The sequence below is a fragment of the Gilliamella sp. Choc5-1 genome (assembly GCF_001690595.1).
Lineage (GTDB): Bacteria > Pseudomonadota > Gammaproteobacteria > Enterobacterales > Orbaceae > Gilliamella > Gilliamella apicola_M.
In genome coordinates, this window is sequence record NZ_LZHH01000118.1 from 57,672 (window position 1) to 109,522 (window position 51,851).

Below are 51,851 nucleotides of genomic sequence, written 5' to 3' on the forward strand. Positions count from 1 at the left end.
TTTTTAGATACAGCAGCAAGTATAGCGCCAAATATTAAACCTAATAAAATCTGTAATACCAACCCAACTTTAAAATAAAAACGGACCAGAGGATGAGATGAGTGTGCCATTCTACTTTCCTATTTACTAAAGACAATTCTAGAACCTTAACATATTTGAATAATAAATTTATATAAAAAATCATGATAATAATCTTTTTTTATATATTACTTCAAGTAATTACTAAGTTTTATTATTCACTAAAAACTGTCTTGACTTAAGCATCATTGAGTCATTTATTATCAAAAAATGGCTAAACATAAACAAAAAACTAGTATTATTATTTTAATATAATACTAGTTAATAAAGCTTAACCATTAGGCTGTAGAAGTGCCCAAATTGGGATTAATTGATGCTAATCAGGTGCTAGTTAATTTCAGCAACGGCATCACCTGCATTAACATAATCGCCTTCTTGGACTGTTTTGGTTACTGTGCCACTTCGGTGTGCAATAATTTTTACTTCCATTTTCATGGCTTCCATAATACCAATGGCATCACCTTCGTTTACATTTTGCTTATCATCAATTAACCATTTAAAAAGGTTACCAGATACAGGCGATGGTACTATCGAATCGGATAGTACGTCATTAGCAGCAGTTGATGAGGTAGCATTTGCTTCGGTTTGCATAGCAAATCCAGCAAATAGGTTTGCCGGTAAGCCCAGTTTACAGCGTTTACCGTCAATTTCGATAACGGTTTTTATTAAGGCTTCTTCTTTGGCAGGAATTTGCCTTTTTGCTGGTGTGATTGTGGCATTTAATTCGGTTTCGATCCAACGAGTATGTACATTAAAATCATCACAAAAGTCAGGATGTTCAATCACTGCACGATCAAATGGTAAAACAGTTGCAACCCCTTCAATTGTAAATTCTGCTAACGCTCGGCGAGCTCTAGCAATGGCTTGTTGTCGATTACGACCAACCACAATCAATTTTGCCATCAGTGAATCAAATGTGGCAGGAATTGTTGACCCCACCGTTACGCCACTGTCCACACGAACACCTGCCCCTAATGGCACATCAAAGCGTGTAATGGTGCCTGCTGCAGGTAAAAAACCATTAGCGGCGTCTTCGGCATTGATACGAAATTCAATAGCGTGGGCTTTAGGTTTTGGCGTTTTATCAATGCTTAATGGCAAACCTTGAGCGATACGTAGTTGTTCAACAACAAGATCAATGCCTGTTGTTTCTTCCGTTACGGGATGTTCTACTTGTAATCGTGTGTTGACTTCTAAAAACGATAATTTGCCATCTTGGCTGAGTAAAAATTCAACCGTCCCTACACCAACATAATTTGCTTTAGCACAAATGTCTATTGATGCTTGGGTTATTTGTTCGGTTAATTGTTCGCTAATAAAAGGAGCGGGCGATTCTTCAATTAATTTTTGATTACGACGTTGTAATGAACAATCACGCGTACCTACCACAACAATATGACCTAATTTGTCGGCAATAACTTGTGCTTCGACATGTCTAGGATTATGTAAAAACTGTTCTAAAAAGCACTCTCCACGCCCAAAAGCGGCAGTTGCTTCACGCACGGCTGAATGGTAAAGCTCTTCTACTTCATCTATTTGCCAAGCTACTTTTAAGCCTCGACCACCGCCACCAAATGCGGCTTTTATAGCAATAGGTAAACCATGGGCATGGGCAAATTCGATCGCTTCTTTAGCGTTTTTAGCTGGTTCTTTTGTTCCCACAACCAATGGCGCACCCACTTGCAATGCAAGTTGCCTTGCTTTGACTTTGTCACCTAATATTTCAATCGTTTCGGGATTGGGTCCAACCCAAATTAACCCTGCATCTTGTACCGCTTTTGCAAATTCAACACGTTCAGATAAAAAACCATAACCAGGGTGCACCATCGTTGCTCCTGATTTTTTAGCTATAGCAATAATTTTATCAATATCTAAATACGTTTCGCTTGGCATATTGCCTGCTAGCCCATAAGCTTCGTCGGCCATTTGTACATGAAGTGCGTTAATATCGGCATCAGCATAAATCGCAACAGATAAAAATCCCATATCACGACAAGCACGCACAATGCGTACGGCAATTTCGCCACGGTTAGCAATTAATACTTTATGCGTTATTGTTTGATTATTTTCAGACATGATCAACATCACTCCCTTCAAATTCTTTAAATATCCCTATCGGATTAAATTTTATTTTGGCATTGACTGGTATTTGACCTGCCAAATCTAAATGATAATTACATACTGCACCAATAACAGGATAACCACCCGTTAAAGGGTGATCATTCAAAAATAGTACTGGTTGCCCATTAGCAGGAATTTGGATTGCGCCGATGCAAGTTCCTTCACTCGGTAATTCTTGGTGTTTTTCACGACTTAGTGGTTGTTCACCAGATAAGCGTAATCCAATACGGTTAGAAGCTGGCGTTACTTGCCATAGCTGTGAAGTAAGAAGCGCTATTGCTTGCTGAGTAAACCAATCAGTACGTGGCCCAAGCACAATATCTAAAACAACCACATCCTCACTGGTTGGGTAATCGATAGCAGAGGTTTCGGTTAATGAAATGGATCTTAACGCATTTGTTTGCTTTATTGCCAATGTTTGCCCTGCTTTTAGCGGCAATGGTCCTACTTGTGCAAGCGTATCATAAGCACAACTAGTTAAAATTGGCGATACTTGAAAACCACCACGCACCGCTAAATAACTACGAACGCCACACTTTACATTACCTAAACGGATAATATCACCTACTTCTAATTGAATTGGCCGATACATGGGCGAAGTATATGTTTCGCCTTGGGCGGTGGTAATGGTGATATCACATACCGCCCCTGTTACCGCAACTAACATGGAGCGGTTTATTTGTGCACTAAAACCGCCTTGAGTAATTTCTAACGCTGGTTCATTAATTGAATTACCTAACACTCGGTTAGCACTGTGTAATGCGCTTTTATCCATCGCTCCCGATTCAGAAATACCTAACGCCGCCTGCCCAATTCGACCATTGTCTTGAAACAATGTTTGCAGGCCTGTCGTTAATACGGTTATATCTTGTTGCTGCTCAACAGTATCATCTTGTTTTTTAGAAGCAAGTAAATGAGCAGGTAAATGATAAGTTGTTTTCGATTGGCTTACATCAATAAAATGAACCCGAGTGCCCGGTTTGAACAGCGCTGGCTCATCACGATAGATATCCCAAACTGCGGTATCGGTAATACCAATTAGTTGCCAACCACCAGGGCTTGCCTGTGGGTAAACACTACTAAACTCACCTGCTAAAGCAACCGATCCTGCCGGAATGCGAACTCGTGGCGAGTTGCGACGTGGCACATTAAGCTGAGCCGTTTTAGATACCATATAAGCAAACCCCGGAGCAAAGCCACAAAAAGCCACTTGATACTCGTTATTGGTGTGCCTTGCAATCACTTCGGCAACCGTTATGCCAAGGTAGTCTGCCACTTGGGGTAAATCTTCGCCATTATAGCGAACCGGTATTGTTACCAATTCGCCAGATTGCATAATACTTGCCGAAATATCTAATTGAGCAATCTGCTTTGCAAGTATATTAGCATTCGTCACAATGGGGTTATAACGGATTAATAGGGTTCGTGCCGCTGGGATTATTTCTTTGATATGCCAATCAGCAATAACACCTTGAAGCATATCAGTAAGTGCCATGGTTTGCTCAAGGCTGTTTAATTCTACGATAAACGCATCGATATTAACGGGTAAAAATCGCATTAAATACCTCGAAATATGATCAATATCCAATCACTAACAACACATATTTTATATTGTTTTGTTATATTAAAGGCCAAGTTTATAGCCCACTTAGTAAAGTGTTGTCTAATCATATTTTTATTTTTTTTATTAATTTAATTAACTTTTTCAAAAAATTAACTAATTTAGTTATTATTACTTTTAGTAAACGAGGCAATATTAATGCCATTTTGTTGTAGTTTTTGTCGCACTTTTTGTGCCATCGCTAAAGCGTCAGCACTATCGCCATGGACACAAATTGATCCTGCCTCAATACGCACAAACTGCCCTTCGATAGACATCACACCACCATCATTAACCAATTGTAACATACGGTCGGCAACTAGATCAGGATCATGCAATACCGCTCCAACCTCTTTACGCGAAACTAAAGTACCATCAGCATGATAAGCTCTATCGGCAAACGCTTCAGCAACGACGCTTAAGCCACTTTCTTTAGCCCAGTCAATTAATTTTGAGCCTGCAAGAGCAACCAAAGTCAATGTCGAATCAACCGCACAAAGCGCATCAATCACCGCCATTGCCTGACGCTTATCATGCGCAATGGTGTTATATAATGCGCCATGTGGTTTAACGTAACTCACTTTGGTACCGATTGATGTGGCTAATCCTTTAAGTGCGCCAATTTGATAAATCACATCAGCGGTTAACTCATCAGTTGCTATATCCATATTACGACGACCAAATCCCACTAAATCAGGATAACCGACATGAGCACCCACTTCGACATTATTGGCTTTGGCCGCTTTCAATGTTTTTAAAATACCTGTTGGCGAACCAGCATGAAATCCACAAGCGACATTGGCACTGCTAACAACTTTTAGCATTGCCTCGTCATTACCCATTTGCCATTGACCAAAACTCTCGCCAAGGTCACTATTTAAATCAATACATTTAGTGATTGTCATATTGTCCTCTATTTTAAATAGTTAAAAATAGTCGCAATCGACATTATGCCCATATACCAAGTAATTGCGCACACAACTAAACCTGACAACAATAACCATCTTGGATAATGATATCCAGACATAAGATCAGCTCGTCGCCAACCAATATACACAAAAATGGTCAAACCAAGCGGTAACACTAAGCCATTAAAACCACCGGCAAAAACAAGTAATGACACAGGTGCGGTGCCCATGGCTAAATAGATCGCAAGCGAAACAGCAATAAAGATAATGGTGGCAAATTGGCGTTGTCTATCTGTAATTGTTCGTTTAAAAGGTGTAATAAATGTCATTGAAGTATAAGCGGCTCCAATAACACTAGTTATGGCTGCCGCCCATAAAATTAAACCAAAAAGGCGTAATCCAAGCTCACCCAAGGCAGCCTGAAAGGCTTGCGATGCGGGATTGGCTGCATAACTTGAAATATCAATTGTCACACCGCTTGCCACGACACCTAAAATGGCTAAAAATAAGATATAACGCATCAAGCCAACAACCATAATTCCTTTAGTTGCAGCACCAGACACATAATCAATATGCTCAGCACCAACCATACCCTTATCAAGTAAACGGTGAGCGCCTGCGTAAGAAATATAACCGCCAACTGTTCCACCAACTATGGTCGTAATTGAAGCAAAATCAATATGGTTTGGAAGCACTGTTTCTTTTAAAGCTTGACCAATCGGTGGATGCGATGCGAACACCACAAACAGTGTCAAAAAAATCATCAACAAGCCAAAACCAATCATTAAACGATCAATAAAATTACTGGCTTTACGCGACGAAAAGATATAAACCGCTAAAAGTGCACTAATTGCTCCGCCCCATTTAGGATCAAGCCCAACAAGCGCATTTAAACCTAATCCTGCGCCGGCAATATTACCAATATTAAACACTAATCCACCAAATATAATTAGTACCGCTAGCAAATAACCACTAAATGGAATGGTTGCATTAGCTATATCTGAAGAGTTCATTTTGGTTAATGCCACAATTCGCCAAATATTTTGCTGAACAACAAAATCGATAATAATAGAAGCCAAAATACCAAATCCAAAAGCAGTACCAAGCGTAACGGTGAAGGTAGCGGTTTGAGTAATGAAGCCCGGGCCAATTGCTGATGTTGCCATTAAAAAAATAGCACTGATTAATGAAGCACGCCGATTTTTAACAAAAGCAACGGTACTACTGCTATGATTTTCCATATGCATGTCTCCTCTTAATTTATTTCTATAATGACCGTAGTAAATATAATTATACCCAATGTTATCTATAAGAAATAACCATGTTATAACTTTAACAAAGTTTGATAAATGCAAGTTAATATCATTACTACTTTTTACGCCAAAAACTAATAAAAATAATTATAATGATTCATCATCCTGTAGTAATAAATTTATAATGATCTAAAAACTTGGTATACACAAAATTGTATAGAAAAATATCTTTATATAATGTGTACATCTTTAATTCATATGACTAAAGATAATAATTTTTGTAAAAAAGTTTCAGAAAATACTAGGTTTCAGTATAAAACAAAAACATCCATCTTATACATAATTATAATTTAATGTAATAATTTTTAACAAATTTTTATTATATCTTTGCGTAAAACAAGAATAATTATCTTTTAAAACAAAAAGTGGTATTAGTGTATAAGATTTGCGTATAACCAAGCAATCACTTATTTTTTTATACAGTCAGTTGGGTTTACATATGCTGTAATTATCGTTCAGGTATAACGTATTGTTAGTTAATGTCATTTAAGAAAGGAATGTTTCTCAATCATTTGCTTTAGAATGAGAAACACTAATACTGATTATCAAAATACACATATCATTAAGGCGAATATTGAGTTTACTATTACAATATAACCTTAAATAGTGTAATTGATGTTAAAAAATAGCTTGCGCTTATTGCAATTCCATAGGGTAATGTAATACCGCCTTCAGATTTCTTTAAACGTTTATATATAATTACAAAGATTGCTAGCGGCAAACCAAAAAATGTAATCACCACCAAAAAAAACAGAACGCTGCTTACAGGAATTGTTATTAAAAGTGCCGTAATTAATTTAATATCCCCCGCACCGGCTAATCGGCAGTAAAACATAAGTAAACCACAGATTAAAAATATCGCTGATGCGCCATAATTTAGCTCTCCTTGACCAAACAAAAAGTTTAAAATAGCCAAAATGAATATTATTATGACGATTTTATTTGAGATTGTTCGGTACTTCCAATCCGTATAGCAAGAAACTAACAAACACAGCCAAATCGCCAGAATAATGATATCATTAATTAATTCTTGACTAACCATTAGAAACCTTGCCCTGGAATATAATCTTCACCATAAACTTTTTTCATTTCATCTGTAACAAATTTTAATTCTACTCCTAGCCAATCAACAGCCCCTGTTCCTGAGCGAAATTTATTTGTGCCAGGAAAGCCAACGCCAAAAACTTTACCTTCATCATTCCAATATAACAAGCTTTCTTTACCTCCATCAACTTTCAACTTTTGTTAAATTGCCAATATGGCTTTTAATTGTTGGGGTTGCTTCATATATGATATGGTTAAAAGAACCGGCAGTTACACCCCATACTGATATTTTATTGCTTTTTGTGGTAGCAATACACCCTGCATAGCGACAATATAGCATATTAACATTCCCCGTAATTAATTGAGGATCTTTTATGCCTCTTTCACACCTATAATTGCTATTAGAATCACAACCAATTCCTATGTGATTTGCAGCCCTCATAGAGTAAACGTCAGCAGATGATGTCACAAAAGTCGTGAATCGATTTCCGCCTGTTGTCTGTGCTATATTTTTTCCATCAACGGGTAAATTTGTGATTTGCTTCGGTTGAAAATCATAAACGTGAGCAGAGATACTTTCAAAACCAAATGCATTTGATTCTTCATCCCCCCACGCAAAAACTTCGCCATTATCATTAATAGCATAACCACTTTCATAAACAGCCCCTATTAATACTACAGGTCTATTATTAAAATAGTTCTGTGGAATACGACCAACTCCAACAATTGCACTTCTCGTTCCTTACCCTGAATTAATCATGATAACATCTTTATTCTCTAACACTAAAACGGGCGAAGTTGGATAACCTCTATATTTTCCCCCTAGCAGCTTCCTGATAGCCATTTTGCCCCCATCCCCAAACATTACCTTGATCATCTAATGCAATTATATGAGCAATTTCAGTTGCAACTTATGTAATACTAAGTCCTTTTTCAACAAAACTTTTCACTCTGGCAGGAAGCGTACTAGATGAAACAGTATAAACACCATTACCTTGTAGGCCTAAATCTCTATATCCCCAAATCCAAAGATCACCATTTTCAATGGTTATACCAGTATAAGCTGAGTTAGATGCGATAGGGATCTGTAATCCTGACTTTATTGAAAACACTACAGCATCACTTCGATCATTGGCAAATAACGAAAAAGATAAACAAGATAAAAACAACACAACTAATTTAATCAGTTTCATTTAGAATTGCTCCTATCATATTGTTGATTAATTAGACTCACTTTTGTTAATAAAATTTCCAGTTTCTGTTTGAATAATTTTTTCCACTGTATCGAACAATGTCTTATAATCATTAGCCTCGTGCACATATTTTTTATTACCATTCATACACTTGGTAAACCATTTTCCGTATGCATCTGTCGAATTACCTGCTTGTGGATCTAGTTTTATATAATGGATCATCGCTGTTTTAGCTGCTTTATTAATATAACCATTTTTTTGATTATCTAATGAGGTCAACCCGCTAGTTATTGCCTGACAAACACCTGCATCCAAGAAGTTATCTCTAAGAATATCCGCTCCTGCATCATCTTTGCCATCTGTAATAATAATGATCATTTTATTATTACTCTCACCTTTTGCCATTACAGGAACAGCTCTTAATAAAGCAGTTATGGTATCTGTCCCACCACCTGGTTGCCAGTTTCCATTTTTAATATAATTTAGTAGATCTAGATTGTGATTTTTATCTGCACTAAAAGGCACTAAATGAGGGGATGATTTAAATGTTCCAATATATTTTGCGGTTTCTTTAAACCTTTGGAAGTTAGAGTTCATATTAATCACATCTTTACTCATAATATTATTATTGTATAAAGGTGATTGGCACATTCCCAAAAACGGTGAAAAATCAGCGACAGTTGGTGAAATAGGTCGATTAAATGTTATTGTATTACTATTGATACCACTAAATAAGGTATCAATTGTACCTTGTACATCGACTGTTTTAGTGTTGGCAAATGAATAATGCACATCAGGATAATCCCCTGAAAACATATAATCATACAGTTGAACTATATTGCCATATTGTGTTTTAATGATATTTGCATTTCTAGCATGTAATGGGTAATTAGGATCATCTTCACCACAAGCATATTTTGCCGATCCCATATTAAGCTGATCAACATGATTTCGATTGCGACATAATCCGCTATTGACTAAATCTTGATCATTATTAAGACCTTTTGCCGGCCCAATAATTTGCGAATAATAACGATAATTAAAATAATCTAAATAATAATTAACAGTATTCTCAAATTTAGTAAAGTAGTTATAGGATGAAAAGTCATTAATCTCTCCACTTGCTTTTAAATTACTCCATTTTGAATATGCAATATTTTTATTGGCCCAAAAATTATAATCAATTTTGTCATAAGGCGATTTCATTTTATACATAACCGAGCAAGCGTAGCTTTCTCCGCCTGCTGGGTTTTTAGTATCTTGCTGAACCGGTACGCCAATGTCATAAGGAACTAATGCAAATTTAGAATCCCCTTTAAATTTATCAATAATATCAACGATTGCCGCTTTCATGTATTGAAGGCGTTGCTGTGGGCTATTTGTTCCTAAGTAATCGTTACAAGTTGAGTCATTATATTGGCACGTTGCCGAGCCTGAAAAATCGGCAATAAAAGCGATATCAAATGAATCAAAACGTTCAAATTTTTTTGTATTCCCGTAACTGTCGGATTTATTAGTAACAAACATAGATTTTGACTCACCGGTTTGTTCATCAGTAATTTGGGAATTCAATTTTTGTTTATATTTAATACTATATACTTTTTCTTTTTTGTTATATTCAACATCAATACTATCGCCATCGCCCAACGTGTCAGTAATTTTTTGAGAAGAAAAATAATTGATATAATTCATTGCCATTGAACGATTATTTTTAATGGCTGTTTCATCAATATTTTTATTGTTTAAAGCGATAATCGCTAACGAGGCTTCGTTAGTTGCTTCAGAAAGCCTAGCACGATTGCGCATTGTTTGGGTATGTTCTATCGAAACTACCATAAAAGCAAGCATAGCAGGAACCATAATCGCAAAGCTTATAGCCACACTACCTAAATTACACTTAAAAAAAGATTTATTATGATTTTTGTGTTCAGATTTGTTATTACTCATATAGACCTCTAATATGCGTGTGGTTAGCGATGATAAATTGGGCAAGCTGTGTCTGTAGGATTTAAAATATCATTACAGCGAGACAACACAACAAAATTACTACATAAATTTGGTAAAAAACCAGAGGCAGTTCTGTTTGAGTTAACCAATTTTAAATAAAGACTTTCCTCGTTGACAATACACATACTGACGCGATACAGAGGAATCCAACGCCCTTCTAATTTATTTGCCAAATCACCAATTCTTGGAACATATGGAACGAGTTTTGAATAGTTAGTAAGTGAACCATCTAAACGATTGTCCATATTAGGTAATGCAGAAAAATAGTTGCTAATGCCATCATTGCAGGCCCCAGAAGGACAAGATTCAGCACTTAACGTAACAAATTCAGCATCTTTTAAACTTGCAGGGTTATTAACATCTTGAAAAATAAATAAACCATCTACTTTTACAGCCACATTGCGTCCACCTAATAATGAACTTGCTAATTGGCTAAGTTCTTTTACTTGAGTTTCATTAAACAGTTCATGAGATTGAAAGCAAGAATTAGAATTACTGCATAATGAAGATGTATTCTGAACACTTGAGCTATCTATAATTGGATACAAAGATGACCTTTCGCGAAAAATCGAAGCTACCGCATAATTTGCACGCTCTAATCTGCTTTGTAACATAATGCTACTATATACATCATAAATAATAAATACCAAAGCTGAAAAGCACAAAAAGCATGCTGCAAATTCTATTGACATTATACCATCTTTATTACGAAAAAAATTGCCCGAAGATTTCATTGTTATTTTGTTCCTTAAATTATCAACTATTTTTATTAAACTCTCGGTAGGCGATAGTTTTTTTTGTCAAAGAGGTATCAAGAATACGACTAAACAATTTGGAAAATATGGCTGAATATTTATACTGCAATTCAAATAACAGTATCTGAGTATTATCAGCAAGCGCAGCTTGGCAACCACCATCAGTTACCTGCTTGACTGTTTCACAATATTTTACTGTTACTGTAAACTTTTGTGGATCAGCAATATAGGGAAATAAAAGTGATTCTGATGCGATCAATTGTTGCATTTGTTGTTGATAACTCGACTGTTGCGAAATTGCTGTTTTTCTGGTTATTTCTGTAGTCACTAAATCCAAAGCTGAACCAATAAACATAATTCGGCTAAATTCAAGAACGAACAAAAATAGAACAACTAACGAAGGAAAAACAATTGCAAATTCTAGCGAGACACTTGCTTTTTTTTGGCGAAAAAATAATTTCCAATATTTCAACATAATTTTGCTCTATTTTATTATATTAAGGATTAATCTTTCTTTTTCTTTAATATTGAAAAAAGTGATTTTTGTTTGTTTGTTTCGATTTTTTTATTACCTATAATAGTTGAAGCTATTTCTTTTATTTCACTACTGCTATGTGCTTTTTTAAATTTATCCAAACTTGGGATAAATTTGCGTGTAAAATCAATATTCCGGCCTAAAAATTCTTCTATATCGCTATCTTGCAAAGCATTTTTTTTATCATAAGGAACATCTTCATTTAAACAAACCAAAAAACGTTTATTTTGGAAATCTGTATTTTGTGTGGTAAGGCGAGATATTTCGTCTAACATTTTTTTAGCAGTTTTGATCGAAAAGGGATCGCGATTTATTACAATAAAAACAATATTAGACAAGGTAATAATCTCTTCAAAGTGCTTAAATGAAGAGGCTAATCCCATATTTTGATCAATAACTGTAATATTAAATTGCCCTGAGTTTAAATTGTCGTATTTCCAAGCGGTATCACTTGGCTCGACTTTTACTTGCAGCGAGAGTTCAACATCAACTAATGAACCATCTTGAGGGATTGGCATTTCAAATAAAAAATCAGCATTAGGACTTGCTGTTGCACCTTGAATATAAAGAAGAGGATAATTTGTTAGTGAACTAATATTTTTTAGCGTATGGACCACTAACGATGAGGTACCAATTCCGCCTTTACACCCTAAAAACGCAATAACGCTACCTACTCTTTGGCTTGAACCTGGTGGAGTGATACTCCTTGAATGTAAGATATCTGGAATCTTTTCTAATTGACTATTCTCTAATAAAAAATGAATTCCTTTTTTTAACAAAAATTCAGAAAACTTAATCGAATCATGACTACCAATGAGTATTGTTGATGCTTGAATTGGAAAAAAACGGTTAATATTTTCTGATAAAATTTCTGCATTATCTTGATCTTTGATATCTAAAATAATAGCATCATATTTGTTCCAGTGTGGAGCTTCCTTTAAATCAGATAACTCTAACGGAAAGATCTCCATCCCTAATACATTGTAAAGAAAAAGCACAGAACGAATATTTTCAATCAACTCACTTCTTTTACTTAAAATAGCCACTTGAAAACCGGATATACGCCCAACCACAAATTCTTGTGATGAGCCTTTTGATGTATCATTATCTTTTTTACTACCAAATAATTGCATAATAATCTCACTAGCCTTTTATTCAATAAAACCCATGTCGTTAATAAATTTTTCACTTTCATTAGATACAGGCACTGTTTTGCGTCGTTGCTTATCCATATTATTTTTAATATTAAAAAAGCTATTAATTACATCGGTACGTTCTAAAATTGGTAGCTCTACACCATTAAAACTATTATTTGGTGTAACCAAATTAACTGTTGCAAATACCACCATTTCAGTCTTTTCACGACCTGTTGTTGTACTGCGTGACAACGCCCCCAAGATTGGTATATCGCTAACAAAAGGAATGCGTGATAATGTTTCTGAGTCTTGTTCATTGATTAATCCCGCAATAACAAAGCTATCACCGTCAGATAAGTCAATAGTTGAACTGGTTTTTCGTGTTTGTAAAGTTGGAATATTATAGTTATTAAACGCATACGAACCTGCTACCGAACTTACTTCGTTATTAATAAATAATCTAATACGTTTATCATTATTTACTTTGGTGCTGATATTTAACTTAATACCATACTCTTTATAAGTAACATTAGAATCACCTTCTTTATTAGTTGTCACAATCGGAATTTCACCACCAACTAAAAATGAGGCGCTTTCGCCTGATAATACAGATAAATTAGGCTGTGCTAAAATTTTAGCTAACCGATCATTTTTTATTGCACGAATCATTGTGGTAATATTATGGATATCAAATCCTTTTTTTAGACCCAATAATGTAAATTCGCCAATATTGTTTGCCTTAACACCTTGATTATTGATACTATCCAAAGTTAAACTTTGCCACTCAATACCCAACGAATCAGTAAATGTTTTGCTTACCTCAACAAAGGTCAACTTTACATTAACTTGATACTCTTCAATGACTCTAATATTATCAATAATATTGTTATAAACCGTGTAATTCTGAAATGTAAGATCAGGGCTACCTAATTCTTCTGATGACGTCGAGCTTTTTGTTTGCTCGGCACTTTGCCCAACTAATGCCCCCACAAGTGCTAAAATTTTACCTTTTGTTGTTGTATCTGGCGTGGTGCCATTTAATACATAAACAAATTTACCATTTGCACCGCCGTTATCATAACGATCTATTGTTACGCTGCTATTTGGAAAATTTTGCGCTATTCTATGTGTGATTTGCGATAAAAGCGGATCAACATTAATAGTATCATTAATGATAATATTATTTGCATCATCATAAACGAGTAAACTAGTTCTACCATTTGATCTACCATATATAATTAATGATTTACCATCAACAACTTCGTAATTAGCTACGCTGTCTTGACTAATAAAAACAGTACCTACATTTTCAGGTAAAACAATTGTTTTGCTTTGCCCAATTTGTAAGTTATGAATATTAGCAAAAACCAACGAGGAAAAGCTAATAGATAATAAGCAAACTAGCTGTTTAATTGTGTTTATAATTGGTTTAATTTTTATTAGCATTCTTAGTTACCTTTTAGCAAATTAAGCTGTTTTTTCTTTTTTGAAAAAATCGCTTTATCCGTTAGTGGCCAGTTTTTTTCTTTGTCATTTAACAAACGTAATCCATCATCAATACTCCTTTTATAAGTACTTGGATACATAATAACTGTAGAGTTGGCCATTAGTGTTCTTAACAATTTAATTTCTTGATTTGAAAGCTCTAATTGAATTTGAGCCGATTCTTTTCTATTCTGAAAGCTCGATTCAATTCCTTCATTTAGATCAATGTAAATAATTTTTTTACCTACAATAATTGGTTTTATGCGATTTTTAGTAAAATTATCACTAGGAGAAACAAGTCTATCATTACCATAGCCTTTATTATTAGCGTTTGCTAATTCGTTGTCAGCATAAAAGACATAAAGATCGACAAGGTCGCCGGCCTTTAGATTTTTTAATAAATAAGAATCAATTTCATCTATTTTGAACGGAAACATATAATTTCCATCTTTTAGTGCTAGCAGTCGGTATTCTTCTGAATTAGGCGAGGCAAGAAACCGACTTTCTATTAAAGTATCTTTAGCAATATTGTTTATAGAAACATAAGCATCAATTGCCATTGCATCATTTATATATTTGGATGCTTCATTGCTTCCTGCTTCAACTTCAATTGATTTAAAATAGTAATCAGCCTTAGTTATAATTGTATTTTTATTAATATCATGTTTTGCAACAGCTATTGTGATAGTTTGTTTTTTGGGCTCTTCTTTTTTAGGTTCCTCAATCGCAACCTGTTGCTGAACCGATGGTTCAGTAACAGGTTCAGGCGATGATTTTGTAAACAGTAATGCCAGCCCCACAAATAACATTAATACGTACAGAACTAGTAATTTTTTTTCTTTCATGCAAACTCCATATGATGTTATATTTATTTTTGTTGCATTTATTTATTTTCTAAATAAAAATCAAATACAAAGCACTTTGCTTTACAAGCATCAGGACCTGCATCAAAATCCTTCACTATTGAATTCCGCTTTGTTTTTATTTGTAAAATTAATGTTTTTTCAGCCGTTAAAGTTCCTGTTACATTGCTAAAATCACGATCACTACGAGCAATTCGATTAATGATATAGTTTATTCCCGCTTTTGGAAGCGTTACATCATAAAGCGATAACTTAAACTCGGTTGGAGAAATCTTCTCAAGCAAGTATTGATTTTTGCTCAATGGACTGACTGTTTCAAAGGTGACTCGACTGAATTTGCCGTGTTCACCGGAGCGAACGGCTAAAATAGTCGACTTAGTTACTGCCTGATTGGCTTGATTAGCTTGATTATTTTTTTGAGAACCTTTTTTAACGTCGGTTTCGGTTTCAGTGTCTAATTTTGCTATATTCGCTAATTTAGCATTAACCTCTGACTTAGTAGAAGTTTGTGTATTAGTTCCATTTTTAGATTTAATAGCGGTATCTGTTTTGGATACTTTTTGTAATGCTGTTTTTTCAATTGTATACTGTTTTTGACTTTCACTTTGTGTTGGCGCGATTTCATTAAATTTAATCGCATCAATTGGTTCGATTTGTTTTAATTCTTGAATTAAAATTTCTGGATCGTGGGATAATCGATGACTTATACAAAATGACTTAGCTAATTGTATTTTGTTTAACTTTACCAAAGTGTAAAGTAAATTATGAAGAATGGTTTGATCACGATACCCTTTTGTATATAAAATATTTAGGTATTTATAAGCTTCATTATAGTCTTTATTCAAAATTGATAGCATTGCCAAATTATTTGTGACTTTATTTTCGTCATAAAAGTTGTCTCTGGCCAGATTGAACGAATAACGTGCTGCATCATATTGTTTCTTTTTCAACAAAACGATACCTTTTACATTATACGCCTCACCATTTTTTGGGTTAATTGCAATAGCTTTGTCTAAATATTCTAATGCTGTATCATTATTTCGCATTTTAGACTCAATATGCCCATATAAAACAAAAACATTATCATTTCTACTTTTTTTTAACACTGGCATTAATGTTCTTTTTGCAGCTTCAAAATCATTAGTAAGGTAATAGACTTGAGCAAGTTTATATCGAGTATCTTCGCTATCAGAACGTTGTAAACGTTGTTTATAAAGCTCAATTAAACCACCATAATTTTTAGTTGCTTCATGGACATAAATTTTTTGTTTGTCATTTAAATCGTATCTAACGGTGCTATTTTGGCATCCAGTAACAACAAATAGCATTGAACATACTATAATAAATTTTGTGTTTATTAATTTTTTTACTTTACAATGTATTGAAAAATGGCTCATTGTTTCTACATCCTTTCGCTTAATGATGTGATAATATCCATGACGACAGGCCCGGCCACAATAAGAAGAACAGGCGCTAAAAAAAACACCATCATAGGTAATGTCATTTTGGCTGCAATTGCAGCAATTTTTTCTTCTATAGATAATTTTTGCATTTCTCGCATTTCAGCTGATAAATCTAATAAAGCATCATAAATTGAATTACCATAGCTAATACTCCTTTTTAAGGTAATACAAAACATTCTAACTTCTTTACTTGGTACCTCTCGCTGAATTAAATCAATCGAGAGTTCAATACCATTAACATCCATCATTAAGCAAGCTCTTTCTAAAATAGCTGCCACATCTTTATTGATTGGTTTTACCCTTGTACTTAAATACCTAAAACCATTTTCAACGGTCATGCCCGATTTAACCATAATAGCCATCATATCAATAACCAATGGTAAGTCTTGTGAAATTCTTCTTATTCTTTTTGCTGTTTGTCTTCTTACTAGCTTTTCAGGCACAATAATGACTACAATAATAATGACAAATAACACAATCAGTAATATATTAGAACTAAGTTCAATAAACGAAAATATCTGATTGGCAAGATAAAAAAGTGAAAACACGATAATAATAGCATATATCTTCCAACTATTTTGTTCTTGAAATTGGCGCAAAAAACTAAGGCTTACACTATTTTTTGCGGCAATTTTTTCAAAAGCAACATCTTTTTGGTTAACATGCTTTTTAGGTGCTTTTTTTTCTTGATTCTCATTATTTAATAGCAAGCTGATTTTTTGTTTTCTTTTACTTAATAAATAAGAACCAATTAACTCTTTGCAGCCAATATAAATTAAAATAATTGGAATTAATATATTTAATAAACTAGTCATAATTTAAACGATTTTATTAATCATTCCCTTTATAATGATAAAACCAATAGCCACACTGCCTATAACATAGTACAAAATACCGCGACCCACTGATGTATCCATTAAATAATCATAATGTGTCTGTGAAATTAATTTAAGTATAAATATAAAAGCAAAGGGCATACAGCCTAATATTGTCATCGTCATTCTTAATTCGGCGGTTTTACCGTCTCTGGTTTTAACTAAAACCTGATTGTTTGTTAACATTTTTGTTAACCGACTAAGCACCTCTTTTAATTCACCACCACTATCAAGGTTAACCATTACCGTTAAAATAAAAAAGTAATATTCAGGGAAAGGAAGTCGTTGATAAGAGTTCATTAAAACTCCTTCAATATTATCACCAATTTCTATTCGCTTATCTACTTCCTTTAATGCTTTACCAACAACGCCTTCAATAGAGTTGCCACAGGCTTTAAAGCTTGTTGTTATGGCACTACCCGATGCTACAATACCAGTAATGGTATTTAATGCTTCAGGAAATGTATTGTAAAATTCTTTTTTCAACTTTCTTTTTTTAAGAAAAAGCATAATAACAACCGTGCCAATACCACTAACTAAAGCTACAGTATAACTATCATAATGAAGATACTGTCCATTTAATATTATCCCCACAACCGTACCGACAAAAATATAAACAAACAACCGACTTTTAGATTGCCCCATGATAAGTAGATTATAATAAGATCGCATCATTACGTTAAAATCAAAGCTAATTCGCTGCCATAATGATTGCTGCCTTTGAGATAGTTGGCTTTCAACCAAACTAGACAAGGTAGTGTTTTTAACTTCAACATTATAAAAAACTTGTAATCGCTCTCTATTGCGTCGCCATGTCCAAATATTTACAGCACCGACAAGAATTAGAATAATTGAAAGAATCAATATCATATATTTATACCTGCTGCGTTGAACATTAGTTTTTCTAATACATCTGACATATCATAATATTGGGCACTTTCATAAAGGGCTGATCGCTTTATTAAGCCATTACAGACAAATTCACCTTGAATCTTACCCTGTTCGTTTCTTTCGTCATGAATTTTAAATTTAAATACATCATGCGTAACAATATTTTCAGATTCTAAACCGATAACTTCGGTAATACTCATTACTTTACGTTGACCATCCGGCAAACGAGAAACTTGAATAATAAAATTAACCGAAGAGGCAATATAGTGCCGAATTGCCACAATAGGTAATTCGGACTGAGCCATAATGATCATACTTTCTAAACGCGATAAAGCATCTTTAGCTGTGTTAGCATGTAGAGTTGACATTGAGCCGTTATGCCCAGTATTCATAGCTTGAAGCATTTCAAAAGCCTCTTCACCACGACACTCCCCTAAAATAATTCGGTCTGGCCGCATCCGTAGTGCATTAACTAACAGATTTTGCATTGTTACCCGTCCACGCCCATCTTCACCGCCTGATTTGGTTTCCATCCTAAGCACATGGTCTTGCTGTAGCCTTAATTCGGCCGCATCTTCAAGAGTAATAGTACGTTCATGTTCGCCAATAAAGCCTGATAATGCATTTAGCATTGTGGTTTTACCGGAACCAGTACCGCCTGAAACAATAATATTCATTCGACAACGCGCTGCAATGACTAAAAAATTAGCCATATCTTCATTTAGTGAGCCATATTTAATTAAATCGTGAAATGTTCGGCGGCCGGTACCAAATTTACGAATCGACATTGAGGTGCCATCAATGGCTATAGGCGGGATTACAACATTAAGACGGCTACCATCGGGCATTCGTGAATCGACTAAAGGATGTGCTTCATCAATATTTTTACCAACTTTATTCACTAACCGCCTTGCAATATCAAGCAGTTGGCGCTCGCTAATAAAAAACTTATCGGTTTTGCTAAGAATACCACCACGTTCAACATAAATGCTGAAAGGGCCATTAACTAAAATATCATTAACCGATTCATCTTTCATCAATGAATCAATTGGACCATAACCAATAATTTCATCACAAATCATACCCGCCAACATATTTGACTCATCGGCGGTAATATAAGCATTGCCTGAATTGACAATATCTCTGATTATAGTTTGAATTTCGCGCAGGATTTTATTAGGTTCATTTTTTAGTTGTTCAATTAAATCTAGATCAATGACTTGAAAAACCAAATCACGAACTTTATTCCATTCATCAGGAACCTTAGTTTCTTCACTAGCCATTTGTATTTATTTCATTGTTTTTTTATGCTAACAAAGAGTTACTGTTATTACTACCAGTAACTCTCATTCTTATAAAAAAGCGATATAACACGCCATTTTTAAATAACTTAAGCGTTAGTTGCAATGCAACCCAATCTTAAGTTTGCCACTTTTCTAAAACTACGCTGCAGGTTAACTACTTGTTGTTGGTGCTTGTGAACTAATTAAAGTAGACATTCTGGTCTTCAACTTATCAAATACACTATTTAACATAGATTCTACAGGACCTCCAGATCCAAAGACAACTAGTACAACAGCTGCAACACCCGCTGCGACGATTGCGTATTCAATTGCTGTAACGCCCTGTTCGCTTTTAATGAATTTGCCTAAAAAAGTTCTTGCTTGGGCGCGAATTGCTGATAAATACATCATGATTTTCTCCTTAAATATTTCTTACATTTGTTATTAAATTTTTTACACTATTTGCAATAGCAATAATAGTAATTATGATTTTATAGCATAATAAAAAAGATTCAATCATTATTTCACAATATAAAAAAACATGTAAAATACATACCGTTTTTATTTTCATTAATTTCTAGAAATTCTTACAATTAAACAATATTTGCATTGATTTATTATAAATAGTAACAAAAATTAACTATAACTATCATTTTTAACAAAAATACTCGAATATAGGATTGGGACATATTTTATGAATTTATGTAGGATAAAAAAGATCTTTCCACCAATGTTACTGCTATTAGTCTATACTTTTATTAGTGCTATTTGGTCTTACTACTTTTATGAATATCATTTTTATATTAATTTTAGCAAATCTATTTTAGATAGTACCTATTTTTATATAATGACAATGACAACTTTATTTTTTATTATGATTGTACATAATTGCCTTTGTAGCGGTTATAAGCTTGTTGTTGTTTTTGGCGTTTTATTGTTATTCCTTTTTTTATCAGAAGTTAGCTATTTTATTTTTTATGGAGACATGATATCAGACGGCCTGCTTGATTCTATTGTCGAGACTAATTCTTACGAAGCACTCTCAATGGCTAAGCAAGCGTTAATGATAATTGGCCCTGCATTTATTGCAACTTTGCTTATTTTATTTATTCTTAAAAAATTTGTCTGTATTAAATTTAGACTTTTCCCCCCCATAACCATTTATTGGTTTCTATTTTTCCTTATTATCTATTATTTAGCAAACTATTCAGCAATAAAATCTGATCTTAAGCGTGGGATCTATAAACCTGCTGTTAGTGCAATACGTAAATGTTATTCTGCTGTACTTGCTAATTTATCCTATATTTTAGTTAGTTATACTACAACAGATATCTATTCAAATAGTCATGAAATTGAAAAGTTTAATGATGCTGTTCTTTTACCGCCTCATAAATCTGATAACAACTTAATTGTATTTATTATGGGTGAATCTTCTTTCGTAAACCACTATAGTAGCTATGGTTATCATAAGCAAACTACGCCTTTTATGACCAATATTTTTAGCCAAAATGGCGGGTGTATTATGCCAAATAGCCACTCAGCTGCAGCTTTTACTCGAGATTCGATACCAATGACACTCTCATTTAATGTACCTGAAAGTGATGATAATTTATTTAATAATAAATCGATTATTGAAATGGCTAAATTTAACCATTACAAAACCTATTGGTTAGCATCTAAAGGGCAGATAATTCAAGGGACACTTAATACTAAATTTGGTTTTATTGCACGTAAAAGCGATTTTGTCTCTTTCAGTGAAGAAAGTCTCGATATTGGTTTAAGTCAATTATTAGAAGATACCCTACAAAAAGATGATGCGCCCCAAAAATTTATTTTAGTGCATTTGCGTGGTAGCCATCAACCTTATGAAGACGGTTATGATGACATTGATAAACAGGCTTTACCTGATGCTGAGGAATATGACCTAACTGTTCACCATACCGATCGTACAGTTAAAGCGTTATATGATGTTATCAATAAATATAGTGATAACTATACTATAATTTATACTTCAGATCATGGTGAAATTGTCAATGTTGGGCATGGTATAGGGGACAATGTTGATCAGTTTCTAATCCCTTTTATGTTTATATCAACCAATCCACGTTATAACTGTGAGTATATTGAATCGTTTCGTGGGGAAAGTGGTTATTTAAGTGGGCTTATGAATAAATATATTTTATCTAATCTTTTGGGTTATGAAATTGATCAGGCGACTCTTAATAAAGAAAAAGGTAATGATCGAGTTCTTATGCCTAATAGTACTGTTAGGCCTTTTTCAGAAATTCTTAACAAACATTAAGTTGTTACTTGCTATAGGTTGAGTAATAAGTTAGGAATATACTATCGATTTTATACAAAACCAAATGAGGCTAAATGCCTCATTTTTATTGTTACTGATTTAGTCTATTTATAGAAATTAGTTAAGTTGGCTATTCGCACTTTAACAAATCGATAATCAATTTAAAAACATTTGAATGCCCTTTGCGACTTGGATAGTAAAGGTAAAATGAATCATAAGTAATGGCAAACTCAGCCAACAACTCAACTAATTGAGCCGATGCTAATTCTTGCTCAACACTAGAACGAGCAAGCCAAGTAATGCCTAAACCATCTAATGCGGCTTGCTTGCGTAAATGATTATTAATCATAAACTGCGAATGCGGATGGTATTTAACCATTTTTCCTGCTTGTAAAAATTCCCACGGCAATTCCGTACCATGATCCGAAGATATTCGCATACCAATTAAGCTGTGTTTATCCAAATCATTAATAGATACAGGTACGTCCTTTTCCTGCAGATAATTGGAGCTAGCGACAACAGGTAGCGAAATGAACAATGGAGGCATTATCACAAACGAAGACACAAAACAAAAATACCCAATCCATGGATTTTGTTTGTTCCCTAAAGTTTCGGTGATTAACCCTAAATTAACCCTAAACTACAAACCACAGTCAGCCGCAATTATTTGGTGTATTCGGCCACTGATATTATTGCTCATTCTATTGAAAGATACTTTACCGCAAGTGTGCAATCGGAACTAATTAATTTACAAATCGAGGCCAACATAAAAACCGTAATGTGCACAACCGAACGGCTACTGCAAGATCCAATGGACTTAGATGTGCGTGGCGAATTTGCTTGGGCTGCAACCTTAGCCTTAAATGGCATAACTTAAAATTGGTAATTGATAACGCAGCACAAAATGCGGTTGATTGGCAAATAAATTCGAAAAGTTTAACAACGTTATGCATCATGAATTGGAGCGGGAAACGAGGTTCGAACTCGCGACCCCGACCTTGGCAAGGTCGTGCTCTACCAACTGAGCTATTCCCGCTTATTGAGGTGCTTCGAAAGAAGTGGTGAGCATTATACAAAAATTTTTGTATCTCGCAACCACTTTTTATTATTTATTATTTATTATTTATTATTTATTATTTATTATTTATTATTTATTATTTATTTTTGTCTTTCCTACTATCTTTCCAACTAAGTGATTCAAAAACACCAAATAAAAATAGCCGTAACACTTTAAATTTATCTTGTTGTTTTTCTTGTTTGGTCATGGTTGAGTTTAACATCCATGCTTGTAAGCCATGAGTAACCGTAAAGGCGATTAAGCCAATATTGGCAACAACATTTGCCGGTTTTGGATATGGGTGGATTAAGTTAAATAATAAAAATAACCACATTAATGAATATAAGGTTTTACCAATAAAGATGAACATTAATTATCTTCTCGTATAAATAGATAGCTGTGAACTTGCCCTGCAGTCTTTTCACGATGTAGGCACCAGTTAGTTGGAATATAAGTTGTTAGATCATGCTGTATTTCTGTTTCTATATAAATATAAGCCAATGGTTTTAACCAGTTGTTATTTTCAAGTTCGCTAACCGTTTTTGCGACTAATGATTGATGAAATGGTGGATCGATAAATACCACATCAAACTGTTTTGAGGCTAGTTTGTTTAGCCACTTTAGAGTATCAGTATGATAAATATCGATAGCATCGCTAGCAATCAGTTGTTTGTTTTTATTGAGTAGCGTAGCAACTTGTTTATCTTTTTCAAGCAAGGTGACGTTTGTGGCACCTCTTGATGCCGCTTCAAAGCCAAGTGATCCACTACCTGAAAAACAATCCAAACAATGGCTACCATGGATAACTGGCATTAACCAGTTATATAGGGTTTCTTTAATGCGATCAGTAGTTGGGCGTAGTCCTTGCTTGTCAAGCACTGCTAATTTTCGCCCACGCCACTTTCCGCCAATAATTCTTATTGAACCATTCATTTTAAGTCCTTTATCAGAATAGTTCTGATGTGTTGCCCTCTGAATCAGTTACTTTTGTACCGACTTCTTTTGTCGCATAACCCGTTGGTTCAGTGCCTTTGATGAAATATTCTGGCATGGTTCTAGAGCCAGAGCTAGGTAATAGGCCTGTTTTTTGATCGATAGTAACCGAAATCACATTATCAGGTTTTACATCTTGTTTTACAGGAACATCTTTTAGGGCAACTTTCATATAATCGACCCATATAGGATTTGCTGTTACAGCGCCCGCTTCGGCTCGGAATGTTCGACCTAAATCACGACGGTGATCATCAAATCCCATCCATACGGTGGTCACAATATTGCCACCAAAGCCTGAAAACCAAACATCTTTAGATGAGTTGGTTGTTCCAGTTTTACCACCAACGTCTTTCCTGCCGAGTGCTTTTACACGCCATGCAGTACCCTGCCAATCTGAACCACCAAATACAATGGATCTAAGCCCATCTTTCATAATAAATGCAATGCCACTATTTAATGTATGTGGAGCATATTTTGGTGTGACATCGGTATTATTGTCATTTGGGTTGATATTAGGTAATACTAAATCATCGTCAGACTTAAGATTAGCTTGTTCAGGCTCTTCGTTATCTGATTGGTTGGCTTCGTTTTCGACATTATCTAACGACACCACAGGTTTGGCATCCTCGGTAACGACTTCGTCATTACAAGTTTGGCAAGCAATCATTGGTTGATGTTGATAAATTATACCAGTGCCATTATTGTATTCTATTTTTTCAATTAAATATGGCGTAATTAAGTAACCACCATTGGCAATAACTGAATATGCTCTTGCCACTTGTAATGGCGTAAACGAGGCCGAACCTAATGCTAATGATTCATTATGCGAGATGTTTTCTTTAGGAAAGCCAAAACGCTCTAAATAATTTGCCGCATAATCTATACCTACAGCACGTAAGGCTCTTACCATCATGACGTTTTTAGACATTCCTAAACCAATTCTTAACCGTAATGGCCCAGCATAAGTTGGTGGTGAGTTTTTAGGTCGCCATGTAGCACTGCCCGTTGAGCGGACAATAGGCGCATCATTAAGAAGTGTCGCCATTGTTAGCCCTTGCTCTAAGGTTGAAGCATAAATAAATGGTTTAATGTTCGAACCTAATTGCCTTAGTGCTTGTGTGGCTCGATTAAATTTACTCAAGTTAAAATCATAGCCACCCACAATTGCTTTAATTGCGCCATTGTCTGAATCAAGTGACACCAGCGCAGCATTAACTGCAGGGATTTGTGCTAGCTCCCAGCTTTCCGCCGATTTTTTAATCCAAATAAGTTGTCCAGATTTGAGCGTATCAGATACTTTTTTAGGGTAGGCTCCTTGTCTTGTATCGCTAATAAATGGGCGTGCCCATTTCATATTTTGGTATGTAATGGTTATAGTGCTTTTATCTGATAGCACCGCTGTTGCTTCTTTATCTGATGATGTCATAACTATCGCTGGGCACATGCCGTTATAGCATATATATTTGTTAAGCGTTTGCTGGATTTTATCTGTTTCCCATGCGGTTTCGTTAGGTTGCCATAGGACTTTTTCAGCTCCACGATAACCATGCCTGATGTCGTAATCAATAATATGTTTTTGTACCGTTTCCGTCGCCGCGATTTGGTCAGTTTTTGAAATAGTTGTATAAACTTTATAGCCGTCTGTGTAAGCTTTTTCACCAAATTTATCATACATAAATTGGCGTGCCATTTCGGCAACATAAGGGGCTGAAAATTCGATTTGTGGCGAATGATAGCTTGCACCAAGCGGTTTTTTAATGGCCTCGTTATATTGTGCTTGGGTAATATAGGATTGATCTAACATACGTCCTAATACCCAATTGCGTCTAATTAATGCACGATCAGGATGAGCAATTGGATTATATGCCGATGGTGCATTAGGTAAGCCTGCTAATAAAGCAGCTTCGTCAATTGTTAATTGATCGGGGGTTTTGCCAAAAAAGGTGTAAGATGCAGCAGCAACGCCATAGGCTCTTGAGCCAAAATTGATCATGTTAAGGTATAGTGCCATGATCTCTTCTTTCGATAGTTCTTTTTCCATACGAATCGCGAGGATTACTTCTTTTGCTTTCCGTGCAATGCTCTTTTCAGGCGTTAGGAAGAAGTTTTTGGCAACTTGTTGCGTGATAGTACTACCACCTTGAGAAAACCCTTTTTGTTTTAAACCAATATACATTGCTCGAGCAATACCAATTGGGTCAATACCAAAATGTTCGTAAAATCGTGAGTCTTCTGTTGCGATCACTGCGTTAACAACTATTGGCGGGATCTCGTCATATTTTAACGGTGTTCTGCGTCGTTCACCAAAAATGGCAATTAGTTCACCATCTTTACTTAGCACTTGCATTGGTGTTTGTAAGCGAACATCTTTTAATGTTGCAACATCAGGAAGATCCTTAGAATAATAACTATATCCTGCGATGCCAATAATTAAGCCACAAAGAAATAGGCCTATGAATAGTTTTAGAATAAATTTTAACACTCTAATTAATATCACAAATCTTTCCTATCTACATTTTTAAAGCAAAATAATGACATCAGAAGCTTCTCTGCGCCAAATTTAGTGAAATTGTCTTTAAATAAGGAACATCACATTAATACAATACAAAGTGATAATGATTGTTCACTCATCTTTTAAAATAAAACATAATTAAATTGTGTGTATTATCTCCCATCTTTAGTTTTATTTTAAGCATTTTTTAACAAAATTATGAAATAATTCTATTTTAACTAAGCTGGGGAAGTATTATGTGGAACACAAAACTAAGTGTATCAAAAAGACAATTGCTGATTTCAACAATTTTTTATTTAATACTAATTATGCTTTGTTTAGTCATGTTTGCTAATACATCTTTAAACGCTTATACCTTTATTATCATTCCATTGTTACTAATAGAATGGTGGCGTAGTGTGTGTTACTTGAAAACAATTAAAAGGGAATTTGCATTATTTCACTATATCAATCAAATATATTGGCACAAACAACGCTGGCACCTAATACATAAACCATTGATATTCCGCTATGTTGTTATCTTAAATTTAAAATCTCGACACAATGGAAAATATAGTACACTTTGGTTAATGGTTGATAACCTTCAACCTAATGATTGGCGAACATTACGCTTTTATTTAAAACAAATCGAATTCACTTGATACAACTACATACTTTTCTAAACTTTTTGCCAAGAAGATTTTTAATTAATGCGACTTTTTAATCCAATATTGATATGGTTCAGATTCTATCTGCAATGAAAGTAATTCGTGATCCATATGACGGCAAAAGCTAGGAACATCGCGCGTTGTGGCAAAATCATCCGCAATAACATAAAGAACTTGCCCTATGGCAAGTTCTCGGATGGTCTTTCTAATTAGCATAATAGGTTCAGGGCAACGCAATCCAAGCGTATTAAGTTCTTTGTCGATAATTATGTTCATGTTTAAATACTTTGTTAATTATAAAAATAGCTTACTTAAATAATGGGGCACTGCATCTTGAGCATTCGAGCCAATGACTTCTAATTCTGGCAATAATTCTTTTAATTCTGTACTACCATTTTGCATTATACATCCTTTACCTGCCGCTTTTAGCATTTCATAATCGTTCATGCCATCACCAAAAGCGATGCTATCTTTTAAGCTGTAACCAAGTTTTTCAACAACTTTTTTTAATGCACTGCCTTTAGAAACATTTTCGGCCATAACTTCAAGGCAATTTAATGTTGAAAAGGCAACGCTTATTTTATTGCCAAATTTTGCCTCTAGGCGATTTTTTAGCTGAACAAGGTGTTGGTAAAGAGCATTATCAGTCGTTGTAAAATAAATTTTAGCAATATCAGTAGTATCAAAGTCAAGTGGGTTGAATAATTGATAAGTAAACTGCGTATGGCGATAAAACTCTAACGAAAATGTATCTTCTTTATTAATTAACCAATCATCACCACGATATAAGTGAGTATAAATTAGCGGATCATCCATACTCATTTGAGCAATTTCGCTTGCAAGCGATGGGTCAATGCTTTGGCTAAAGACTAAATTACCTTGGCTATCATGCACTCTTGCACCATTTGAGGTTATCATAAAAGCATCTATTTCCATGTTTTCGCGCATTTGTGCAACATCAATATGGTGTCTGCCAGTTGCAAAAACAAAGTGAATGTCTTTTTTACGTAGAGCTTGAAGAACTTGTTTGGTATAAGGCGATAAGTTATGTTCAGGAGTTAATAAAGTCCCGTCTAAATCAGAAGCAACAACATGCATAATATTCTCGACTTTTCTAATAAATAGTAATGGCTAAAATAATATGCTTTGAATAATAATGACATATCAAAGCAAAGATTAAACACAAGTTTAAGTATGATACAACTGTGTTAACATTTACTCAACCAATTGCGGTGTAATAAAAATAACTAATTCACGTTTTTGTTGTTTTTTACTGTTGTGTTTAAATAAATTGCCAATCACGGGCATACTAGCAGCACTAGGGACTTGCTGTTTGTTATTAGTATTAACCTGTTGAAAGATTCCCCCTAATACGAGAGTTTCTTCATTTTTTATTTGTACTTGTGTTTTGATTTCTTGCGTATCAATTGCCAGCGCTTCGCCACCATCACTACGTTTTATTGAACGCCCTGCCGTATTTTGTGTAATATATAAATCTAAAAGAATGCGATCATCAGGCAGTATTTTAGGTGTTACTTCTAATCCTAATACCGCTGATTTAAATTCAACCGATGTTGCACCATTGCTACCGCTAGATACTTCGTAAGGAATTTCGGTACCTTGTTTTATCGATGCCATGTTTTGATTAGAAGTAAGTAAATTTGGACTGGCGATAATTTCTAATTGATTTTCAGACTCAAGCGCTGATAATTCTAAATTCAACAAACTTCCCGATAGTTTCGCTAAATTAAACCCTACCGTTGTGGTAGGATGCGCTACACCAAGACCAACATCAAACTTATCTAATAATTGCGATGATTTGCCAGTGTAACCCCATTTAATACCTAGCTGTGACATGCTTTCATCACTCATGGTGACGATATGCGCTGAAATATGAACTTGAGGCATGGGTTTATCAAGTGTTTTTACTAATTTTTTGATGTGAGTAAATTGTTTTGCTAAATCAGTAATAATCAGCGAATTGGTACGTTTATCGAGCGTTACCTTTCCCCTTTCAGATAGTAGGCCTTGCTGTTGAATTGTTTCGATTAATGTTGTTGGATCAGCATGATTAATCGCTATTGATAACGAGTTAAGTGGTTGGCTAAATTCTTGTTCTTTTTGTTCTAATTGCTTTTTTTGCAATAATATATCAGGATCAGGCTGTTTAGAAACAAACAAAATATTGTCATCAATGTCAGCGTATAAATTTGCTGAGTCTAATACGATCTTTAGTGCTTTGTGCCAATCAACGTTATTTAATTTTATGGATTGTTTTATGGGGAGATCTTCGGTTATAACCAAATTCATCTGTTTACTATCGGCTAGTGCTTGTAAAATAATGGCAATGTCGGTTTGATAAAATGTCATTGAGACATTTTTTTGCTGTTCCGAATTTAATGATTGATCGGCATAACTAGCTTTTATTCCAATGATAAAAAAAATAAAAATAATTGTTATAGCCAAATTGATTTTAGCTTGAGTAACAAGGCTGATATAGTTATTTAGCCGCTGTTTCTTAGTGTGATTATTCATTGATAGGCATTGTCCATGATATAGTGTGATGGCAATAATCAGGTAAATCTGCTTGCCAAATAATTTTATTGTTAAGTAAAGATTGCACATGCCAAGGAAATAAGACATTTGGCACCTCATCATCGGTTATTGCTAGCCATTGATTATTAGATGTTAGCCAAATTTGCTGATAATTTTGATCAAGTTGTTTCATTATTCCCCTAAAATGCCAAGCTTGAATTTGTTCAAGCAATTGTTCACTTTGTTCACTACAAGAAACCGAATAATATGGTTGAAAAGGATTCCGTTCTAAAGATTTATCAGCTTTAAGATCAAAACAGACAAAAAATAATAAACTGGTGCATAAAAATAAATAACGCATCACCCATCATCCTTTTTAAACAATAAAGTAAAGGTAATCTGTAACTGCTGATCTTGTTTACTAATTTTTAGGTTTTGAAAATCAAGGAAATAAAAGTCATCGGTCAATGATGAAATTAAATTCATAAAATTAAAAAACTGGCCATTTAGCTCTATATCCCAATTCTCTATTTGGTCTGTTTGATAACGCTTGAAGGTGCTCAACTCAAGGTGATGTTGTTCGATCGCCTGTGCTAATTCTTGTTCTGATATCAAGCTATATAAGCTATTTTTACTTGTTTGGTAACGATTCACTTTGGCCTGTAATAGCTGCGTTTCAGTGATTTTTTGCTGATATTCATTAGCATTTAATTTGGCTTGTTGATCAATATCGTAAATAAAAAATAGATAAATAACCACAAAAACTGCCAAACAACAAAATATAGACAGTAGATATTGTTGCCAAATTGGACGATTAAAAAAATCATTGTTCATTAAGGCGCATTTCCATTTCAAAAACTAAGTTTGTTTTATTAGATAAGACGCTATTTATTCGGCTGTCACTGATATTTTTCAGCGTTAATAGATTTTGATTAAAATTAGTTAACTCAACATAGCTAAAACTTTGCCCATCAATCCTAATTTTTTGTTGTTCATAATAAAAAGAGTCCAACCAAATCACCGAAGGTAACTGTGCTGAAAACAACAATAATGCATCTCGAATCTGTTTTTGACTTAATGATGGATTAGGTAGGTAACTAGATAATTCAGCCGTCAGTTTTTGTACCGCCTGCTGCTGTTCTAGCAGTTTTTGCTCATAATATTGCTGTTCATTTCGGGCTTTAATCCACCAATAACAAAATAAACAACTGATTATGCCAATAAGACTAACAATCGTGTACGCTAATTGCCGCTGGTGTTTTATTTGCTTTTCTTGTCGCCAAGGTAGAAAATTAATTTGAGCGTGGTCAAATCGACAACCAACAAATGTTAATGATAATTCATGCTTTTTAAAAAGATTTATCCAGTTTTCAATATAATTACGCTCAGCTATCATCACGGTAACATATTCATTTTTTTTAGTTGGATAAACAAAATCAAAAAATACATTTTTAGTGGGTAATTGAAATAATTTATAAATATTAGCTTGAACATATAAAATCAATTCACTTAATTTTAACTTTATATCTGGTAAGACAAGTTGTTGCGTTTGAACTAAATTGGTATCCAAATTAAGTTCAAATTCAGTCCGTCCAGCAAATTTTTTTTGTAAATCACTTAAAAATAAATCTATATCGGCTTCATTTTGATAATGAAATGCAATTAAGCCATCGCTTGTGTCTAATGTAGTTATCTGCTTGGCAGAGCTAACTACCTTATAGCGTAAAATAGTGGGCTGAACATAAATAATGACGCGTTCTTTATTAAAAACCATGATGAATTAACTTTTATCTGTGATAACCGAATCGCTTCATCATAGTAATTCTTTACCAAATAAAAATAGAGAAAAGTAATTTTTGCGAACTACCACCCAAAAAATGTTTAAAATTAAACCGAACAAGGTGGATTTTAGAGAAATTTTAAAAAAAAGGTTGACTGAAATAAGACGTGCCTTATAATGCACATCCACACGGTAAGGGTGATTAGCTCAGTTGGGAGAGCACCTCCCTTACAAGGAGGGGGTCACTGGTTCGAACCCGGTATCACCCACCAATCTTTACCGTGGCGTTTTAGAAATAAAACATTTGGGGTGATTAGCTCAGTTGGGAGAGCACCTCCCTTACAAGGAGGGGGTCACTGGTTCGAACCCGGTATCACCCACCATCTTCAGATGGGTCGTTAGCTCAGTCGGTAGAGCAGCGGACTTTTAATCCGTTGGTCGAGCGTTCGAATCGCTCACGACCCACCATTTAATTATACATTTCTTAAGTAAATCCAATTAAACAAAGAAAAGCGATGAGAACGCTAGCGTTCGACAAATTTGTCTGGAACAAATTTGAACAACACGCAGTGTTGGCCCTGCAGGGGTGAGGCACACGATGTGCCGAATAATCGCTCACGCCCCGCCATTTATTTAACAAATGCCCAACAAATTTTACAAAAAAATAATATCAATGACATTCAAAAATATACCAAACTAATTGATAAGCGATATAAAACATTATACACCCAATCAAAAAGTCCAATATGATCCAAACCTTTTTTTGTTTAAATAGTGGTGTTAGCAATCTTGCGCCATAACCTATTCCAAAAAACCAAATGAACGAAACACAAACAGCACCAATTAAAAAAGCCAATTTTTGTTGGCTTGTTAATGTGCTAGCAATTCCACCCACAATAACAACAGTATCCAAATAGACATGGGGATTAAGTAGTGTGACAGCCAAGGTTGCCAGTACAACTTTTAATAAGTTGTTATTGTTTAGTATGTTAGATTCTATTTGCATGCTACTTGTGCCTTTAATTGCATTTTTAAACGCACAAAAACCATGCCAAACTAAAAAAACCGCCCCAGAGATTGCTAAAATATTAGTAATTAAAGAATTGCTACTAATAAAAGTACCTATCCCAAAAATCCCAATTGACATTAAGGCAAAATCACAAACAAAACAAATTGCCGACACATAAAAGATATGATTTTTTAGTAATCCTTGCTTGAGCACAAATAAATTTTGAGCACCAATGGCAATAATTAAACTCGCTGAAATTAATGCACCACGTAATATTGCTGATAGCATTTTTTGATAATTCTTAGGTAAATATAAAACAGAGTGAATATATATCACTCCTCTTGTAAAGCGTCAATAAACGACTAATAGACTCATTGATATATTTTAAACTATCGAAATTACTCACTTTGTTTACAGCCATTTAAGCAACTACACATAATAAATATATATAAAAAACCAAATAAATATCATATAAATGACAAAATAACTTTTTGATATTATGAATAAAAATAACTATCACTCATTTAGCTAAACGCTCTATGGTCATTCGCTAGAGCATTTATAATCTGCTAAAAAAGCCTGATGAGAGCTGTTTGTGTCTTTAACCAGTAAGAACGAACGTTATAAAGCCATCAGCTAGGGTATTAAACGTTTGTTTAAAATCGAAAAACCCATTAAAAATAAATTAAGACGGCAAGCTAAAGGCGATAACAAAACCTATCTAAGCGAAATGCGACAGACAGATACCTAAAGTTTGCCGTTACTTAAAAATCAAACAAAGCAGCAAACTAGATAATATTTCCATTTTCATATCTGTTTGATTTTTAAGTTTTTTATACATAAACGTAGTACACTCCTGAAACTTTTTCACAAAAGTTATAATATATTGATTTTTTTAGATAAACTGTGTGATAACCGGTATATCAAGCAAAAATCACCTGCCCATAAACTAATGGAAAAGCCCAAAGCGTGATACGAACTTTGAATTGAGATGCGGCATAATCAGCCAATATTTAGCGATTCAAAAGAGTGAAAACAAAAGCTTAAACGTTTGATTAATTTTTTATAACACCGTTAAACCGCATAAAGCGATTTCAGGAAAAACGCCTTATGCGCTTTAGCGGATTATTTTAATCATGAAGTTTGAATTACTTGGCGTTTGCCTACATATTAGGTTGTAAAATCGCATTCGCATTGATGATAAAGATAAACTCATGTAACGAATATAATACTTAAAAAATAAAAAGATTAACTGCAAAATATTACAGTTAATCTTTTCAAAAAAATCACAATTAAGCAATAATACTTATAATTAACACAACAGCTAAACCAACAATTGAATTAATTAGTTCTAATAAGCCCCATGTTTTTAAAGTATCTTTGATGGATAAATCAAAGTAACCTTTAAATAACCAGAAAGAAGCATCGTTGATATGAGTCAATGTGTTAGACCCCGCAGCCGTTGCAAGTACAAGTAAGGCTGAGTTGACGCCATGCATAATTCCCGTAGTAGGATCGATAACTGCAGCACCAATAATCCCTGCTGCTGTCATCGCAGAAACAACACCTTGCCCTGTTGCTAAACGGATTAGCACAGTAATTAACCATGCCATAATATAAGGAGATACCCCTCCAGTTGACATTAATTGACCAATAGTATCACCAATACCAGTATCGATGATAATTTGCTTTAATGCACCACCAGCGCCAATAATTAGTACAACCATTGCTATACCTTTTACTGCATTATCAAAAGACTTCATAACCCATTCCATTGAATGGTTAAGTTTCTTTCCAAATAAGATAAAAGCAACAATCATTGCTAGAAACATTGCAATTTGAGATGATCCAATAAAGTTGAGAACGCAATAAGCTGTTGTGCCTTTTTCTAACCATATATTTGCTATTGTGGTTGCTATCATGATATAAGCAGGAATCAAAGGAACAGTAATTGATGTAAAAAAAGAAGGAAGATTATTTTCATCAATAGGTGTTTCAGATTGTAAGAACTGTGGAGTGGGTCTTTCTAAATTGCCGAGAAATTTAGGAAGAATTATACCAGCACAAATTACAGAGGGAATTGCGACAATAAGTCCATAAATATAGACCATTCCCATATCAGCCCCATAGGCATTAACTAAAGCTACAGGTCCTGGTTGTGGAGGAAATAATGAGTGGGCTGTGGTTGCTGCTGCAACTCCAGGAATAGCTAGTTTTAAAAATGGAATTTTCGCTTCTTTTGCTAATGCAATTACTAACGGAGCTAATATGATAAATGCCGCCTCATAAAACATTGCTAGACCAAATATAAGCCCCATAATAATGATCGCTATTTTTACATATTTAATCCCAAGTTTTTTTAATAAAGTTTGAGCAATTTGATGAGCAGCACCAGAATCAACCATTAATTTGCCAATAACAGCCCCAAAAACAACAATAATAGCTAATTCACCAAGTGTTCCACCAAACCCTGATTTAATCGTTTTAAGAATACTCAATAAATCCATTTTAGCCATCAGACCAACAAATATTGCTGCAGCTAATAATGCAACCATTGAATTTATTTTAAAGCGAATATTTAAAATCAACATTAATCCTATCCCAAGGATCACCCAAAGAATATTTAAAAACTCCATAAATAAAAGCCCCTATTCTCAATTTTATTTTTATTGGTTAAACATGAATCTGACACATATATTTTTTCTGTAAACAAGTTAATTGGATCTCAAAATAAAAGTTATAAAAGCTATTAGTAAATAGTAAAACAAAACACTAATAAAATAATGGCAAATACAGATCAGATATTGTATTTGCCTGTTTAAAGATATAAGGAAAATAGCTAATTTCTTTCTAATTGAAAGTTACTGTTCTCAATTTTGTTTTCTCTGATAAAAATCCATAAAACAACGGCACCTATTACATCAAAGAAGGCTAACGCAATGAAAAAAGGACCAAAACCAATAATCCCAACGAATGCTCCAATAAATAGATTAAAAATTAGCTGACCTGTCCATGCACATGCTCCTGCCATTCCAACTGCCGTAGCCACTTGGTTTTTCTTAAATAAATCGCCACCTAGTGTTGAAGCAACTGTAGATAATAGTTGATGAGAAAAACCACCTAAGCTAACTAAGAACACGGCTAAATAAGGGTTTTGAACAATACTTACAAAACCAATGGTCATCATAAGTACAGCGCCTATAGAAAAAGTAATTAATCTTGATCTTATTAAAGAAAAACCTCTATCATTCAAAAATTTAGCTACAAATCCACTAGCTAAACATCCTAAATCAGCCATTAAGAAAGGTAACCAAACAAACATAGCAATTTCTTTTAGGCTAAAATGTAGCGTTTCGACAAAAAATATTGGTACCCAAAAGTTAATAGTACCCCAAGCAGGATCGGCAAGAAAACGCGCAATACCAATTCCCCAAAAGTTTCGTTGAGAAAGAATTGATGAAATAGAAACTTTTTCTTTTTTATCAATATTTAAATATTTCTCTTGCCCTGCCTCAATATATGCACGTTCTTCAGCCGATAGCATTTTAGAATCTTTAGGATCTCGATAAAAAGTAAACCAAGCAAGTGCTGCAATCAATGCTAAAGAACCTGAAACAACAAAAGCAAATTGCCAACCTTGAAATAAAATACACCAGGCAATTAAAGGTGGAGCTAACATTGCACCAAATGAAGTACCCATATTAAATATGCCTGAAGCAATACCTCGTTCTTTTGCGGGAAACCATATAGATGCTGTTTTAATACCTGCGGGTATTGCTGATGCTTCACTGAACCCCATTATACTTCTCATAAAAGCTAAACCTTGCCATGTTCCAGTTAATGCATGCCCCATAGTCGCAAGCCCCCACACAATAGCACAAATAGCAAAACCTAACCTTAATCCAATAGTATCAATAAAAAAACCCATAATTGGTTGACCAATTGTATAAGCCAACTGGAAAGCACTTACTACCCAAGAATATTGTTCTTTAGTAATACCTGTTGTTTCTAAGATAGTAGGGGCAGCAACCCCCAATGCTGTTCTGTCAAGGTAGTTAATGATGGTAATTGCACAAATAAGTAATATCATACACCACCTAAATTTTCGTACAGTTTTCATTATTACTCCTTATTATTCCATGTAAACTTCAATTATTTTTGTTATTTAGAAAAGTAAAAATTAGCATTATTGAAGCAAATATCTTTGATCATATTTCCTACCAAATTAAAATCAGCAGGAATTTCACCATTTTCGATCCAATTTCCAATCATATTGCACAAAATTCTTCTAAAATACTCATGTCTTGTAAATGAGAGGAAACTACGTGAGTCAGTTAACATTCCAACAAATTGGCTCAATAAACCCATTTGTGAAAGCTGCATTAGTTGACGCTCCATGCCATCTTTTTGGTCATTGAACCACCACCCTGATCCAAATTGGATTTTGCCAGCAATACCTGAACCTTGGAAATTACCAGCCATTGTAGCTAGGACTTCGTTATCTCTAGGATTTAAACAATATAGTATTGTTTTAGGTAACTCATCGGTCAGATCTAAAGTTCCTAACAATGAAGATAAAGGTTCAGCGATTGGTCTATCACCAATTGAATCAAATCCTGCATCTGGACCTAGCAATTTATACATCCGTTGATTATTATTGCGTAAAGCACCTAGGTGTAATTGCATAACCCAATTACGTTTATGATATTGTTTACCTAACCAAACAAGAACTGCTGTACTAAATTGTGCTATTTCTAATTCAGATAACGATTGATTATTTAGACGTTTTTTGAGTATTAAATCGAGTTGTTTTTCTGAAGGGATATCTGCGTAGCGTAATATCTCAATACCATGATCTGATGCTTCACAGCCATGCTGTTCAAAGTGATCAAGCCTTTTTAATAATGCAGTGAGCAGTTCTGAAAAAGTGTTTATTTCAATATCACAAACCTGACCTAATTGAGAAATATAGTTAGGAAATCCAGACAGTTCAATTTTAAATACTTTATCAGGTCGCCAACTAGGTCTTACTTTAGTTTCAAAGGAACCATCTAAGCTTATTTGTTTATGGTATTGAAGTGAATCAATTGGATCATCAGTAGTACCTACTGCCCTAACATTCATTTGTTTCAAAATACCTTTTGTCGAAAATTCTTTTGTAGCTAATTGCTCATTAGCCTGAAGCCAAATTTTTTCAGCTGTTTTTTCATTAAAAAGTATATTTTTTATACCAAATGGACGCCTTAACTCTAAATGAGTCCAATGATAAATTGGATTGCCCAATGTTAAAGGAACCACTTTTGCCCAAGCTAAGTATTTTTCGTAATCAGATGCACTGCCTGTAATAAATTTCTCATCTACACCGGCGGTACGAAGCACTCTCCATTTATAATGATCACCAGCAAGCCAAATCTCTGCTAAATTACGGAAGTTTTTATTGTCCGCAATATCTTTTGGTGGTAAATGGCAATGATAATCATATATTGGTTGATCTGCTGCATAATCAAAATAGAGTCTTTGCGCGACTTCGGTTTGTAACAAAAAGTTTTCATCCAAAAAGTTTTTCATTATATTTAACCCGCTCTTAGTTTAATAACCTTAGTTTGATAAATTGCTGACAGTTTGTTTTGCCCCATATTTCATTAAAGAAAGGTAATGTATTGTTACCTTTTCTTTAAATAATGCATTGTTCGGCAAATCTAAACCAAAGACAGCCCCTAGACGTAATAGAGCATTTACTCGTTCAACGCCATCGTTGCTCGTTTTAACAATATTTTGTAGTTGCTCACTCATTGGATCTCGTAAATCTATTGGCTGGTTATTATCATCAATGCCGCCGACATAGCGCATCCAACTCGCAACCCCTAAAGCTAGCAATGAAAAATCTGAACCATTTTTGATATGCCAACGGATTGAATCGAGCATTCTTTGAGGCAATTTTTGAGTACCATCCATCGCAATCTGCCATGTTTTATGTTTTAACGATGGATTACTAAAACGTTCAATAAGTTTGTTTGCATATTGTTGCAAATTAACATGACTAGGGACGTGAAGTGTTGGTGCTTGTTGTTGCATCATCAATGTTAAAGTTGCTTTTTTATAATTAACATCATTCATGCAATCATTAATGTGCTCGTAACCAGCCAAATAGCCTAGGTAGGCTAAAAAAGAATGGCTACCATTTAGCATACGAAGTTTCATTTCTTCATATGGAACAACATTATCAACAAATTCAGCACCGACTTCATTCCAATTAGGGCGGTTAGTGACAAAATTATCTTCTATAACCCACTGAATAAAAGGTTCACAAGCAATACCACATGGATCAAACATACCGCCTAATGTATCTTCAATTTCAGTTAATGTTTCGGATGTTGCGGCAGGGACAATACGGTCAACCATAGTGCATGGGAATGTTGTATTAGACTCAATCCAATTTGCTAATTGTGGATCTCGAACGTTAGCTAATCCTAATATTGCTTTTTTTAAGACCAATCCATTTTCAGGAATATTATCGCATGATAAAGCAGTAAAGGATTTTAACCCTCGTTGCATTCTTCTATAAAGCGCCTCAACAATAACACCTGGGGCAGACATAGGCTTTGTTGGATTTGCTAAGTCAGCTTTAATTAATGCATTATTCAAATCTAATCCAGCTCCACTAGGTAACATGCAATATCCTTTTTCTGTTACTGTTAATGAAACAATTTCAACTACTGGATCTGTCATCTTTTCTAAAATTGCATCTATACCGTCTGTTGGTGCTAATAATGATTCTTTTACGCTACCAATAATAAATGCTTCTTTTGATGTTGCACCTTTTTCTAACACAGTATACAAATGGTCTTGTTTACGAATTTCATTAATTAATTCTTCACCACCAACAATATTAACTTCACAAATACCCCAGTCACAGTTTCCTTTGTTAAGTAAACGATCAGTCAATAACGCTTGATGAGCGCGGTGAAAAGCTCCAAATCCCAGATGGACAATTCGCGAGGTTATTTTTTGCCGGTCATATAAAGGTCTATGTTGGATTGATTTAGGAAGATTTAATAAATTTAACATTTTATTCACCGTGATTATCTGTTTAACTACCTTATTGGTTAGACATATTTTCATTTGTTGGCAAACATTTCATCTCATTTTTTTCTTTTTTGCGACATAAATCACATTTTTTGGTTTATTTTGTATAAGATGTTCAAAAAATTCCTATAATACAAAATTATATTGGCATTCCAATTGTAAAGTTAAATGTATTTAACCATAATTGACTTATAGTACTTGTAATAATTAGCGTATAATTATCCAATATTAGACCAAAATTAGAATGAGGATTATAAATAATGGTAAAGGTTAATCGGCTATATCAAGAAATTGGTAATGAACTTAAATCACTATTAAAAGGTGGTACCTATAAAATTGGTGACCGATTACCACCAGAAAGAGATATTGCAGAAGCATTTAATGTAAGTAGAACCGTAGTAAGAGAAGCGTTAATTATGCTAGAACTAGAAAATCTAGTCACTGTCAAAAAAGGTTCTGGTGTATATGTAATTGGTTTACCAAATGAAATATTATCAGAAACAGAGAAAAAAATTGAAGAAGAGGATTTTGGCCCTTTTGAACTATTACAAGCTAGACAATTAATTGAAAGTAATATTGCCGCTTTTGCTGCTTCACAAATAGTGAAATCAGATATTATTGAGTTAAGAGCTATTTTAGAACAAGAACGACAAATTTTAGAACAAGGTATGTTAGATGATTACAGTGCTGATGAAAAGTTTCATATTACAATAGCAAGGGCGACCAAGAATTCAATACTTGAAAATCTGTTAAATGATTTATGGCAAAAACGTACCGCTAGCAAAATGTGGGGGCAACTACACAGTCGAATTACTGATCATAGTTATCGAAAAAAATGGCTTTATGATCATGAAAAAATTTTACAAGCGTTACAGGTAAAAGATGCAATGGCCGCACGTCATGCTATGTGGCAACATTTAGAAAATGTTAAACAAACATTAATGGCAGTTTCGGATAGCGAAGATCCAAATTTTGATGGTTATTTATTTGACTCAATTCCGGTTAACATTGTTAATCAATAGATAATAATCAGAATTGTTTATAGATCTTTATTATTTTCAGAAAAATAAATACATGAAATCGTTAAGGAGATTTATATGGAACAAACGATGCGTTGGTTTGGACCAAATGACCCAGTATCATTAGATGATATTAAACAAGCTGGAGCAACTGGAATTGTTACAGCTTTACACCATATTCCCAATGGAGAAGTTTGGACCATTGAAGAAATTGAAAAACGAAAAAATATTATTGAAGAAAAAGGATTAACATGGTCTGTTGTAGAAAGTATTCCTGTTCATGAAGAAATAAAAACCCATACAGGAAACGTTTTACAGCATATTGAAAATTACAAACAGTCTATTAGAAATTTAGCAGCTTGTGGCATTGATACTGTTTGTTACAATTTTATGCCCGTTTTGGATTGGACTCGTACTGATCTGGCTTATGAGTTGCCTGATGGCTCAAGAGCGTTGCGTTTTGACCAAACTGCGTTTGCTGCATTTGATATCTATATATTACAAAGACCTAATGCAGACAAAGATTACTCAAAAGAGGATATAGCTTCAGCTAAATCTTATTTTGAAAAAATGACACAATCAGAAAAAGATAAGCTTATCGCTAACATTATCGCAGGCTTACCTGGTGCAGAAGAAGGTTATTCTCTTGATCAATTTAGGGCACATCTTGCAACCTATGATGGTATTGATAAAACCAAATTACGTGAAAATTATGCTTATTTTTTAAAAGCGATTGTCCCTGTTGCGGAAGAAGTTGGTGTGGTATTAACAGTACATCCTGATGATCCACCAAGGCCTATCTTGGGTTTACCTCGTATAGTTTCAACGATCGAAGATATGCAATGGATTAAAGATACCGTTGATAGTATTCACAATGGTTTTTGTTTCTGTACAGGATCTTATGGTGTTCGTAGTGATAATGATTTAGCTACCATGGCTGAAAAATTTGCCGATCGTGTCCACTTTATTCACTTACGAGCAACAGTTAGAGAAGATAACCCTCTCTCTTTCCATGAAGGTGATCATTTAGCTGGCGATGTCGATATGTATGCAGTGATAAAAGCATTAGTTACTGAAGAAGAACGACGTAAAAAAGCTGGCGTTAAACGAGCCATACCAGTTCGGCCTGATCATGGCCACCAAATGTTAGATGATCTTAAAAAGAAAACCAATCCAGGTTACTCAGCGATTGGCCGTTTAAAGGGGCTAGCTGAAATTCGTGGAATTGAGTATGCAATTCATCGAGCATTTTTCAGTTAACTGAAATAATTTCAATCAATTATAATTAATCTAGACAAAAATCCTAACAATTTTAATGCCCTTTTAAGGGCGTTTTTTTATAAAAAATCACCTATCAATAAATAGAATTAACTTTTTAGAAAACGTTAAATTTTAATACATAAATGCTATTGAAGCATAACTGTTTGACATTTCTAATTTCTAGGCGTTATATATGTATTAGTATCTACATCAAAATAGTTCAACAATTAAAATAGTGGAGTGTGTATATGGGTATCTTAAATAATATTTTTTCAAAAGTATTTCCTAGTGCTCAAGCAGCAGTAGAGCATGCCGTTGATACAGTGAAAGATAAAGTTGAAAACATTACCAGCTCAGTCAAAGATACAGTATCAAATGGTTCAGAACAAGTTAAAGAAAAGGTAGAACAAAGCGCATCTGCGGCTAATGTTGATGTAACATCTATTTTAGATGGTTTAGCAAAAAAACATCCTGAAGTTCTCAACTGGAAAACATCTATCGTTGATCTATTGAAATTATTAGGTATAGATAGCAGTTTAGATGCACGGAAAAATTTAGCGAAAGAACTGAATTATCCAGGCAATACTGATGATACCGCAGCAATGAATACATGGTTAATTAAAGAAGTAATGAAAAAAATTGCTGAAAAAGGTGGTAATGTAACCCATCTTTTCTCTTAAAAGAGAATATTAAGACAATTAAATCCACCTAATATTTTAGGTGGATTTTTTTTATTAAAGTGGATATTTATTGATTTTTACGTTATTGAAACTTCCAACAATTTAACTAAGCTTTAAAAGCATGTAACTTGTTCATTGCAACGTCTATCCCATCAGACAATAAGATATCTGTACAACGTAAAGATTCGTCAATAGCTTTATCAATTAATTCCTGTTCAGGTTTAGATGGCTTATTTAAAACATAACCAACAACTTTATTTTTATCGCCAGGATGTCCAATACCAATTCTTAACCGATAAAAATTTAAATTATTTCCCAATTTACTAGCAATATCTTTTAGCCCATTATGCCCACCATGACTACCACCAAACTTAAGTTTAGCTATTCCGGGATTTAAGTCGAGTTCATCATGTGCAACTAAGATCTCTTCTGGCTTTATTTGGTAAAATGTCGCCATAGCTTGAACAGCTTTACCACTTAAATTCATGAAAGTAGTTGGAACTAATAAACGTACATCATGACCTGAAATGTTGATTCGTGATGTGTAACCAAAAAATTTTTGTTCATTTTTTAATGATTGATTATAACGTTCAGCCAATTGCTCAACAAACCACGCACCTGCATTGTGCCTTGTTGCTGCATATTCATTTCCGGGATTGGCGAGTCCTACAATCAGTTTTATCGTTGTCATAATATTTTTATTGTCACTAGATTTTATCGATAAAAATGCCCCAAAAAAGGGGCATTATACCAATGATAAAATAGGTTATTGATGGAACATTGCTGAAATTGATTCTTCGTTACTAATTCGACGAATTGCTTCAGCAAGCATACCTGATAATGTTAATTGGCGAACATTTTTCAATGCGTTTACTTCAGCCGTTAATGGAATTGTGTCACAAACAACAATTTCATCAATGGCACAGTTTTTAATGTTACTTACTGCTTTACCTGAAAATATCGGGTGGGTAGCATAAGCAAATACTCTTTTTGCACCTCGCGCTTTTAAAGCATCAGCTGCTTTACAAAGTGTTCCTGCAGTATCAATCATATCATCAACTAAGATACAATCTCTATCAGCAACATCACCAATAATATTCATCACTTCAGCTTCATTGGCACGTTGACGACGTTTATCAATAATTGCCATGTCAGTATCATTAAGCAGTTTAGCTATCGCACGAGCACGCACCACTCCTCCAATATCAGGCGAAACAACAATTGGGCGATCAAACTCACGTTGTAGCATATCTTCTAAAATAACTGGGCTACCAAATACATTATCAACAGGCACATCAAAGAAGCCTTGAATTTGTTCGGCATGAAGATCAACGGTTAATACCCTATCGACACCAACAGTTGATAGAAAATCAGCAACAACTTTAGCAGTAATAGGTACACGAGCCGAACGAACTCGACGATCTTGCCTTGCATAACCAAAATAAGGAATAACAGCAGTAATACGACCAGCAGATGCTCGGCGCATTGCATCAATCATAACTAATAATTCCATTAAATTGTCATTGGTAGGGGCACAAGTTGATTGAATAATAAAAACATCTTCACCACGGACATTTTCATTGATTTGGACATTAACTTCACCATCACTAAAACGGCTTACCACAATGTCACCAAGAGAAGTATAAAGACGATTAGCTATACGTTTTGCTAGTTCTGGTGTGGCATTACCAGCAAAAAGCTTCATATCAGGCACGAGAAATCCTCAAGCATGTATTCATGATTACTTTATTCGTAATCGGTTAAATTGGGGCTATAATTATATAATCATTTATCGATTATGCTCAACTACAATATAAAAATATATTGAAAATATTTGATATCAGATCGCAAATAAAACGACTATTTTTTAATTCGTTATTTGGCCTGTTATTTTGTATCTGTTAGTATTATTTGCGTCATAGTTTCAAATTTATTGTGAAGAAAAATATTGCCAATATCTGGTTTATTATGTAGTGATTATATATTTATCCGAAACTAGCCCCCTTGTATTTTAGCTGGCGCCATGATTCATAAACCACAACCGCTACGGCGTTAGATAAATTCATGCTGCGACTCGTTGCTAACATAGGAATGCGTATTTTTTTATTTTGAGGTAATACATCAAGTATAGTTTTCGGTAAACCCCGAGTTTCTGGACCAAACATCAAGAAATCATTTTGTTGGTAATTGACTTCGCTATGTGACCTTTGTCCCTTTGTGGTCAGTGCGTAAACTTGAGTTAATAAATCAATTTGATTATTCTCCAAAAAATGATTGAGGTTTTTATAACGTTTTACATCCACAAATTCTTGATAATCAAGCCCTGCCCGTTTCAATTTTTTGTCATCCCAAAAAAAGCCCATTGGTTCAATAATATGTAAATTAAACCCAGTATTAGCACAAAGACGAATAATATTACCAGTATTAGCTGGAATTTCTGGTTCAAATAAAACGATGTTTAATACAGTATTTGACACAATTTTTCTCTTTTTATTATCTATATTGATGAATGGGCAATACTATCACAATTCTAAGTCCACCCAAGTGGCTTTTTTCAGCTTTAACAGTCCCATGATTGCGAATAATTGCATTGGCTACAATAGCTAGCCCTAATCCTGTTCCGCCAGATTCGCGATCCCTAGCTTCATTTGTGCGATAAAATGGCCTAAAAATTTGTTCAAGCTCACTTTCAGCGACGCCAACTCCGTCATCATCTATTGTAATTGTTATTTTTTGTTGTTTTTCAATAAAACTGATAACAATTTGTTCATTAGAATAACGAAATGCATTACGTATAACATTTTCAAGTGCGCTGCATAAAGCAATTGGATAGCATAAAATAGTATGGTTGGTAGGAAGATTGGTAACAGTAAACTTTTTACCTATTTGTTCTGCTTCAAAAGTTGCATTATCAAGCACTTGTTTAAATAATAAATCAATTTTATTAAATTCACGAATTTCATTATTGTCATATTGCTGCCTTGCCAATGATAATAAATCAACAATCATAGAGTCTAATTTTAATGCTTCAGCATTAATACGCATAACTTCGCTACTTTCGCCTTGTTTTCGACGCAATAAAGCTGTAGCAAGCTGTAATCGAGTCAATGGAGTGCGTAATTCGTGGGAAATGTCAGAAAACAATCGCTGTTGCAGCTCTTGCATTCGTTTTAGTTCTCTCAACATATGGTTAAAACTAGCACCCGTTGCTTTATATTCTGATGAACCTATCTGTTCAAGTTCTGGCCACTCCTGCAAATTTCCTTTTGCAACCTGATCAGCAGCCTTTTTTAACCTTTGAGCAGGTTTTGCAATACTCCAAGATAACCAAAGTAAGACGGGAGAGCTTGCAAGCATAGTCAAAGTTAATAATAAAAAAGGGTGATCAAAAATAAAATTAACAAGTTGAGATTGAATATCTGTGGCTTGTTGTAAAATGTATAATTGATATTGGGCATTAGAATAATGAACTAAAAACGGTCCTATAATTTCTTGAGAATCATAAATCTTCTTTGCAGGATCATTAACATTTTTAGATTTTTCTCTAAATTTTTTTACTAAATCAAGATTTTTAGTTTCAGCAGTAATAATTTGTTCATTGGGTGTAACAATAAATAAAAATTGACCTGGTTTCTGATAACTATCCATCACAACAATAAAACGCATCCACCATCGAAAACTATCTTTAGGTATATTAATAAGATCATTTTCAATTTGATTAGCAAGTACATTACCTATTTGCTTGTCTTTATTTGCTAAATACGTTAAATTTCGAGAATCGAGATTAGGTATAACCATAATTAACATTAGAAAAAAGGCTACTGTCAGTAAAAATGTAGTGAAAATTCTAATGGTTAGTCGGTCAAAAAGCCACATGTTATGTTGTCTTCATTTAAATGTTAGCTTAGTTTTGCAATAGATCATCTTGTTTATCTACCACAAATAAATAACCTTTAGCACGTAATGTTTTAATCCAAGGTAAACCATCACTTCGATGAGGAAGTTTTTTCCTTAAATTAGAAACATGAACATTAATTGAGTTAGCAATAGGGGCAAGCTCTTTACCTAAAACAGATTCACTTAAAGTTTCACGTGAGATTATTTTACCCGCATTTTCAAGAAATTTAAGTAGCACTTGAAATTCAGTGCCCGTTAAATCAATATATTTGTTATCAAAATAAACAGATTGTTGTTTTCTATTTACATTCAATTTATCAATAGTATACTGATTTGGTTTATGAGAATCATTATCAACGCTATTATCCCAACGGGTTCTTCGTAAAAGCGCATTAATTCGAGCGAGAAGCTCTCTATCATTAAATGGTTTTAGAATGTAATCATCAGCCCCTAATTCAAGCCCAATAACTTTATCATACTCATTATCTTTAGCTGTTAAAAAAATAACAGGGACTGTAAATTTATCCCTAAGTTGAGATAATACACTAAATCCATTCATTTCAGGCATCATAATATCAAGTAGAATAAGATCAATTGTATTATCAAACTTTTCTAAAGCTTGAGTGCCAGTATTAGCAACTTCAACTTGATATCCTTCTAATTCGAGTAATTCTCGTAATAACAAAGTAATCTCTAGATCATCATCAACTACAAGTAATTTGCTGTTCATTGCAGTCCTCTTTATCTTTATTTTAAATTTATTATATCTGCAAAAAGTACTAATAATATAGTAAATTATTGTTAAGTTTTATATAGAAAATATTTTTACGTTACTAAAACCTTGGTCAATTAAATAAAGCGCTTGTAACTTACTCATTACGCCACGATCACAATATAGCAAATATTGCTTTGATTGTTCCAAACGCCCAAATTGCGTTGCTAACTTATAAAATGGAATATGCTTAACTTCAATATCGCTCAATATAAGTGGGTTATCTTCCTGCTCTTCTGAAGAACGAATATCAATAACTACGTGCTCGGCACTTAGAGTTGTGACAGTTTCAACATGAGCAATTTTTGTATCAGTTTGTTTTGCTATCTCACGAATATCAATATTTTCAGCCTCGGCAACTGCTTTATCCAAAATCGTGAAATTAAAATTCATTTCCTCTGCTTCAATTTTTTCTTTCACGGCTTTAACCGTTGGGCTTTTAGATATTACGCCACAAAATTCTGGCATTGTTTTAGCTATATCTTCAGTACCAATTTGACGCGCAATATTGATAATGGTTTCTTTGTCATGTGTGATTAAAGGACGTAAAACTAATGTATCACTGGCATTATCAATTAAACGTAAATTGGTAAGTGTTTGGCTTGATACTTGCCCCAATGCTTCTCCAGTAACAAGAGCTTCCACTTTATAGCGTTGCGCAATTTTTGATGCCGCACGAATCATCATCCGTTTTAGAATAACTCCCATTTGCCCATCATCAATTTTTTCAAGAATTTCACCAACAACATCTGAAAAATCAATAGCAATGAAACGCACTTTATGCGAACTACCAAAACGTTCCCATAGGTAATGAGCCATATGTTTAACGCCAATTTCGTGAGTTTTTCCGCCAAGATTAAAGAAACAATAATGCACTCGGCTTCCGCGTCGCATTAGCATATAACTTGATACACCAGAATCAAAACCACCCGATATAAGCGAAAGAACATCTTCTTGTGTACCAGTTGGAAAACCGCCAATGCCAGCATGTCGACCTTTTACCAGCAGTAACTTTTCTTTGTCGATTTCAAGATGAACGGTGATTTCTGGATGAGTTAATTTAACCTTAGCCGAAGACACATGTTGATTAAGCCCACCACCAACATAACGTTCAACATCAATTGAAGTAAATTCATGTTTACCTCGACGCTTCACGCGTACACAAAACGTTTTGTTTTCAATTAATGGAGCATAATAATCCAATGCTTTTTCAAAAATATCATGCATATCAACAAAAGTGATTTCATCAACGGCTAAAATATGATGTATACCGGGGATCCGCGTTAATAACTCAAGTATCTTAGCTTCACTATTTTCAACTTTTGGACGAACTTCAATAAAATCCCAATGACGAATAACTGCGACATTTTCAATATGATGCTTTAAAATATTACGAATATTGCTGGTTAATATTTTAATAAAACGTAAACGAACAGAATCACTTTTAATGGTAATTTCGGGGAAAAGCTTAACAATAAATTTCATAAAATCAATGTGAACGATAATAAAATGGCGTCATTATACTGGTTTTCCTAAAAAAACGTACAATTGATTGTGAAATAATATAGAAATTATAAAATTAAAAAAGCATCAATTAATTTGTTTTGCTAAATGAAGCAAATTTGTAAAACGATAATACATAATATAAAAAAGATATTTTTTACATAGAAACGACGTATTTTTATTTATTTAAAAGTATAAATGCTCAAAATATATCAACTATATTTTAAATTTTACTTGCTTGTTGGCCTGTCTTTCGCTAATATTCCGCATCAATAAATTCTGTTGTATAAAATATAAAATTGACAGGCTAAAATGTACGGATTTTTAATTATAAGTTATTTGATTATTGCAATTGCCATCATTGGATTAGTTCTAATACAACGTGGCAAAGGTGCTGATATGGGATCGTCTTTTGGAGCTGGTGCGTCTGCAACCTTATTTGGCTCTTCAGGTAGTGGGAATTTTTTAACTCGCGCTACCACTTTATTAGGTATTCTGTTTTTTGTAATAAGCATTTTACTTTCAAATTTAGGTAGCAAACCACGAATAGCTTCATCTAGCGAATTTGAGAATATTGAAGATACTGTACCAGTAACAACACAGCTGAATGAAGGTAATACCGCACCTATTACAGCTCCAATTACTCAACCTGTACAGCAAAATTCAACTTCAGATATACCTGAATAACAACGGCGCCGTGGTGGTGAAATTGGTAGACACGCTATCTTGAGGGGGTAGTGCTCTAAGAGTATGCGGGTTCAAGTCCCGCCCACGGCACCAAATCAATAAACAGTAACATTCTTTTAAACCCAAAAAAGCACACCAAACCCAGTAATAACAAGCTTCAAAGTCTATTTTATTGCTCATTAAGTATCAGTAAGGTACATTTACAACCAAAAATAATGGGGGTAGATTTGGGGGTATAATTAAATACCCTATTATTGCGTACCCCCAAAGGTGAAAAATGGCTGTAAAAACTACTCCCTTAACTGACACACAAATAAAAGCATTAAAAGCCACTAGTAAGGATAAAAAGTATTTTGATGGTGGAGGTCTTTTTTTGTTAGTTAAATCGACAGGGGTTAAATTATGGCGATTTAAATATAAAAAGCCAATATCACATAAAGAGACATTATTATCTTTCGGTAAATACCCAGAAACCTCGCTACAACAAGCGCGAAAACAACGAGATGAAGCGCGAGAATTAATAAAGCAAGGGATAGATCCACAATATCACAAAGCGGAACAAGAACAACGTAAGCAAGAAGCTTGTAATAATACCTTTTACGCTATGGCTGAGAAATGGTTCAAATTCAAAACAGAACAAGGTTTAGAAGAACAAACGCTCAAAAAGGCTTGGCGTTCATTAGAAAATCATGTTTTCCCTTATATAAAAGACATTCCAATAAACCAAGTAACAGCTATCAAAGCGATTAACGCATTACAGCCATTAAATAACAATAATAAATACGAAACAGTAAAAAGAGTTTGCCGGCGAATTAATGAAATAATGTATTATGCTGTCAATATGGGAATTATCGATAATAACCCTCTAGCTAAAATCACCGACGTATTTAATAGCCCGAAAGTAAAAAATCAGCCAACTATTCCCCCTACTGAGTTACCGCAGTTCATGCAAGCTTTAGCTATGGCAAAGATTGAATTGCAAACTAGATGCGTGATTGAATGGCAGTTATTAACATTAACGCGACCAAGTGAAGCCGTAGGGGCTAAGTGGGAAGAAATTAATCTAGATAAAAAATTATGGAGTATTCCTGCCGAACGCATGAAAATGGATAGACCTCACAATATACCCTTATCACCGCAAGCAATAAAAATACTTGAGATAATGAAATCTATTAATCATAAAAGTGAGTTTGTTTTCCCAACAGCAAGACCGCCTTATAACAAGCCAATGAGTAGCCAAACCGCTAACATGGCAATAAAGCGCATGGGATACAAAGATAAGTTAGTTGCGCATGGATTAAGAGCTTTAGCTAGTACCGCTTTAAACGAACAAGGCTTTAATTATGATGTCATTGAAAGCGCGTTATCGCATGTAGATAAAAACGCAGTAAGGCGAGCCTACAACAAAGCAGAATATGAACATCAAAAGCGTATTATGCTTGACTGGTGGGGTGACTTTGTTGAGCAAGCAAGCCAAGGAAATGTCTCACTATCAGGTAACCGCAATTTAAAGTTAGTTAATCATTAACCATATCACGCTATTCATACCGTGCCTCATATTTGGGTTACACACTTCAATTCTCCATAATAACCACTCCTCATATCTGAGGGGTGTTTTTTCAAATGTCACCCTTTACTTACCCAGTCATTAGGCTGTTTTTATGCTTACCTCCCCATAATCTTAAACTTTTAATATAAAGTGTTCACTACTATTCACTAACCTAATATTAATTTATATATATCAATATATTATATACTTATTATATATATTTTTTGGTGTTCACTAGTATTCACTACTGTTCACTACTATACACATTATTAAAATAATCTTGATCCTGTAATTAACTAATTGAAATATAAATATATTTAAATAGCGTTATTTTTTTATTAAAATAAAATAATTATTAATCATAATGTTAAGCTAGGATGATTTTAAGGTTGATCCAGGGCAATTATTAGAGGAAAAGAATAAATGCTCTATGCTGATTTCCACCATACAGGTATTACATTTGCAATCTGCTAAAAAGCCAGCAGGTTTATTACATTGGTTTGAGTTACGCAACTATAGCTATTTATGATTCCCCATTTAGTAATAGCAGTCAAAAAAATTATTTCAATTCGCGGTTTTGCATAAAAAGGAGGTTGGGTGGTTTTAAACGTGTAGAGTTATAGAAATTTGCTACCCCCTCCTATTGACTGGGCTAATTTTGGACACGTTAAAAAGCAATCTAATAATTTGCCTTATTGGATTATAATAACCTTATTATTAGTAAGTTAGGTGGTGGAATGGCAACACATTTTCAAACAAAAAAATTAAGGGGTAAGTGTTTTTTAAATTCAACGGGAGGCAAGTAGCCTAACGAAGAATGTAATCGTTTATGATTATACCAATAAGCATAAGCCGAAAAAGCGCGTTGTAACTCAGCCGTTGAGTTGAAACGTTGGCCTTTTACAAATTCCGTTTTAATTGTTTTAAATGTCGCTTCCGCTACCGCATTGTCATATGGACACCCTTTCTTGCTTAATGAATGCGTGATATTAAATGTCTTAAAACAATCCGCT

50 protein-coding genes, 5 tRNA genes and 1 pseudogene (1 of these 56 only partly in view) are annotated in these 51,851 nt (G+C 34.2%); 12 read left to right on the forward strand and 44 right to left on the reverse strand.

Going from position 1 to position 51,851, the window contains the following annotated elements; genetic code table 11:
- The 21 genes from sstT to A9G35_RS11165 all read right to left on the reverse strand — a co-directional run.
- A protein-coding gene (sstT, locus tag A9G35_RS11070; RefSeq protein ID WP_065636908.1) for a serine/threonine transporter SstT crosses the window boundary here: on the reverse strand, positions 1-110 show its 5' portion. 1,129 nt of this gene lie to the left of the window's left edge; 110 of the gene's 1,239 nt are visible here — the first part of the coding sequence; its start codon is at positions 108-110; its stop codon lies off the left edge, out of view.
- A 295-nt stretch (positions 111-405) separates the two neighbouring features.
- Positions 406-2,154 (reverse strand): acetyl/propionyl/methylcrotonyl-CoA carboxylase subunit alpha, encoded by a 1,749-nt coding sequence (locus A9G35_RS11075; protein WP_065636909.1) that lies wholly within the window; start codon positions 2,152-2,154, stop codon positions 406-408.
- On the reverse strand, positions 2,147-3,757 hold the full coding sequence (locus A9G35_RS11080) for an urea amidolyase family protein (protein WP_065636910.1): 1,611 nt from the start codon (positions 3,755-3,757) through the stop codon (positions 2,147-2,149). Before A9G35_RS11080 ends, A9G35_RS11075 begins: the two co-directional genes overlap by 8 nt.
- A 164-nt stretch (positions 3,758-3,921) precedes the next feature.
- The gene (locus tag A9G35_RS11085) at positions 3,922-4,698 is read right to left on the reverse strand and encodes a LamB/YcsF family protein (RefSeq protein ID WP_065636955.1); all 777 of its coding nucleotides are present in this window, start codon (positions 4,696-4,698) and stop codon (positions 3,922-3,924) included.
- A 14-nt stretch (positions 4,699-4,712) separates the two neighbouring features.
- Positions 4,713-5,948 (reverse strand): NRAMP family divalent metal transporter, encoded by a 1,236-nt coding sequence (locus A9G35_RS11090; protein ID WP_141673865.1) that lies wholly within the window; start codon positions 5,946-5,948, stop codon positions 4,713-4,715.
- Positions 5,949-6,606: 658 nt separating this feature from the next.
- Positions 6,607-7,062, reverse strand: coding sequence for an A24 family peptidase (locus A9G35_RS11095; protein ID WP_065636912.1), 456 nt, complete (start codon positions 7,060-7,062; stop codon positions 6,607-6,609).
- Positions 7,062-7,232: a hypothetical protein gene (locus A9G35_RS13550; RefSeq protein ID WP_218057272.1), complete on the reverse strand. Its 171-nt coding sequence runs from the start codon at positions 7,230-7,232 to the stop codon at positions 7,062-7,064. The genes A9G35_RS11095 and A9G35_RS13550 overlap by 1 nt, the downstream gene beginning before the upstream one ends.
- 16 nt (positions 7,233-7,248) lie before the next feature.
- Positions 7,249-7,404 (reverse strand): hypothetical protein, encoded by a 156-nt coding sequence (locus A9G35_RS13555; protein ID WP_176701427.1) that lies wholly within the window; start codon positions 7,402-7,404, stop codon positions 7,249-7,251.
- A gap of 469 nt (positions 7,405-7,873) precedes the next feature.
- Complete coding sequence (locus tag A9G35_RS14215; protein ID WP_141673868.1) at positions 7,874-7,963, reverse strand: RCC1-like domain-containing protein; 90 nt, start codon at positions 7,961-7,963, stop codon at positions 7,874-7,876.
- Positions 7,964-7,975: 12 nt separating this feature from the next.
- Positions 7,976-8,257, reverse strand: a complete 282-nt coding sequence (locus tag A9G35_RS11110; protein WP_065636915.1) for a hypothetical protein — start codon at positions 8,255-8,257, stop codon at positions 7,976-7,978.
- 27 nt (positions 8,258-8,284) lie between these two features.
- A complete protein-coding gene (locus tag A9G35_RS11115; RefSeq protein WP_065636916.1) occupies positions 8,285-10,204 on the reverse strand; it encodes a TadE/TadG family type IV pilus assembly protein in 1,920 nt (639 codons plus the stop codon).
- Positions 10,205-10,227: 23 nt separating this feature from the next.
- Positions 10,228-10,998, reverse strand: a complete 771-nt coding sequence (gene tadF, locus A9G35_RS11120) for a tight adherence pilus pseudopilin TadF (protein ID WP_065636917.1) — start codon at positions 10,996-10,998, stop codon at positions 10,228-10,230.
- A 22-nt stretch (positions 10,999-11,020) separates the two neighbouring features.
- Positions 11,021-11,494 (reverse strand): TadE/TadG family type IV pilus assembly protein, encoded by a 474-nt coding sequence (locus A9G35_RS11125; protein ID WP_065636918.1) that lies wholly within the window; start codon positions 11,492-11,494, stop codon positions 11,021-11,023.
- Positions 11,495-11,523: 29 nt separating this feature from the next.
- Positions 11,524-12,687 carry a hypothetical protein gene (locus A9G35_RS11130; RefSeq protein ID WP_065636919.1) on the reverse strand — a complete coding sequence of 388 codons (1,164 nt, stop codon included), beginning with the start codon at positions 12,685-12,687 and terminating at the stop codon, positions 11,524-11,526.
- A gap of 18 nt (positions 12,688-12,705) precedes the next feature.
- A complete protein-coding gene (locus A9G35_RS11135) occupies positions 12,706-14,136 on the reverse strand; it encodes a type II and III secretion system protein family protein (protein ID WP_065636920.1) in 1,431 nt (476 codons plus the stop codon).
- A gap of 2 nt (positions 14,137-14,138) precedes the next feature.
- Positions 14,139-15,020, reverse strand: a complete 882-nt coding sequence (locus A9G35_RS11140) for a hypothetical protein (protein ID WP_065636921.1) — start codon at positions 15,018-15,020, stop codon at positions 14,139-14,141.
- 38 nt (positions 15,021-15,058) lie between these two features.
- Positions 15,059-16,366, reverse strand: coding sequence for a tetratricopeptide repeat protein (locus A9G35_RS11145; protein ID WP_176701428.1), 1,308 nt, complete (start codon positions 16,364-16,366; stop codon positions 15,059-15,061).
- 74 nt (positions 16,367-16,440) lie between these two features.
- Complete coding sequence (locus tag A9G35_RS11150; RefSeq protein ID WP_065636923.1) at positions 16,441-17,316, reverse strand: type II secretion system F family protein; 876 nt, start codon at positions 17,314-17,316, stop codon at positions 16,441-16,443.
- Positions 17,317-17,319: 3 nt separating this feature from the next.
- On the reverse strand, positions 17,320-18,246 hold the full coding sequence (locus tag A9G35_RS11155) for a type II secretion system F family protein (protein WP_065636924.1): 927 nt from the start codon (positions 18,244-18,246) through the stop codon (positions 17,320-17,322).
- Entirely contained in the window at positions 18,243-19,550 is a 1,308-nt protein-coding gene (locus A9G35_RS11160) for a CpaF family protein (protein ID WP_065636925.1), read from the reverse strand. Before A9G35_RS11160 ends, A9G35_RS11155 begins: the two co-directional genes overlap by 4 nt.
- 171 nt (positions 19,551-19,721) lie before the next feature.
- Positions 19,722-19,961, reverse strand: a complete 240-nt coding sequence (locus A9G35_RS11165; RefSeq protein WP_065636926.1) for a Flp family type IVb pilin — start codon at positions 19,959-19,961, stop codon at positions 19,722-19,724.
- Between the two features lie 283 nt (positions 19,962-20,244).
- Here A9G35_RS11165 and A9G35_RS11170 point away from each other — a divergent pair, with 283 nt between their 5' ends.
- Positions 20,245-21,852, forward strand: coding sequence for a sulfatase-like hydrolase/transferase (locus A9G35_RS11170; protein WP_141673866.1), 1,608 nt, complete (start codon positions 20,245-20,247; stop codon positions 21,850-21,852).
- A 130-nt stretch (positions 21,853-21,982) separates the two neighbouring features.
- Here A9G35_RS11170 and A9G35_RS11175 read toward each other — a convergent pair whose 3' ends face one another.
- Positions 21,983-22,399: a LysR substrate-binding domain-containing protein gene (locus A9G35_RS11175; RefSeq protein ID WP_065636928.1), complete on the reverse strand. Its 417-nt coding sequence runs from the start codon at positions 22,397-22,399 to the stop codon at positions 21,983-21,985.
- Here A9G35_RS11175 and A9G35_RS13955 point away from each other — a divergent pair.
- Positions 22,356-22,726 (forward strand): annotated as a pseudogene (locus A9G35_RS13955) (iron-containing alcohol dehydrogenase); the annotation flags it as partial. The gene A9G35_RS11175 and the pseudogene A9G35_RS13955 overlap by 44 nt on opposite strands.
- Positions 22,727-22,812: 86 nt before the next feature.
- On the opposite strand, the gene A9G35_RS11185 reads toward A9G35_RS13955, so the two are convergent.
- The 4 genes from A9G35_RS11185 to A9G35_RS11200 all read right to left on the reverse strand — a co-directional run bounded on the left by A9G35_RS11185 (position 22,813) and on the right by A9G35_RS11200 (position 26,390).
- Positions 22,813-22,888 (reverse strand) — tRNA-Gly (locus A9G35_RS11185).
- A 118-nt stretch (positions 22,889-23,006) separates the two neighbouring features.
- Positions 23,007-23,279 (reverse strand): DUF1145 domain-containing protein, encoded by a 273-nt coding sequence (locus tag A9G35_RS11190; protein WP_065560980.1) that lies wholly within the window; start codon positions 23,277-23,279, stop codon positions 23,007-23,009.
- Positions 23,279-23,842 carry a 16S rRNA (guanine(966)-N(2))-methyltransferase RsmD gene (rsmD, locus tag A9G35_RS11195; protein ID WP_065636930.1) on the reverse strand — a complete coding sequence of 188 codons (564 nt, stop codon included), beginning with the start codon at positions 23,840-23,842 and terminating at the stop codon, positions 23,279-23,281. The genes A9G35_RS11190 and rsmD overlap by 1 nt, the downstream gene beginning before the upstream one ends.
- A 13-nt stretch (positions 23,843-23,855) precedes the next feature.
- Positions 23,856-26,390, reverse strand: a complete 2,535-nt coding sequence (locus tag A9G35_RS11200) for a PBP1A family penicillin-binding protein (protein ID WP_442903180.1) — start codon at positions 26,388-26,390, stop codon at positions 23,856-23,858.
- A 260-nt stretch (positions 26,391-26,650) separates the two neighbouring features.
- Here A9G35_RS11200 and A9G35_RS14220 point away from each other — a divergent pair, with 260 nt between their 5' ends.
- Complete coding sequence (locus A9G35_RS14220) at positions 26,651-27,055, forward strand: protein YgfX (protein ID WP_065636931.1); 405 nt, start codon at positions 26,651-26,653, stop codon at positions 27,053-27,055.
- Between the two features lie 45 nt (positions 27,056-27,100).
- Here the strand turns inward: A9G35_RS14220 and tusA are convergent, their stop codons facing one another.
- The 6 genes from tusA to A9G35_RS11235 form a co-directional block, all read right to left on the reverse strand.
- Positions 27,101-27,337: a sulfurtransferase TusA gene (tusA, locus tag A9G35_RS11210; RefSeq protein WP_065636932.1), complete on the reverse strand. Its 237-nt coding sequence runs from the start codon at positions 27,335-27,337 to the stop codon at positions 27,101-27,103.
- Positions 27,338-27,355: 18 nt separating this feature from the next.
- The gene (locus tag A9G35_RS11215; protein ID WP_065636933.1) at positions 27,356-28,162 is read right to left on the reverse strand and encodes a Cof-type HAD-IIB family hydrolase; all 807 of its coding nucleotides are present in this window, start codon (positions 28,160-28,162) and stop codon (positions 27,356-27,358) included.
- Positions 28,163-28,276: 114 nt separating this feature from the next.
- A complete protein-coding gene (gene pilQ / locus A9G35_RS11220; protein ID WP_176701429.1) occupies positions 28,277-29,596 on the reverse strand; it encodes a type IV pilus secretin PilQ in 1,320 nt (439 codons plus the stop codon).
- The gene (locus A9G35_RS13560; protein ID WP_065636934.1) at positions 29,589-29,957 is read right to left on the reverse strand and encodes a hypothetical protein; all 369 of its coding nucleotides are present in this window, start codon (positions 29,955-29,957) and stop codon (positions 29,589-29,591) included. The genes pilQ and A9G35_RS13560 overlap by 8 nt, the downstream gene beginning before the upstream one ends.
- Positions 29,957-30,430 (reverse strand): hypothetical protein, encoded by a 474-nt coding sequence (locus tag A9G35_RS11230; protein ID WP_065636935.1) that lies wholly within the window; start codon positions 30,428-30,430, stop codon positions 29,957-29,959. Before A9G35_RS11230 ends, A9G35_RS13560 begins: the two co-directional genes overlap by 1 nt.
- On the reverse strand, positions 30,420-31,370 hold the full coding sequence (locus tag A9G35_RS11235) for a PilN domain-containing protein (RefSeq protein WP_065636936.1): 951 nt from the start codon (positions 31,368-31,370) through the stop codon (positions 30,420-30,422). The genes A9G35_RS11230 and A9G35_RS11235 overlap by 11 nt, the downstream gene beginning before the upstream one ends.
- Positions 31,371-31,572: 202 nt before the next feature.
- Between A9G35_RS11235 and A9G35_RS11240 the strand changes: the two genes are divergently transcribed.
- The 3 genes from A9G35_RS11240 to A9G35_RS11250 all read left to right on the forward strand — a co-directional run bounded on the left by A9G35_RS11240 (position 31,573) and on the right by A9G35_RS11250 (position 31,844).
- Positions 31,573-31,648 (forward strand) — tRNA-Val (locus tag A9G35_RS11240).
- A gap of 35 nt (positions 31,649-31,683) precedes the next feature.
- Positions 31,684-31,759 (forward strand) — tRNA-Val (locus A9G35_RS11245).
- Between the two features lie 9 nt (positions 31,760-31,768).
- Positions 31,769-31,844 (forward strand) — tRNA-Lys (locus tag A9G35_RS11250).
- A gap of 202 nt (positions 31,845-32,046) precedes the next feature.
- Here A9G35_RS11250 and A9G35_RS11255 read toward each other — a convergent pair.
- The 5 genes from A9G35_RS11255 to A9G35_RS11275 all read right to left on the reverse strand — a co-directional run bounded on the left by A9G35_RS11255 (position 32,047) and on the right by A9G35_RS11275 (position 39,453).
- Positions 32,047-32,673 (reverse strand): LysE/ArgO family amino acid transporter, encoded by a 627-nt coding sequence (locus tag A9G35_RS11255; RefSeq protein ID WP_065636937.1) that lies wholly within the window; start codon positions 32,671-32,673, stop codon positions 32,047-32,049.
- 1,004 nt (positions 32,674-33,677) lie between these two features.
- Positions 33,678-35,021 carry a gluconate permease GntP gene (gene gntP, locus A9G35_RS11260; RefSeq protein ID WP_065636938.1) on the reverse strand — a complete coding sequence of 448 codons (1,344 nt, stop codon included), beginning with the start codon at positions 35,019-35,021 and terminating at the stop codon, positions 33,678-33,680.
- Positions 35,022-35,224: 203 nt separating this feature from the next.
- Positions 35,225-36,505, reverse strand: coding sequence for an MFS transporter (locus A9G35_RS11265; protein ID WP_065636939.1), 1,281 nt, complete (start codon positions 36,503-36,505; stop codon positions 35,225-35,227).
- A 41-nt stretch (positions 36,506-36,546) separates the two neighbouring features.
- A complete protein-coding gene (gene uxaC / locus A9G35_RS11270; RefSeq protein ID WP_065636940.1) occupies positions 36,547-37,953 on the reverse strand; it encodes a glucuronate isomerase in 1,407 nt (468 codons plus the stop codon).
- A 30-nt stretch (positions 37,954-37,983) separates the two neighbouring features.
- Positions 37,984-39,453: a mannitol dehydrogenase family protein gene (locus A9G35_RS11275; protein ID WP_065636941.1), complete on the reverse strand. Its 1,470-nt coding sequence runs from the start codon at positions 39,451-39,453 to the stop codon at positions 37,984-37,986.
- Positions 39,454-39,731: 278 nt separating this feature from the next.
- Here A9G35_RS11275 and A9G35_RS11280 point away from each other — a divergent pair, with 278 nt between their 5' ends.
- The 3 genes from A9G35_RS11280 to A9G35_RS11290 all read left to right on the forward strand — a co-directional run bounded on the left by A9G35_RS11280 (position 39,732) and on the right by A9G35_RS11290 (position 42,430).
- Entirely contained in the window at positions 39,732-40,493 is a 762-nt protein-coding gene (locus A9G35_RS11280) for a GntR family transcriptional regulator (RefSeq protein WP_065636942.1), read from the forward strand.
- A gap of 75 nt (positions 40,494-40,568) precedes the next feature.
- The gene (gene uxuA / locus A9G35_RS11285; protein WP_065636943.1) at positions 40,569-41,750 is read left to right on the forward strand and encodes a mannonate dehydratase; all 1,182 of its coding nucleotides are present in this window, start codon (positions 40,569-40,571) and stop codon (positions 41,748-41,750) included.
- Between the two features lie 248 nt (positions 41,751-41,998).
- On the forward strand, positions 41,999-42,430 hold the full coding sequence (locus A9G35_RS11290) for a DUF3597 domain-containing protein (RefSeq protein WP_065636944.1): 432 nt from the start codon (positions 41,999-42,001) through the stop codon (positions 42,428-42,430).
- Positions 42,431-42,536: 106 nt separating this feature from the next.
- Here A9G35_RS11290 and pth read toward each other — a convergent pair whose 3' ends face one another.
- The 6 genes from pth to thiI all read right to left on the reverse strand — a co-directional run bounded on the left by pth (position 42,537) and on the right by thiI (position 48,584).
- A complete protein-coding gene (gene pth, locus A9G35_RS11295) occupies positions 42,537-43,121 on the reverse strand; it encodes an aminoacyl-tRNA hydrolase (RefSeq protein WP_065561443.1) in 585 nt (194 codons plus the stop codon).
- A gap of 75 nt (positions 43,122-43,196) precedes the next feature.
- On the reverse strand, positions 43,197-44,144 hold the full coding sequence (locus tag A9G35_RS11300; protein WP_065636945.1) for a ribose-phosphate pyrophosphokinase: 948 nt from the start codon (positions 44,142-44,144) through the stop codon (positions 43,197-43,199).
- A 271-nt stretch (positions 44,145-44,415) separates the two neighbouring features.
- Positions 44,416-44,907 (reverse strand): tRNA (uridine(34)/cytosine(34)/5-carboxymethylaminomethyluridine(34)-2'-O)-methyltransferase TrmL, encoded by a 492-nt coding sequence (gene trmL / locus A9G35_RS11305; protein WP_141673867.1) that lies wholly within the window; start codon positions 44,905-44,907, stop codon positions 44,416-44,418.
- Positions 44,908-44,923: 16 nt separating this feature from the next.
- The gene (gene cpxA / locus A9G35_RS11310; RefSeq protein ID WP_065636947.1) at positions 44,924-46,306 is read right to left on the reverse strand and encodes an envelope stress sensor histidine kinase CpxA; all 1,383 of its coding nucleotides are present in this window, start codon (positions 46,304-46,306) and stop codon (positions 44,924-44,926) included.
- Positions 46,307-46,334: 28 nt separating this feature from the next.
- Positions 46,335-47,057: a response regulator gene (locus A9G35_RS11315; RefSeq protein WP_065636948.1), complete on the reverse strand. Its 723-nt coding sequence runs from the start codon at positions 47,055-47,057 to the stop codon at positions 46,335-46,337.
- A 78-nt stretch (positions 47,058-47,135) separates the two neighbouring features.
- Positions 47,136-48,584 carry a tRNA uracil 4-sulfurtransferase ThiI gene (gene thiI / locus A9G35_RS11320; RefSeq protein ID WP_065636949.1) on the reverse strand — a complete coding sequence of 483 codons (1,449 nt, stop codon included), beginning with the start codon at positions 48,582-48,584 and terminating at the stop codon, positions 47,136-47,138.
- A gap of 330 nt (positions 48,585-48,914) precedes the next feature.
- On the opposite strand from thiI, the gene secG reads away from it, so the two are divergent.
- The 3 genes from secG to A9G35_RS11335 all read left to right on the forward strand — a co-directional run bounded on the left by secG (position 48,915) and on the right by A9G35_RS11335 (position 50,817).
- Positions 48,915-49,289, forward strand: coding sequence for a preprotein translocase subunit SecG (gene secG, locus A9G35_RS11325; protein ID WP_065636950.1), 375 nt, complete (start codon positions 48,915-48,917; stop codon positions 49,287-49,289).
- A 7-nt stretch (positions 49,290-49,296) separates the two neighbouring features.
- A tRNA-Leu gene (locus A9G35_RS11330) sits at positions 49,297-49,382 on the forward strand.
- 184 nt (positions 49,383-49,566) lie between these two features.
- Positions 49,567-50,817 carry an integrase domain-containing protein gene (locus tag A9G35_RS11335; RefSeq protein ID WP_065636951.1) on the forward strand — a complete coding sequence of 417 codons (1,251 nt, stop codon included), beginning with the start codon at positions 49,567-49,569 and terminating at the stop codon, positions 50,815-50,817.
- Between the two features lie 772 nt (positions 50,818-51,589).
- Here A9G35_RS11335 and A9G35_RS11340 read toward each other — a convergent pair.
- Positions 51,590-51,851, reverse strand: a 262-nt coding sequence (locus A9G35_RS11340) for an integrase core domain-containing protein (protein WP_141672645.1), incomplete at its 5' end; no start/stop codon positions are given.

Bases quoted from the DNA above. Each gene is read 5' to 3' on its own strand.
- A9G35_RS11280 (WP_065636942.1), top strand. From the start codon at position 39,732: ATGGTAAAGGTTAATCGGCTATATCAAGAAATTGGTAATGAACTTAAA.
- tusA (WP_065636932.1), bottom strand. From the start codon at position 27,337: ATGAACATAATTATCGACAAAGAACTTAATACGCTTGGATTGCGTTGC.
- uxuA (WP_065636943.1), top strand. From the start codon at position 40,569: ATGGAACAAACGATGCGTTGGTTTGGACCAAATGACCCAGTATCATTA.
- A9G35_RS13555 (WP_176701427.1), bottom strand. From the start codon at position 7,404: ATGCTATATTGTCGCTATGCAGGGTGTATTGCTACCACAAAAAGCAAT.
- A9G35_RS11080 (WP_065636910.1), bottom strand. From the start codon at position 3,757: ATGCGATTTTTACCCGTTAATATCGATGCGTTTATCGTAGAATTAAAC.
- A9G35_RS11175 (WP_065636928.1), bottom strand. From the start codon at position 22,399: ATGCCTCCATTGTTCATTTCGCTACCTGTTGTCGCTAGCTCCAATTAT.
- A9G35_RS11110 (WP_065636915.1), bottom strand. From the start codon at position 8,257: ATGAAACTGATTAAATTAGTTGTGTTGTTTTTATCTTGTTTATCTTTT.
- uxaC (WP_065636940.1), bottom strand. From the start codon at position 37,953: ATGAAAAACTTTTTGGATGAAAACTTTTTGTTACAAACCGAAGTCGCG.
- A9G35_RS14220 (WP_065636931.1), top strand. From the start codon at position 26,651: ATGTGGAACACAAAACTAAGTGTATCAAAAAGACAATTGCTGATTTCA.
- A9G35_RS11230 (WP_065636935.1), bottom strand. From the start codon at position 30,430: ATGAACAATGATTTTTTTAATCGTCCAATTTGGCAACAATATCTACTG.
- A9G35_RS11255 (WP_065636937.1), bottom strand. From the start codon at position 32,673: ATGCTATCAGCAATATTACGTGGTGCATTAATTTCAGCGAGTTTAATT.
- A9G35_RS11140 (WP_065636921.1), bottom strand. From the start codon at position 15,020: ATGAAAGAAAAAAAATTACTAGTTCTGTACGTATTAATGTTATTTGTG.
- A9G35_RS11130 (WP_065636919.1), bottom strand. From the start codon at position 12,687: ATGCAATTATTTGGTAGTAAAAAAGATAATGATACATCAAAAGGCTCA.
- A9G35_RS11075 (WP_065636909.1), bottom strand. From the start codon at position 2,154: ATGTCTGAAAATAATCAAACAATAACGCATAAAGTATTAATTGCTAAC.
- A9G35_RS11145 (WP_176701428.1), bottom strand. From the start codon at position 16,366: ATGCTATTTGTTGTTACTGGATGCCAAAATAGCACCGTTAGATACGAT.
- A9G35_RS13560 (WP_065636934.1), bottom strand. From the start codon at position 29,957: ATGCGTTATTTATTTTTATGCACCAGTTTATTATTTTTTGTCTGTTTT.
- A9G35_RS11090 (WP_141673865.1), bottom strand. From the start codon at position 5,948: ATGGAAAATCATAGCAGTAGTACCGTTGCTTTTGTTAAAAATCGGCGT.
- A9G35_RS11165 (WP_065636926.1), bottom strand. From the start codon at position 19,961: ATGATGTATTTATCAGCAATTCGCGCCCAAGCAAGAACTTTTTTAGGC.
- A9G35_RS11265 (WP_065636939.1), bottom strand. From the start codon at position 36,505: ATGAAAACTGTACGAAAATTTAGGTGGTGTATGATATTACTTATTTGT.
- gntP (WP_065636938.1), bottom strand. From the start codon at position 35,021: ATGGAGTTTTTAAATATTCTTTGGGTGATCCTTGGGATAGGATTAATG.
- cpxA (WP_065636947.1), bottom strand. From the start codon at position 46,306: ATGTGGCTTTTTGACCGACTAACCATTAGAATTTTCACTACATTTTTA.
- rsmD (WP_065636930.1), bottom strand. From the start codon at position 23,842: ATGAATGGTTCAATAAGAATTATTGGCGGAAAGTGGCGTGGGCGAAAA.
- tadF (WP_065636917.1), bottom strand. From the start codon at position 10,998: ATGAAATCTTCGGGCAATTTTTTTCGTAATAAAGATGGTATAATGTCA.
- A9G35_RS11160 (WP_065636925.1), bottom strand. From the start codon at position 19,550: ATGGCTAGTGAAGAAACTAAGGTTCCTGATGAATGGAATAAAGTTCGT.
- A9G35_RS11275 (WP_065636941.1), bottom strand. From the start codon at position 39,453: ATGTTAAATTTATTAAATCTTCCTAAATCAATCCAACATAGACCTTTA.
- A9G35_RS11190 (WP_065560980.1), bottom strand. From the start codon at position 23,279: ATGTTCATCTTTATTGGTAAAACCTTATATTCATTAATGTGGTTATTT.
- A9G35_RS11315 (WP_065636948.1), bottom strand. From the start codon at position 47,057: ATGAACAGCAAATTACTTGTAGTTGATGATGATCTAGAGATTACTTTG.
- pilQ (WP_176701429.1), bottom strand. From the start codon at position 29,596: ATGAATAATCACACTAAGAAACAGCGGCTAAATAACTATATCAGCCTT.
- A9G35_RS11115 (WP_065636916.1), bottom strand. From the start codon at position 10,204: ATGAGTAATAACAAATCTGAACACAAAAATCATAATAAATCTTTTTTT.
- A9G35_RS11135 (WP_065636920.1), bottom strand. From the start codon at position 14,136: ATGCTAATAAAAATTAAACCAATTATAAACACAATTAAACAGCTAGTT.
- A9G35_RS11155 (WP_065636924.1), bottom strand. From the start codon at position 18,246: ATGATATTGATTCTTTCAATTATTCTAATTCTTGTCGGTGCTGTAAAT.
- A9G35_RS11095 (WP_065636912.1), bottom strand. From the start codon at position 7,062: ATGGTTAGTCAAGAATTAATTAATGATATCATTATTCTGGCGATTTGG.
- A9G35_RS11125 (WP_065636918.1), bottom strand. From the start codon at position 11,494: ATGTTGAAATATTGGAAATTATTTTTTCGCCAAAAAAAAGCAAGTGTC.
- A9G35_RS11150 (WP_065636923.1), bottom strand. From the start codon at position 17,316: ATGACTAGTTTATTAAATATATTAATTCCAATTATTTTAATTTATATT.
- A9G35_RS11290 (WP_065636944.1), top strand. From the start codon at position 41,999: ATGGGTATCTTAAATAATATTTTTTCAAAAGTATTTCCTAGTGCTCAA.
- A9G35_RS11235 (WP_065636936.1), bottom strand. From the start codon at position 31,370: ATGGTTTTTAATAAAGAACGCGTCATTATTTATGTTCAGCCCACTATT.
- thiI (WP_065636949.1), bottom strand. From the start codon at position 48,584: ATGAAATTTATTGTTAAGCTTTTCCCCGAAATTACCATTAAAAGTGAT.
- secG (WP_065636950.1), top strand. From the start codon at position 48,915: ATGTACGGATTTTTAATTATAAGTTATTTGATTATTGCAATTGCCATC.
- A9G35_RS11170 (WP_141673866.1), top strand. From the start codon at position 20,245: ATGAATTTATGTAGGATAAAAAAGATCTTTCCACCAATGTTACTGCTA.
- A9G35_RS11335 (WP_065636951.1), top strand. From the start codon at position 49,567: ATGGCTGTAAAAACTACTCCCTTAACTGACACACAAATAAAAGCATTA.
- pth (WP_065561443.1), bottom strand. From the start codon at position 43,121: ATGACAACGATAAAACTGATTGTAGGACTCGCCAATCCCGGAAATGAA.